Annotated in this window: 53 protein-coding genes and 1 riboswitch (2 of these 54 only partly in view); of the genes, 41 read left to right on the top strand and 12 right to left on the bottom strand. The window is 49.8% G+C overall.

Going from position 1 to position 57,671, the window contains the following annotated elements; translation table 11 throughout:
* The 9 genes from NST99_RS32205 to NST99_RS32165 all read left to right on the top strand — a co-directional run.
* On the top strand, positions 1-435 hold the final stretch of the coding sequence (locus NST99_RS32205) for an ABC transporter substrate-binding protein (protein ID WP_341097138.1). Its footprint begins 915 nt before the window's first position; the window shows 435 of its 1,350 coding nt (coding positions 916-1,350); its start codon lies beyond the left edge, outside the window; its stop codon occupies positions 433-435.
* A gap of 69 nt (positions 436-504) precedes the next feature.
* Positions 505-1,398: a carbohydrate ABC transporter permease gene (locus NST99_RS32200; RefSeq protein WP_341097136.1), complete on the top strand. Its 894-nt coding sequence runs from the start codon at positions 505-507 to the stop codon at positions 1,396-1,398.
* A 2-nt stretch (positions 1,399-1,400) separates the two neighbouring features.
* On the top strand, positions 1,401-2,234 hold the full coding sequence (locus NST99_RS32195) for a carbohydrate ABC transporter permease (RefSeq protein ID WP_341097134.1): 834 nt from the start codon (positions 1,401-1,403) through the stop codon (positions 2,232-2,234).
* Positions 2,235-2,306: 72 nt separating this feature from the next.
* Positions 2,307-4,046 carry a cache domain-containing sensor histidine kinase gene (locus NST99_RS32190; protein WP_341097132.1) on the top strand — a complete coding sequence of 580 codons (1,740 nt, stop codon included), beginning with the start codon at positions 2,307-2,309 and terminating at the stop codon, positions 4,044-4,046.
* 28 nt (positions 4,047-4,074) lie between these two features.
* Positions 4,075-5,649, top strand: a complete 1,575-nt coding sequence (locus tag NST99_RS32185) for a response regulator (RefSeq protein ID WP_341097130.1) — start codon at positions 4,075-4,077, stop codon at positions 5,647-5,649.
* A gap of 482 nt (positions 5,650-6,131) precedes the next feature.
* Positions 6,132-6,293 carry a hypothetical protein gene (locus NST99_RS32180; RefSeq protein ID WP_341097128.1) on the top strand — a complete coding sequence of 54 codons (162 nt, stop codon included), beginning with the start codon at positions 6,132-6,134 and terminating at the stop codon, positions 6,291-6,293.
* Between the two features lie 341 nt (positions 6,294-6,634).
* Positions 6,635-7,969 carry an SMI1/KNR4 family protein gene (locus NST99_RS32175; protein ID WP_341097126.1) on the top strand — a complete coding sequence of 445 codons (1,335 nt, stop codon included), beginning with the start codon at positions 6,635-6,637 and terminating at the stop codon, positions 7,967-7,969.
* Positions 7,970-8,525: 556 nt separating this feature from the next.
* On the top strand, positions 8,526-9,083 hold the full coding sequence (locus NST99_RS32170) for an RNA polymerase sigma factor (protein ID WP_341097124.1): 558 nt from the start codon (positions 8,526-8,528) through the stop codon (positions 9,081-9,083).
* On the top strand, positions 9,080-10,036 hold the full coding sequence (locus tag NST99_RS32165) for a hypothetical protein (protein ID WP_341097122.1): 957 nt from the start codon (positions 9,080-9,082) through the stop codon (positions 10,034-10,036). The genes NST99_RS32170 and NST99_RS32165 overlap by 4 nt, the downstream gene beginning before the upstream one ends.
* Positions 10,037-10,110: 74 nt before the next feature.
* Here NST99_RS32165 and NST99_RS32160 read toward each other — a convergent pair whose 3' ends face one another.
* Positions 10,111-10,992, bottom strand: coding sequence for a GNAT family N-acetyltransferase (locus NST99_RS32160; protein WP_341097120.1), 882 nt, complete (start codon positions 10,990-10,992; stop codon positions 10,111-10,113).
* 128 nt (positions 10,993-11,120) lie between these two features.
* On the opposite strand from NST99_RS32160, the gene NST99_RS32155 reads away from it, so the two are divergent.
* Positions 11,121-11,861, top strand: coding sequence for a YwqG family protein (locus NST99_RS32155; RefSeq protein WP_341097119.1), 741 nt, complete (start codon positions 11,121-11,123; stop codon positions 11,859-11,861).
* Positions 11,862-11,925: 64 nt separating this feature from the next.
* On the opposite strand, the gene NST99_RS32150 is transcribed toward NST99_RS32155, so the two are convergent.
* The 3 genes from NST99_RS32150 to NST99_RS32140 all read right to left on the bottom strand — a co-directional run bounded on the left by NST99_RS32150 (position 11,926) and on the right by NST99_RS32140 (position 14,663).
* Positions 11,926-12,294 (bottom strand): DUF1304 domain-containing protein, encoded by a 369-nt coding sequence (locus NST99_RS32150; RefSeq protein ID WP_341097118.1) that lies wholly within the window; start codon positions 12,292-12,294, stop codon positions 11,926-11,928.
* Positions 12,295-12,526: 232 nt separating this feature from the next.
* Positions 12,527-13,369 (bottom strand): aldo/keto reductase, encoded by an 843-nt coding sequence (locus tag NST99_RS32145; protein WP_341097116.1) that lies wholly within the window; start codon positions 13,367-13,369, stop codon positions 12,527-12,529.
* Positions 13,370-13,457: 88 nt separating this feature from the next.
* A complete protein-coding gene (locus tag NST99_RS32140; protein WP_341097115.1) occupies positions 13,458-14,663 on the bottom strand; it encodes an MFS transporter in 1,206 nt (401 codons plus the stop codon).
* A 162-nt stretch (positions 14,664-14,825) separates the two neighbouring features.
* Here NST99_RS32140 and NST99_RS32135 point away from each other — a divergent pair, with 162 nt between their 5' ends.
* Complete coding sequence (locus NST99_RS32135; RefSeq protein WP_341097114.1) at positions 14,826-15,197, top strand: winged helix-turn-helix transcriptional regulator; 372 nt, start codon at positions 14,826-14,828, stop codon at positions 15,195-15,197.
* A 151-nt stretch (positions 15,198-15,348) separates the two neighbouring features.
* Positions 15,349-16,029: an S-layer homology domain-containing protein gene (locus tag NST99_RS32130; protein ID WP_341097112.1), complete on the top strand. Its 681-nt coding sequence runs from the start codon at positions 15,349-15,351 to the stop codon at positions 16,027-16,029.
* Between the two features lie 122 nt (positions 16,030-16,151).
* Here the strand turns inward: NST99_RS32130 and NST99_RS32125 are convergent, their stop codons facing one another.
* The 3 genes from NST99_RS32125 to NST99_RS32115 form a co-directional block, all read right to left on the bottom strand.
* On the bottom strand, positions 16,152-17,327 hold the full coding sequence (locus tag NST99_RS32125; protein WP_341097111.1) for an ATP-binding response regulator: 1,176 nt from the start codon (positions 17,325-17,327) through the stop codon (positions 16,152-16,154).
* A gap of 52 nt (positions 17,328-17,379) precedes the next feature.
* Complete coding sequence (locus tag NST99_RS32120; protein WP_341097110.1) at positions 17,380-20,796, bottom strand: response regulator; 3,417 nt, start codon at positions 20,794-20,796, stop codon at positions 17,380-17,382.
* A gap of 164 nt (positions 20,797-20,960) precedes the next feature.
* Positions 20,961-21,503, bottom strand: coding sequence for a hypothetical protein (locus NST99_RS32115; RefSeq protein ID WP_341097109.1), 543 nt, complete (start codon positions 21,501-21,503; stop codon positions 20,961-20,963).
* A gap of 219 nt (positions 21,504-21,722) precedes the next feature.
* Positions 21,723-21,826: riboswitch (purine riboswitch) on the top strand.
* Positions 21,827-22,021: 195 nt separating this feature from the next.
* On the opposite strand from NST99_RS32115, the gene NST99_RS32110 reads away from it, so the two are divergent.
* The 16 genes from NST99_RS32110 to NST99_RS32035 all read left to right on the top strand — a co-directional run bounded on the left by NST99_RS32110 (position 22,022) and on the right by NST99_RS32035 (position 39,884).
* A complete protein-coding gene (locus NST99_RS32110) occupies positions 22,022-22,639 on the top strand; it encodes a xanthine phosphoribosyltransferase (protein ID WP_341097108.1) in 618 nt (205 codons plus the stop codon).
* Positions 22,633-23,928 (top strand): nucleobase:cation symporter-2 family protein, encoded by a 1,296-nt coding sequence (locus NST99_RS32105; RefSeq protein ID WP_341097107.1) that lies wholly within the window; start codon positions 22,633-22,635, stop codon positions 23,926-23,928. The genes NST99_RS32110 and NST99_RS32105 overlap by 7 nt, the downstream gene beginning before the upstream one ends.
* Before the next feature lie 355 nt (positions 23,929-24,283).
* Positions 24,284-24,490 (top strand): hypothetical protein, encoded by a 207-nt coding sequence (locus NST99_RS32100; protein WP_038601107.1) that lies wholly within the window; start codon positions 24,284-24,286, stop codon positions 24,488-24,490.
* Positions 24,491-24,515: 25 nt separating this feature from the next.
* Positions 24,516-25,214, top strand: a complete 699-nt coding sequence (locus tag NST99_RS32095; RefSeq protein WP_445745006.1) for a hypothetical protein — start codon at positions 24,516-24,518, stop codon at positions 25,212-25,214.
* A complete protein-coding gene (locus NST99_RS32090) occupies positions 25,211-26,428 on the top strand; it encodes a glutathionylspermidine synthase family protein (RefSeq protein WP_341097105.1) in 1,218 nt (405 codons plus the stop codon). Before NST99_RS32095 ends, NST99_RS32090 begins: the two co-directional genes overlap by 4 nt.
* Positions 26,421-27,083 carry a signal peptide protein gene (locus NST99_RS32085; RefSeq protein ID WP_341097102.1) on the top strand — a complete coding sequence of 221 codons (663 nt, stop codon included), beginning with the start codon at positions 26,421-26,423 and terminating at the stop codon, positions 27,081-27,083. Before NST99_RS32090 ends, NST99_RS32085 begins: the two co-directional genes overlap by 8 nt.
* Positions 27,080-27,472 (top strand): DUF350 domain-containing protein, encoded by a 393-nt coding sequence (locus NST99_RS32080; RefSeq protein ID WP_341097099.1) that lies wholly within the window; start codon positions 27,080-27,082, stop codon positions 27,470-27,472. The genes NST99_RS32085 and NST99_RS32080 overlap by 4 nt, the downstream gene beginning before the upstream one ends.
* Before the next feature lie 128 nt (positions 27,473-27,600).
* On the top strand, positions 27,601-28,581 hold the full coding sequence (locus NST99_RS32075; RefSeq protein WP_341097097.1) for a potassium channel protein: 981 nt from the start codon (positions 27,601-27,603) through the stop codon (positions 28,579-28,581).
* Positions 28,582-28,788: 207 nt separating this feature from the next.
* Positions 28,789-29,937: a hypothetical protein gene (locus tag NST99_RS32070; RefSeq protein WP_341097095.1), complete on the top strand. Its 1,149-nt coding sequence runs from the start codon at positions 28,789-28,791 to the stop codon at positions 29,935-29,937.
* 46 nt (positions 29,938-29,983) lie between these two features.
* Positions 29,984-31,525, top strand: a complete 1,542-nt coding sequence (gene wsfD, locus NST99_RS32065) for a glycan biosynthesis hexose transferase WsfD (RefSeq protein WP_341097093.1) — start codon at positions 29,984-29,986, stop codon at positions 31,523-31,525.
* Positions 31,522-33,063 (top strand): hypothetical protein, encoded by a 1,542-nt coding sequence (locus NST99_RS32060; protein WP_341097091.1) that lies wholly within the window; start codon positions 31,522-31,524, stop codon positions 33,061-33,063. Before wsfD ends, NST99_RS32060 begins: the two co-directional genes overlap by 4 nt.
* Before the next feature lie 29 nt (positions 33,064-33,092).
* Positions 33,093-34,343, top strand: a complete 1,251-nt coding sequence (locus NST99_RS32055) for a glycosyltransferase family 2 protein (protein WP_341097089.1) — start codon at positions 33,093-33,095, stop codon at positions 34,341-34,343.
* Between the two features lie 44 nt (positions 34,344-34,387).
* On the top strand, positions 34,388-36,484 hold the full coding sequence (locus NST99_RS32050; RefSeq protein ID WP_341097087.1) for a cellulose biosynthesis cyclic di-GMP-binding regulatory protein BcsB: 2,097 nt from the start codon (positions 34,388-34,390) through the stop codon (positions 36,482-36,484).
* Complete coding sequence (locus NST99_RS32045; RefSeq protein ID WP_341097084.1) at positions 36,462-37,328, top strand: diguanylate cyclase domain-containing protein; 867 nt, start codon at positions 36,462-36,464, stop codon at positions 37,326-37,328. Before NST99_RS32050 ends, NST99_RS32045 begins: the two co-directional genes overlap by 23 nt.
* Positions 37,329-37,571: 243 nt before the next feature.
* Positions 37,572-37,820, top strand: coding sequence for a type B 50S ribosomal protein L31 (locus tag NST99_RS32040; RefSeq protein ID WP_038597814.1), 249 nt, complete (start codon positions 37,572-37,574; stop codon positions 37,818-37,820).
* A 489-nt stretch (positions 37,821-38,309) separates the two neighbouring features.
* Positions 38,310-39,884: a sensor domain-containing diguanylate cyclase gene (locus NST99_RS32035; protein ID WP_341097082.1), complete on the top strand. Its 1,575-nt coding sequence runs from the start codon at positions 38,310-38,312 to the stop codon at positions 39,882-39,884.
* Positions 39,885-39,977: 93 nt separating this feature from the next.
* Here NST99_RS32035 and NST99_RS32030 read toward each other — a convergent pair whose 3' ends face one another.
* A complete protein-coding gene (locus NST99_RS32030) occupies positions 39,978-41,015 on the bottom strand; it encodes a copper amine oxidase N-terminal domain-containing protein (RefSeq protein WP_341097081.1) in 1,038 nt (345 codons plus the stop codon).
* Between the two features lie 428 nt (positions 41,016-41,443).
* Between NST99_RS32030 and NST99_RS32025 the strand changes: the two genes are divergently transcribed.
* From NST99_RS32025 to NST99_RS31985, 9 genes are all read left to right on the top strand, one after another.
* The gene (locus NST99_RS32025) at positions 41,444-42,157 is read left to right on the top strand and encodes an HAD family hydrolase (RefSeq protein WP_341097080.1); all 714 of its coding nucleotides are present in this window, start codon (positions 41,444-41,446) and stop codon (positions 42,155-42,157) included.
* A 75-nt stretch (positions 42,158-42,232) separates the two neighbouring features.
* Positions 42,233-42,511 (top strand): hypothetical protein, encoded by a 279-nt coding sequence (locus tag NST99_RS32020; protein WP_341097078.1) that lies wholly within the window; start codon positions 42,233-42,235, stop codon positions 42,509-42,511.
* 263 nt (positions 42,512-42,774) lie between these two features.
* The gene (locus NST99_RS32015; protein ID WP_036722718.1) at positions 42,775-42,975 is read left to right on the top strand and encodes a cold-shock protein; all 201 of its coding nucleotides are present in this window, start codon (positions 42,775-42,777) and stop codon (positions 42,973-42,975) included.
* A 121-nt stretch (positions 42,976-43,096) separates the two neighbouring features.
* Entirely contained in the window at positions 43,097-43,327 is a 231-nt protein-coding gene (locus tag NST99_RS32010) for a cold-shock protein (RefSeq protein WP_038597805.1), read from the top strand.
* Between the two features lie 253 nt (positions 43,328-43,580).
* Complete coding sequence (locus tag NST99_RS32005; protein WP_445745058.1) at positions 43,581-45,311, top strand: sensor histidine kinase; 1,731 nt, start codon at positions 43,581-43,583, stop codon at positions 45,309-45,311.
* A complete protein-coding gene (locus tag NST99_RS32000; protein WP_341097076.1) occupies positions 45,271-46,071 on the top strand; it encodes a response regulator transcription factor in 801 nt (266 codons plus the stop codon). Before NST99_RS32005 ends, NST99_RS32000 begins: the two co-directional genes overlap by 41 nt.
* Before the next feature lie 114 nt (positions 46,072-46,185).
* Positions 46,186-47,541 carry an extracellular solute-binding protein gene (locus tag NST99_RS31995; protein WP_341097074.1) on the top strand — a complete coding sequence of 452 codons (1,356 nt, stop codon included), beginning with the start codon at positions 46,186-46,188 and terminating at the stop codon, positions 47,539-47,541.
* A 92-nt stretch (positions 47,542-47,633) separates the two neighbouring features.
* Positions 47,634-48,515 carry a carbohydrate ABC transporter permease gene (locus NST99_RS31990; protein ID WP_341097072.1) on the top strand — a complete coding sequence of 294 codons (882 nt, stop codon included), beginning with the start codon at positions 47,634-47,636 and terminating at the stop codon, positions 48,513-48,515.
* A 31-nt stretch (positions 48,516-48,546) separates the two neighbouring features.
* Positions 48,547-49,431 (top strand): carbohydrate ABC transporter permease, encoded by an 885-nt coding sequence (locus NST99_RS31985; protein WP_341097070.1) that lies wholly within the window; start codon positions 48,547-48,549, stop codon positions 49,429-49,431.
* Here NST99_RS31985 and NST99_RS31980 read toward each other — a convergent pair.
* Together NST99_RS31980 and NST99_RS31975 are read right to left on the bottom strand one after the other, a co-directional pair.
* Positions 49,421-50,026: a class I SAM-dependent methyltransferase gene (locus tag NST99_RS31980; protein ID WP_341097069.1), complete on the bottom strand. Its 606-nt coding sequence runs from the start codon at positions 50,024-50,026 to the stop codon at positions 49,421-49,423. The genes NST99_RS31985 and NST99_RS31980 overlap by 11 nt on opposite strands.
* A 130-nt stretch (positions 50,027-50,156) precedes the next feature.
* Positions 50,157-51,542, bottom strand: coding sequence for an MATE family efflux transporter (locus NST99_RS31975; RefSeq protein WP_341097068.1), 1,386 nt, complete (start codon positions 51,540-51,542; stop codon positions 50,157-50,159).
* A gap of 280 nt (positions 51,543-51,822) precedes the next feature.
* On the opposite strand from NST99_RS31975, the gene hxlA reads away from it, so the two are divergent.
* Positions 51,823-52,455, top strand: coding sequence for a 3-hexulose-6-phosphate synthase (gene hxlA, locus NST99_RS31970; RefSeq protein ID WP_341097067.1), 633 nt, complete (start codon positions 51,823-51,825; stop codon positions 52,453-52,455).
* A 7-nt stretch (positions 52,456-52,462) separates the two neighbouring features.
* Positions 52,463-53,020, top strand: coding sequence for a 6-phospho-3-hexuloisomerase (gene hxlB, locus NST99_RS31965; protein WP_341097066.1), 558 nt, complete (start codon positions 52,463-52,465; stop codon positions 53,018-53,020).
* Positions 53,021-53,099: 79 nt separating this feature from the next.
* On the opposite strand, the gene NST99_RS31960 is transcribed toward hxlB, so the two are convergent.
* Both NST99_RS31960 and NST99_RS31955 read right to left on the bottom strand, forming a co-directional pair.
* Positions 53,100-53,420 (bottom strand): cupin domain-containing protein, encoded by a 321-nt coding sequence (locus NST99_RS31960; RefSeq protein WP_341097064.1) that lies wholly within the window; start codon positions 53,418-53,420, stop codon positions 53,100-53,102.
* A gap of 82 nt (positions 53,421-53,502) precedes the next feature.
* Complete coding sequence (locus NST99_RS31955) at positions 53,503-56,148, bottom strand: heparinase II/III domain-containing protein (RefSeq protein WP_341097062.1); 2,646 nt, start codon at positions 56,146-56,148, stop codon at positions 53,503-53,505.
* A gap of 288 nt (positions 56,149-56,436) precedes the next feature.
* Here NST99_RS31955 and NST99_RS31950 point away from each other — a divergent pair, with 288 nt between their 5' ends.
* Entirely contained in the window at positions 56,437-57,333 is an 897-nt protein-coding gene (locus tag NST99_RS31950) for a carbohydrate ABC transporter permease (protein ID WP_341097061.1), read from the top strand.
* Between the two features lie 45 nt (positions 57,334-57,378).
* Positions 57,379-57,671 carry the beginning of a carbohydrate ABC transporter permease gene (locus NST99_RS31945; protein ID WP_341097815.1) on the top strand. 571 nt of this gene lie beyond the right edge of the window, so 293 of the gene's 864 nt are visible here — the first part of the coding sequence; it begins with the start codon at positions 57,379-57,381; its stop codon lies off the right edge, out of view.

The following is a 57,671-nucleotide window of genomic DNA, read 5'->3' as shown; positions in this document are numbered from 1 at the left end:
ATGAAGGACAATATCGGGTTTTTCCGGCTTCCCATGATGGAAGGTGCCAAAACGGCTGAAAATGATTATTTCATCAACTCGGGCATCGGCGTTGCCTTCAACCAGGAGACCTTCGATGATACGATGAAGGAATTCGTCAAATTCCTTCTGGAACAATATCCGAAGGCCTATACGGAAAAAGGCCAATTCTCGCCTTTCAATTATTCTCTTGATCAAGAGCAAGGGATGCCGGAGCTCTTCTATAAAATTCAAGACGAAATCGCGAAATCCGGCAACGTCTTTGCGGTCCCGTGGGATACGCGCCTTGACCCGGCCACGAATGAACTGCTCGGCAACGAATTGAATGCCTTGGCTCTGGGAGCCCATACTCCGGATGATTTTGCAGAATTAATGGATCAGGCGATTAAAGAAAATGCGCCGAAATATTTCAAATAGCGATGCTAAACAGCGGCCAATCGAAAGCCGGTTGGCCGCCTGTAAGTAAAATAAAACTAAAATTAGGGAATGAGCAAGCATATGGATAAAGTCCTACGCAATCGCAAAGCCGCTCTTGTCTTCCTGTTGCCTGCATTATTAGTGTATTTGCTTACCGTCCTGGCTCCCATCCTTTGGTCGATGTATTTCAGTTTCTTCTCCTGGGACGGAGTTTCAGATATGCTCTATATCGGCTTTGACAATTACGCCAAGATGTTCGGCGGCGACAAGACATTCTGGAAGGCATTCAGCAACAATCTGATCTATGTTTTCATTATTGTAGCCATGCAGGTATTTCTTGGTTTGGTGGTTGCTATCTTGCTGACCAGCATCACCAAGGGGAGAGAATTGTTCAAAACATTATATTTTGCCCCTGCTATCATCACGTCAGTAGCCATAGCACAGTTGTTCCAAAATGTGTACTCGTTTGAACCTGTCGGAATCCTGAACTTTTGTCTGCAGCAGATTGGTCTTGGAGACTGGAGCAGGCCTTGGCTTTCCGACTTGAAGTGGGCTCTGAGTGCCGTATCGGTACCCGAAGGTTGGCGTTATATCGGTCTTTATATGATTATCTTGTATAGTGCGTTAATTTCCATTCCTTCCGATATCGAGGAAGCTGCCAGAATTGACGGAGCTTCTTCCTGGAACCTGTTTCGTTCGATTAAAATGCCGCTGATTAAGCCAGTTCTGATGGTTTCTATCATTATGGCTACTACGGGAGCGCTAAAAGGGTTCGACATCCCGTATCTCATGACGAACGGGGGACCGGGCCGCGTAACGGAATTGTTGCCGACTTATATGTACAAAACTGCATTCTCCAGTCTGGACTTTGGTTATGGCAGCGCGATGGCCGTATTTATCGTCGTTGAAAGCCTCATTGCAGTCGCCTTTATCAGACGGATGATGGACAGTAAGGAGACCTGATGATGAAATTTTCTGGCTATACTAAAGCGGTTCTTGTGGTAGTTTCCTTTGCTCTGCTTGTCATTCAAGTGTATCCGCTTGTCTGGGTGTTCATCTCCAGTTTTAAGGCGCCTACCGATTTTTCCGGTGATAACCCGCTCAGCCTGCCAAGCCAATTCACTTTCGATAATTATTTCAATGTGTGGAACAAAGGGAATTTGGGGACTTATTTTTCCAATAGTCTCATCGTCGCCGTGACGACCATCGTGCTTGTGATCCTATTCAGCGCGATGGCTGCTTTCGTTATTGAGAAGATGTCTTTTAAATGGAGTCAAAGCGTGTTGTTTCTATTTCTGTGCGGCATTATGATTCCGATCCAGGTCGTGCTCATACCGCTGTTCATTCTTTATAACAAAATAGGAATTATCAATACGCTCACTTCTCTCATTTTGCCCCAAGTAGGTTTTGCACTGCCGATCTCGATCTATCTTTTCGTGAGCTTCTATAAATACATTTCGAATGAGATCATGGAGGCTGCTGTCATGGATGGCTGCGGTGTGTATCAGGTTTTCTGGCGGATGATTTTCCCTCTATCCCGGAATACGATAGTCACGGTTGTCGTTATGAATCTGATATTTGTCTGGAATGAGTTTATTTTCGCGAATACGTTTATTCATGACCTTAAATCACGGACCATTCCAGTTGGCTTGATGGATTATATCGGGCAGTACGGTTTGACGGATTGGGGAGCCACCTTTGCTGCAATTAGCATTACGACCATCCCGACTATGGTGGTTTACTTCATTTTCAACAAGAGCGTTATTTCCGGTATGACCGCAGGTGCGACTAAAGGTTAATCTCCCATATGCATATGACTGAAGGTATACTGATAGTATCAGGTTGCCACTCTTCTTGGTCAGGGGGATTTCATGAGCATAAAACGGCTGTTCCTGTCGATAAGTATCCGAAGCAAGATTATTATTTTGTCCATAGCCTGTTCCTTGCTTCCGCTGGTCCTGATTGCTTCCTTAACCTTTGTCTATTTAAGCAAAGTGATCGAGAACAAGATGTCCGACACCACCTCGAATTTGCTAGGCTCCATCAATTGGAATATCCAGACTTTCGTGAATGATGTTGAATCGATTTCGAAGCTGATGTTGTCTTCCCGAGATGTTCAGAACTTCCTTTCCTATACTAAGAATGATTTCAAGGAGATCTATGACCTTCAAAATGCGACCCGCAGTCTGATCGTCAATATTACCAACAACAAATCCTATATTCGTTACGTTTACGTTGGCAGCGGGCAAAGGGAACTGATTACCACAAACCAATGGGACAGATTGACTTATGACAATATCTATCAGGCGGTCTCACGGACAACATGGTATCAACAGGTGGGGGGGATGGGCGGCCGGGGCTTGTGGCTGAACAGCGATGAAGTCCGGCTTCTCAAGGACAGCCCGAACCTGCTGCTGTACGGCAAACGGTTAAACAATCTTGAAACGCTCGAGCCGATCGGCATGTTGATTATTTCCATCGATAGACGGGTCTTCGATGAAATGTTCAAGAACATTTCCAATGCGGAAAAAGGGGATTTGATGATCCTGGAGCAAAACAAAATCATCTATTCTAATTCCCATAACAATGATTTAAAAAAAATTCCTCAAAAGGATTTGGATCAGATCTATGATTTGCCTGAGCGAGGGAACCGCATCGAAACGATGGATGGAGAACGGTATGTCATCACCTTCGAAACGAATCCGGTAACCCAGTGGAAAGTGGTCAGCATGATCCCTTATTCAAGCATTAACTCGGAAATCATCCTGATTCGTAATGTTACGCTCTCATTGACGCTGGTAGCTTTCCTGCTTGCCGCCTACGGCGCTTATCTCATCTCGAAGCGGATCACCAAACAGTTGACTTTGCTCACTTCTGTAGCAAGAAAAGCGGCAAAACGCGATAAAATCGAAGGAATCCTTTTTATAGAAGAAGATGAAATCGGTAAAATCGGAAATCAATTCCTGCGAATCTTCCGCACCAACACGGAATTGTCGGACAAATTGATCGAAGCCAAGCTTAAGGAGAAGGAAGCTGAGCTTCATGCGCTGCAGAGTCAAATCAACCCTCATTTCCTATACAATACGTTAAATTCCATATATCTAATGGCGGAACGAATCAGTGCCAAAAACATTTCCAAAATGGTCATGTCCCTTTCGAATATTTTTAAATTAAGCTTGAACAACGGGGACTATATTACAACTGTCGGGAATGAAATCGAACAAGTGAAAAATTATTTAGAGATTCAGAACATCCGCTATAAGGGGAAGTTTGAGGTGATAATCGACCTCGAACCTGGAATCGAGCACATTCGCATGCTGAAGCTACTTATTCAGCCGTTGGTGGAAAATGCGATCTTTCATGGAATCGAGTTGAAGGAGGACAAAGGGAACATTGCCATCCGGGGACGTATAGAAGGAGAAACGCTTATATTCGAAGTCGAAGATGACGGAGTAGGTTTTGATTCTGATGCCATGAGGCCAAGGGGATATGCCCTGAGGAACATACAGGAACGGATTCAACTGCATTACGGCCAAGACCGCGGGATCCGCATAGACAGTGTTCCAGGCGCCGGAACCAAAGTAACCCTAGAGATCGGAATAATGGATTGAGGCCGGGCTGCGAAGGTGGGATAACATCATGTATAAACTTTTTATAGCGGATGACGAACAGCTTGTGGTGGAGACATTGTCGGCCATGATCGATTGGAATGCATCTGGGATACGGATTGTGGGCACTGCAAATAATGGCAAACAAGCCTTGGAACGGATTCTTCAGTCGGACCCGGACATTGTTCTGACAGATATTAGGATGCCTGGCTTGAACGGACTTGAGCTGATCCGTACCCTGAAGGAGAATGGCTGCAAAGCGGAATGCATCATCGTGAGCGGCTATTCCGAGTTTGAATACGCCAAAGAGGCCATTGAACTGGAGGCGGTGGATTATCTGATCAAGCCTGCAGAGCTAGATGAAGTGGCAAGGACCGTCTCAAGGGCAATTCAACGTCTGGGGCGCAAAGCGGATCAAACGGGGAATAACCCTGAGCATCGAATTGCAAAAGCATTAGACCGGGCGATATTTACGGATCTAATCGTCAATGGAAAACGTCCATCATTCGATCAAACGCCATACGGACAATATGACCAGTTTGCAGTGATCCTGATTGGAAGCCCGGCGACGCTTTTGCTCGAACGAATGAAGGATAAGGGCATTACCGATGCTCTCCTGAGCTTTTTGACGAACCGCGGAATCGTCGTGGATCTGCTCTATGAGCAGCAAAAAGTCATCTTATTATGCATGGCGAGTCTGGAGAAAGACGCGTCATTAACGGAAATTCTGATGGCTGCAGCCGCAACATTTTCAAATGACGGCTCATGGGACGATACTTTATTGTCGTTTGGAATCGGTCCGGTTGTAACCGAAATAATGCATATGCATGTCTCGTATTTGGCAGCCTGCAAGGCATGTCAAATGGGTTTGTTCTTCGGCGCTCCGGTAATGGACGTGAGCAGCTGGACGGAGATTTCCCGTGTTTCAGAAAGAGTGGTCTCCGATTGGTCTAATCAAATACAATCCTTTATCCGTTACGAACAAAAAGAGTTCGAAGCGATGCTAGAACGTTGGACAGAATGGGGGACAAAGCAATTAATCGCTCCCGATACCCTGAAGAAGACAGGCGCCCAGTGGGCTAACCGGTTGCACGATCTGATCGGGCAGGACTATGGAATCAAGATCGAGAGAGTGACCGGAGACCGCACGCGGCTGATTGAAGAGATACATGAAGCGCCGGATTGGGCATCTTTGAAGAAAATATGTATGGATTTGGCGCAGAGTGTGCAATTTTATTTGAACGTAACGAAGACTACCCTGAAGGAAAAGGTGGTTCATGAAATCAAAGCTTATCTTGAATCCCATTATCATGAGAATATCCAGCTCGATCAATTGGCAGAGCGGTTTGATCTCAACGCTTCCTATGTAAGCAACTTATATTCTAAATCAACCGGGCAAACGATTCTGGAATATGTCACTTTGCTGCGCATCCGGCAAGCAAAAAAGATGCTGAGGGAAAGCAGCTTCAAAATCTCTAAAATATCCACTAATGTCGGATATGATAACCAGCGGTATTTCTGTCAAGTGTTCAAGAAGCATGTAGGCGTTAGTCCCGGCCAGTATAGAGAAGAGCATATGATAAAAAGCGAAGGAGATCATCACTAGCGTTCGGCATTTTGATTGATGCGCTCGTGGTCCGAATGATGCTTGTGCTACAGAGTGATGGCTGGTATCTGTTAGAACAGTACAATTTTATCCCTGGAGAGTGGGCTTACCCCGCTCCTTTTTTTTGGAGAAGGATTATAGTAAATGAATAACTCCGTGTGACGGGAAATGAAAGCGATTACTATTCTCGATAAGGTTTATCACCAAAAAGAGGAAAAGGGAGGGGGTTGATCAGCCGTAAAAATGGGACTTGTTATATATTATTAGCGTTTACACAGAACAAGCAAGTATACAGGTTCGGCAAACGGAGCTGCGCTGCTTTTCATCGATGGCCGGTATAGGTTTGAATAAACCGGGTTACCTGGGCTACCACTCCACGGCGTTTTACGGCCAGCCATCAAACCGTTTTTTTCGTGTCATCGGCATATCCTATCGGTTTTCCCATGCTTAAGGAGCAGAATATTGATCTTGAGGAGGTATTTATGCTTACGAGAAAAGTAATGAGACTTCTATTAGCGACCCATCAGAAGCAGGTATGGGACGGAACGTCCTGGACCGATACCGCCATAACGGATACCCGGACTGTGGACATTACTGTAAGTCTGGCACCTGCAGCCAGTGCGACAATAACACGCTTACGCTGAATGCATCAAACATAACAGCAGGAGGCACTGTAACCATCATGGCAGCGGGCGGCAGAATGCGATCGGGACCATTTTGGGAGAGGAGCGGTATTATCCGGTGTAAAAGTTGAAGTGAAAGATTGTTGCCCTTATCGTATAAACGTATAATTATGAGTGATTAAATGAGCACCCGTCAGGCGGAAGCTTGATCTACAAAAGAAAGGGTCATCCTGTGAAGGGTGGCCCTTTTTAAAACTGCCTTGCATACAGGAACTGTTGTACCTTACGGATATAAATTATATACATACTATCGTTGTGGCAAACAAAGAAAACCTGGCTATCGTCAACAGGAGGGTTCAAATATGTGGTTTGGGAAGAAAGAAACGCAACTGGATCGAATAAAAAACAAATTGAATCTAGCCATGTGTAAAGACACGGCTTTCTCGGAGTTTGGATCATCCTCACATCAATACAGGGTTAATGGGAAGCTTGCAGCAAAAGAGCTGGCGGACTGGCAAGCCCACAATCAGGTCACACTTCCTGAGCCTTTCGCGCAGTTTTTAACGAAAGTCGGCAACGGAGGCGCCGGACCCTATTATGGAATTTATTCGATCGAAAAGGCAGCTTCCTATACCGAGCGCCAGGCACTCCTTGCAGAAGCTGTTCTGCATCCCGGGATGACCAAAGAGGAATGGAACCATCTGACGGAGCCCTTGACCAACGACGAGGACATCCCCGATGAGGAATACGACGACGCCCGTAATAAGGTGCTGGGAGGCATGTTGTGCATAGGCACCCAAGGCTGCGAATACGATATGTATCTTGTGCTTGAAGGGAAACACAGGGGGAGAATTGTGTACACCTCCGATTTTCATCCCGATCATCCCTTTTTCTTTGTCTATGAAGACAACTTTCTGGACTGGTATGAGCGCTGGCTGGATGAAATTATTCTGGATTATGATAACGGGTGGTTTGGCAGTCGAATGCCGGGTGATGAGAATGCGCTGATCCAGATTTATCAGAGCGCTCCAAACGAAGAAATCCAGGCAAAAGCGCTAGATGGAATGTTCAAGTTTAAGAAAATCTCTCAGCCAACCCTTGGTTTTTTGAAAAATATAGCGAAGCAAAGCCCAAAAAATCGGACGACAGCAATTTGGCTAATCTGCAAAACTTCTTTTGATGCGGGTAGAAAATATCTTCTGGAGCTGTTGCAATCGGATGGGCATGAGGGTTTTCTGCAAGCTTTAGAGATTCTGCAGGCTTCCAGTAAAACTGTGAATTTAACGGAGTTCATTCCAGTGATCTTGCAAAGGCTTGACAGGATTCACGACCCGGAAACGTTGCGTTATGCAGCGTATATCCTGGAGGATTACGGTGCGATTACTCTCCAGAACTTTGCACCTTTCTTGTGCCACGCCGACCCGAAGATGCAAACTACTGCCATCTATGCCGCGCGCAGTTGTGAGAACAAGCAGGGAAGCTGGGAGATCATTGAACAGATGTTGATGGGGGGCGGCCCGCAGGTTCTGAATAACTCGATTTTATACTGGGGCCTTATTCCACATGAGAAGTTGCTGCCTTACTATAAGGCGGTATGGCCGGAGTATAAAGGCAATCCGAATTTCAGAGAGAAATTTATCGGTTGTTTGCGGGAACTGCATTTGACCGATGACTATTTTGACAAAGATGAATCGTGAGTATAGTAATCCATATCGAAATAGAGAGGCTTGGCGCGAAGAGAACATTGGTTCAATCTCTCAAGGAAAAGGTCGTCCTGAAAGGGAGGGGCCTTTCTTGCTGTTTGGATGAGAATAAGGAATAATAAAAAAACATTTTTGAACAAGGGCGTGTGCGTCCGGAAAGTGTATTCCTGGCTCTGAGCACAAACGGACCGAGTTGCACCTATTTGGGGCTTTTAGCCTGTTACAGTAAGGAAACGGACTCCAGCGCAGTTATTTCTCCCTGAAGACCGTTTTTAGATAGAATCCAGAGCAGATAAGTGCATCTGGGTCCGCAAAAGAGAATAAACAGGGGTTTTACTCTCGATAGCGTCTCCTGAGTCCGAGTGAACGAATCCGCTGTGTGCTTTTAGGGACCCTATCTTCATTCAATACTAAACCCTGCTTCCCCAGAGCTCTTCCAGTTTGAGGACACGCTCTAATTAATAGGAAAGAGTCGAGAAAAGTGCAACCAATCCTACGAACTTTCTACTATATAGATAAGAGGGATAAGATTTGTAAAGGAGAATACCGGATGGAAGATCAGGGAATAGTTCGCCTGTACTTACAGCGTTCACAGCAAGCCATTATAGAGACTAAGAATAAATATGGGGCATACTGCAGAGTGATTGCAAGAAACACACTTTCCAGTTATTCGGATATTGAAGAGTGTGAGAACGATACATACTTAGGAGCATGGAATGCAATACCCCCTAATATGCCTAGGAAGTTCCCTGTATTTCTAGGGAGGATCACACGTAATATTGCGCTTGATAAACATGGTTATAATTCAGCGAAAAAGCGTAATCGTGAGTTTGAAGTTATTTTAACTGAATTAGAAGAATGTTTAGCTTCCCCTGAGACTGTAGAAACAGAGTATGAAGCAGGTGAGATAGCCAATTTAATCAATCAATTTTTATATGCCTTAGATGAGCAAGCAAGAAATTTATTTATTGGGAGGTACTGGTACTCCTATTCAATAAAGGATCTTTCTAAGAGTTTTAATATGAGTAGCAGTAAAGTGAAGTCCATATTATTTAGATTAAGAAATAAACTTAAAGTTCATCTGGAGAAAGAGGGGGTTAACCTATGAAAAGAGAAGAGTTATATAGAGAGATCGGATTCATTGATGAGAACTTAATTGAAGCGGCAGAGCACAGTGGAATCGGGAAAAGGAAAAAAAGTATTTCTAAAAAGTGGGTTGTTTTGGTTGCCTGCCTTATCCTTTATAGTTCAACCGCTTCAGCTTTATTAGCAACAGAATATTATAAAAATAATCAAAATGCAGAGCCTTATATACGTTATTTAAGAGCTGAAGACATGGAGCTAGCGCCTGTTACTCAATATGATGCGGATAAATTTCTGCACGCTTTAAAAAGTGATAATGAAGAATATGTATATATTGCTATTAATAGGCTAGTAGAATGCTTTAATGATCAAAAGCTGAGAGAAAAAGCGTTAAAAGAACTCCAGCCATTTTTAGAAAATGATAATCAAAAAATCGCCGATTCGGCTGCTTTCGCTATAGATATTCTGTCAAAAAGTTACCGGAGCCCTTATGTTTTTAAGTTGGCAGACGGAAGTATATTGTTTGCGTTATTTAATAATTATTCGGATTATGGGAGTCAAAATGTCCTCTGGAGGATAAAAGACAATGTGCTTAAAGAATATTCAAGTTTTTCTCCACCATCTATGTATATTACAGATATTATTCCTTCACCCAATAAGAAGTTAGTTGCGATAGTGACATGCTCTAATAAAAGTGAATTCGTTCAAATTATTAATATTGAAGAGGGAATGACAAGTCCAGAGTTAGTAGAATCTGCAAGAGTCAAATATGGTGCACAAAAAGAATTAGATACATGGATTCGCACAGATTATGAGAATTATAGCTATGCAGATAAAATAGTGTGGAAAGACAATGATACTTTAGAGTTTGAGGGTTCTCTTGCCTATCAGGATACTGCGGTTATAGAAAATGTTACTGTAACGTATCAGTTTAGTAAAAAGGTAATAGAAGTGAAAGGACTTAGTGAGTCTAGATGAGAAGTTAACGGTTAATTCCGGCAAACAGAAGCGGGAATAGGGTCAGATAATATCCGCTTCTGTCTGCCGTTTGGTTACCATGCTTTTGACCACATTTCCCGGTGGCAGGCGGTTTCAAAACCAATTTTGGGATAAAAGTCGGGAGCGCCTCCGAAACAATAAGTAGCTCCTAATGGTTCAGTGCGCTTCATTAGCTCGGTTACGGCTACAGTTGCCAGCCCTAAACTGCGATATCGCGGATCTGTAGCAAGGGGTTCAAGATATGCAAAATCGTTCACACCATCAACCCACATTCCGGCAAAACAGGCGTACTCTCCATTGGGGGCTTTTATTATTGCGGTAAGGTCCTTTCTGAAATGTGGACCACTCTGCATGAGCAATCTGGAATCAAGGTCATCGTCAGGCTCGTCTCCATGGTTGAATCCCCGCCACAATACATCGTTAATTTTACGCAGGTCATTTTCATTTTCTAAAGTTATGAAAGTGAATCCCTCGGGTAATGTGCGCGTGGAAAAACCCGAAACGTAATTGTAAACTCGGATTGGCTCACTGTATACCTTGTGATATCCTTTTTGGACAAGCGATTTTATAAGATATTCTTCATAATCGTATACCCTAATATCGAGGCTGTATTGGTCAGCGGATCTCTTAGACAGCTCTGTCTCTGCATATTCAACCATTTCATGTTTTAAAAAATCATATCCTTCTTTGGTTGAAAAGTAGCATTCGCCAACGTCCATTTCATAGCAAGCTACACCTACAACTTCTTCGTTCTCCTCCCAAATACCGAATCGATGTGTTAGAGAATGATTAAAATAAGGGTGTGTATGCGCATACTCCCAAAAAGGCTGCGGGACATTACCACCCAACTGATACTTCTTGAAGTTTAATCTCATGAACTGAGAGACTCTTTCAAAATCGGAAAGTAATCTATACCTTCTTAACGTAATCTTCATGTTATGACCTCCTCTGTCGTTATATGAAATAAGGTATCATGAGATTTTTTTATAATCTATGCAGAGAACATATTAAACAAAACTTGCCGCTTGAAATCGTAAAGTTTTTCAAGGAGAAGGAGATACAAATGAATAACAACGACTTTTTAGAGAAGATAGAACAGTCAGGGATAGCACGCCATAAAGAGTATCTACGCCAAGTTGTGAGACCAGCAATTGATATAGTTAAGAATAACGATGTTGAACCACGATTGGGCTGTAGCCGTTTTGGAGGAGCGCCTGATTTACCAGCCGGTAGCGAATGGCCTACATATGCGGGCAATCCATATCGATTCCTGGGCCAAATCAATTTTGCGGAAATCTCATTAACTGGAGCAGACTTGCCATCTACAGGACTCCTAAGTCTTTTTGTAGCGGATGACCCCGAGGGTGAGGGTTGCCTGGAGGCTTTTGAGGACGGATATGTTCATGCTATATATATTCCTGAATCCATAGATCTGGAGGAGATATCGCCGCCGCCCAATTCCGATAATGGCAAGACCACTGTGATTGAATTTATCCCGGCGATGGATATTCCTTATGACGAATACCAGGTGAAGGACTGGCCTTTCGGGGAAGAAGAGAACGACATATACACTGAAATACGAGATTCTTTGCATAAAAGCTCAGACTACCTTCTAGGTTATCCTTCTCATTGTACACTTGAATATGATCCATCGCCTGGAGCGGGGTGGATCTCTCTGTTAACCATTGCCTCCGATGATGATCTTGAATGGTGTTGGCATGATGGCGACAATTTGATGATATTTATTGAAACAGAACGGCTTAAGAATTTGGACTTTAGTGCGCTTAAGTCTGATGCCGGTTAATGTTCTGGAGAAGAGGGCACAAAAAGAGCCATCCACAAAGGATGGCTCACTATGGGGAATTGACCTACAGATTCGCCACAAGAACAGCCAGAATAGCCACAAAGGCCGGGAGGCCCTGAACCCATAAAATCGACTTCTTGGCAGTGACGCTGCCATAAATCGCTGCCACACCGACACAGATCAGAAAAAATAGCTGAAGCTGAAACCCCGTCGTTTCATTCGGATGGAACAATCCCCATAATAAACCAGCGGCCAGAAAGCCATTATACAGTCCTTGGTTAGCGGCTAGTGACTTTGTTTCCTGCGCAAACTGCCTGCTGATTCCAAACGCCTTCTGCGCTCTTGGAGTAGTCCACATAAACATTTCCAAAACCAAAATATATACATGCTCAAGCGCAACCAGTGCTACGAGTATCGTACTCAAAATCATCATTACAATCTCCTCCATTCCATCCTAATTAGTAGTTATCTAAATTATATTTTGCAAAATATAATATTACAAAACTAAATATATCTAATTTCCGAATTTTTGTCAATTGTTTATAAAAGGGAGCACTCCTAAAGGTATCTGAAGGAGAAATATAAAACGACGGCAGTCTAGGACGTTATTCTTGTCCATGGCTGCCGTCGTTTCTTTTATTGTATGATTCTAGCGTGGTGTCCGCTTAGAAATCAAAGTTATCGGGATCCGGACCGACCCGCTCATCGCGGTTCAGCCCGTCAATCCGGCTCATGTCTTCATCGCTGAGCTGGAAGTCGAACAAAGCAGCATTCTCGATAATCCGCTGTTCCTTCGTTGACTTCGGAATCGTGATAATGCCATGCTGCAAGTCCCAGCGCAGGATAACCTGTGCTACGGATTTGCCGTATGCGGCGGCGATTTCCTGCAGTACAGGCTGCTCCAGCAGCTGTCCCTGCATGAGTGGCGACCAGGCTTCGATCTGGATGCCCTGCTCCTTGCTGAAGCTTCTCAGGGGCTGCTGGGACAAGTAAGGATGCAGCTCCACCTGATTGACCATCGGCTTGATTACGGCATCCTGCATCACATCCTCCAGATGATGAATCTGGAAGTTGCTGACACCGATCGCTTTGACCCGGCCCGCTGTGTACAACGTTTCCAGCGCCCGCCAGGACTCTTTGTATTTGCCCTCTACCGGCCAATGAATGAGATACAAATCCAGATATTCCAGGCCCAGCTTCTCCAGACTGGCCTCATAGGCGGCAAGTGTTGCATCGTAGCCGAGATCAGCGTTCCAGACCTTGGAGGTGACGAACAGATCTTCACGGTTCAGTCCGTTATCCTTCATAGCCTCGGCTATCGCCTGGCCAACGCCCCGTTCGTTCTGATAAGCAGCAGCGGTATCAATGCTGCGGTAGCCATGGGCAATGGCCTGTTTCACGGACAGTACCAGCTCCTCCCCGTCGGCGACCTTAAAGACGCCCAATCCTAGCCAGGGCATCTTCACGCCGTTCTGCAGTGTAGTCGTATCCTGTAAATGCTGTGCCATCTATAATAACCTCCAGAATGTAATGTGATTAGTGATTTGCAGTTAGTACTTTGAGTATTTGAAACGGATTGAATGGAGCGGCAGGTGATCAGGCGGCTTCAGTCTGAAGTGTAAGCTCATCTTTTCGTTCCAGCGCACGGCTCCAGGCGGTAAGGATTACAGCGCCGAATACCATGATTGATCCTACCCATGTGGTATGAATCAGTCCCATGTGATCGGTGACAAGCCCTCCAAGGTATGCTCCGATGGCAATGCCGGCGTTAAAGGCGGCAATATTGACAGCAGAGGCGATATCTCTGGCGCTTGGCGCATACCGGTCGGCGAGCATTACGACAAAAACCTGCAGGCCCGGTACGTTCATGAATGCGAGCAGCCCCATGAAGAAGATGGTGATCAGTGCTGCGGCCTTAAAGGGTGCCGTGAAAGCCAAAACCAGCAGAACGACAGCCTGCAGGGCGAACATATAGAACAAGGCGTTCATCGGCTTGCGGTTCGCCGCCTTGCCGCCGATCACATTGCCGATGGCAATGGCGATGCCGTATACCAGCAGAATGACGGCAACCGTCTTTTCCTTGAAGCCGCTGATATCATGTAACAGAGGCGATAAATAGGTGAAGACGACAAAGGTGCCGCCGTATCCCAAAGCTGTAATTGCAAAAGCGAGCAGCAAGCGGCCATTCGTCACCAGCTTGACCTGGTCGCGCAAAGGCGTCTTCGTGCCTTTGCGCAGACCGGAGGGAACGAGAACCAGGTTCCCGATCAGTGCGGCGATACCGGTAATGACTATGGCGATAAAGGCAGCCCGCCAGCCAAGCTGCTGCCCGAGGAATGTACCCAGCGGCACTCCGGTTACGGTAGCAACCGTAAGTCCGGTGAACATCACCGAAATGGCGCTGGCCCTGCGGTCCTCGGGCACGAGATCGGCAGCAATGGTTGAGGCAATGGACATAAACAGGCCATGTGAGAGGGCCGAAATGACCCGTGCGGTTAGCAGCACGGCAATTCCGTCAGCGGCAGCGGCCAGACTGTTGCCGGCAATGAACAGAAGCATCAGCGCCAGCAGCAGGGTTTTGCGTGAGACCGCCGTGGTCAGTGACGTTAACACGGGTGCGCCGAAGGTAACGCCCAGCGCATATAGAGTGACGGTCAATCCCGCTGTAGTTACGGATATATGCAGGTCATCAGCAATGAGCGGCAGCAGGCCGACACTGACAAACTCGGTTGTTCCTATCGCAAAGGCGCTGATTGCCAAAGCCAGCAGCGCCAGGGTGCTTCTTCTTTTATCTAAGGACATGTTTTCCACTCCTACAGTATGGTAATCACCGGCCGGTAAGTGCTATTATGGATTACCAGGACGTTAAAGGATAGTACGTACTTTTTAGTGCTATAGGTACTAAAAAGTACCCGCAGGTGTATTTGAAGACAAAGCTCACCAAACTTTTCAGGAGGAATCCTCATGGCTAAAAAATATAATATTTCCGTGGAAGCAACGCTGGAGGTGATCGGCGGCAAGTGGAAATGCGTTATTCTTTGCCACCTGACCCACGGCAAGATGCGGACAAGTGATTTGAAGCGCCATATGCCGAATATTACACAGAAAATGCTTACCCAGCAGCTCCGGGAGCTGGAGCAGGACGGCATCGTCAACCGGATCAGCTACAACCAGGTGCCGCCAAAAGTGGAATATGAGCTCAGCGAATACGGCTTGTCGCTGCGGTCGATTCTGGATTCCCTCTGCGCTTGGGGGGAACAGCATATCATCAGGGAATATGGCGATAAATTTGCCGTTCTGGAGGACAATGTGCTGAACCACAAAAAGGCAGACTGAACAGCCCCGGCTCTCTGCGGAAATGACGCATTGAGCCGGGGCTGTCCTACGTTCCAATAGCAGCAGATGAACTGCAACTTTTGATAATCGGCTCCGTCTGGTAGAAAGAAGGCACAATTAAGCAAGTAAACCTACCGTGAGGTGAGTAGACATGAATAATCATACATTCAAACAGCTTGTGCTGTCCGCAGCGGCAGTACTGACATTGACTTTTGCCGGGCAGAGCTTTGCCGCCGCTGCTTATTTTCAGGATCTGGCCGGTATCCCGGCTAAAGCAAAAATTGAAGAGCTGCAGCAAAAGGGGATTATTCACGGGGTCACTGATAGTAAATTCCTGCCGAATGCTCCGGTTACCACTGCCCAAGGCATTCAACTATTCGTCAATGCCCTGGATCTTAATATCGACATGGTTCGCTTCATCAAAGCCCCGCAGGCGACGGACTATTTCCCGAATGCCAGCAATACGGCCTGGTATGCGGATGCGCTGATTATCGCTGCCAATAACAATATTGGCCTGCCGGCAGATTTGGACCCTGCGGAGAACTGGACGCGGGAAGAGTTCACCCATCAGCTGATGCTGGCGATTGAGAAGCACAGCAACCTTCCGATGATCAAGCTCATGCCGGTGGATATTGCCGACGAAGCTGATTTCACGGGCGGCTACGACGGCTCCCTTCAGCGGGCACTTGCCCTTGGAATCGCCAGTCTGGACACCGCAGGCAAATTCCATCCGGCCAAGGAGATTACCCGCGCAGAAGCAGCGGAACAGATCTACAATGCCCTGGAATATATCGCTGCCCATCCGGCTCCTGCCGGTGGATACGCTGAATAAGTAAGCGCCGGATAACGGGATCGCACTCTCTTTTACAATCATAGAGCCTGCCAGACTGACAAAAAACCGCAAGCCTCCAAGGAATGGAGTGATTGCGGTTTTTCTGTGTTCCCATAAGCGGACTAATCCGGCTGGCCTTCGGTAACCTGAATGGTGAAAATGAATACGGCGCCCTGTTCGATGCCTTGTTTGGCATAGATGGTGCCGCCCATGAGTTCAACCAGCATTTTGCAGATGGACAACCCAAGGCCGGTTCCGCCGAACTTGCGGTTGATGGTCGCGCCGATCTGTGTGAAGGGCTGAAATAAATAACCCATTTTATCCGCCGGAATGCCGATGCCCGTATCTTCAACCACAAACTCCAGCTGCAGGACCCCATCCAGCGATTGTCTGAGACGGGTATGTACCTTTACACCGCCGCTTGCCGTGAACTTGATGGCATTGCCAATCAGATTGTTCAGGACCTGTCTAAGACGGTTCGGATCGCCAACCAGCAGTGCGGGAATCGCCGGGTCGATATCCATTTCCATACTTAAGTTGCGTTCTTTGGCGAGTGCCCTGAACAGATCCATCGTTTCTTTCAGGCAGGCATGCAGGTTGAACAGCTCGTAGTCCAGCTCCATTTTGCCAGATTCAATCTTTGTGAAGTCGAGAATGTGATTAATTACGGATAGAAGTGCGTGACCGCTGGTATGAATAATTTCTGCCATTTCCAGATCGTCTGTCTCCAGCTCTGATGTTCTGAGCACATCCGACATTGCAATAATTCCATTCAAGGGGGTGCGGATTTCATGGCTCATCATGGCCAGAAACCCGCTCTTGATCCTTAGGGCAACCTCAGCAGTCTCCTTCAATTCTGTAAGGACGACATTTGCCGCTTCCAGCTCCTGTGATTTGATCTGCAGTTCCTTATGGGTCTTATATAGGCGGACAAAGCCGTCTATTTTGCTTTTCAGGACAATGGGATGGAAGGGCTTGGTCAGAAAATCAATCGCTCCCGCCGTGTACGCTATCATATAATTCTCCAGTTCGGAGGTTAGTGCGGTTAGAAATATAATGGGGATATCCCGCGATTTCTGGCGCATTTTAATCCGCTTGGCCGTTTCGAAGCCATCCATGTCCGGCATCAGCACATCCATAATAATCAGGGCGAATTCCTGCTCCAGCAGGCATTTCAAGGCATCCATACCGGAGCTGGCACCAACTAGACGATAAGGAGTGTCTGCAAGCAGCGCCTGAACGGACAGAAATTCATCCGGACGGTCATCAACAAGTAAAATATTCACAGGATAATCCATATTTCCTCCCACAGCCAGCTAAAATTTCTAAAATGTGAAGTTTGTCTGGTAATTATTGAATTAACCACACCTTCAGTACAGTAACCAGCTGGGTGGTATTAATCGGTTTGGAGATATAATCGGAAGCGCCGGCCTGCAGACATTTAACCCTGTCTTCTTCCAGAGCCCGGGCGGTCAGGGCAATAATCACAAGCTGGTCATACTCCGGCATGGCACGGATATGCTTCATCGTCTCGTACCCGTCCATCTCCGGCATCATAATATCCATAAATACAAGCTGGGTCTCGGGATGCTGCTCCAGATGCCGTAACGCCTCTTTGCCGTTCTGGGCAAAACTGATATCCATATTATAACCTTCCAGGACACTTGATAACGCAAAGATATTGCGCATATCATCATCCACGAGCAGGATGCTCTTCCCGGCAAAAGCCGCCTCCGGATTATGCAGCTTCTCGATCAGGCGCTGCTTGTCCGGCGGCAGATCAGCATGCTTGCGGTGCAGGTACAGCGCGGTTTCATCGTACAGCCGCTCCATGGAGCGCACGTTCTTGATGACAATGCTCTCGGCATAATGCTTCAGACGTTGTTCATCGCCCTTGCTGAGGTCCTTGCCCGTATAGATGATGACCGGCAGGGTTTGCAGTTTGCGGTTGGTTTTGACCTGCTCCAGCAAATCGAAGCCGCTGATATCCGACAGGCCCAGATCAAGGACCATGCAGTCAAAATGATGGCTTACCAGCTGCTCCAATGCTTCCCGTCCTGTCCCCACTGCGACAATGCGTACATCGGGATGCCCGATGAACTCTACAAGGCTGCTGCGCAGATCCTTGTTATCCTCAACAATTAGCAGGCTTTTAACCGGCCTTCTGATATAGGTTTCAATCTGCAGGAAGGCAGCTTCCAGCTCGGCCTGATCGCTGGGTTTCTTCCAGAAGGAGAGTGCGCCCATGGCCAGGCTCTGCTGATTCTCTTCTGCGGTTGAGATCACATGCACCGGAATATGACGCAGCTCCGGCCGGCTCTTCAGGCGGCTGATGATTGACCAGCCGTCAAGGACGGGAAGATGCAGGTCGAGCAGGATGGCATCCGGCTTGTAGGCATGTGCCAGAGCGAGGCCCTGATCGCCCTGAAAGGCGACGATCGCTTTAAAGCCTCTGCTGCGGGCCAGCTGCAGCAGAATGGCCGCGAACTCGGCATCTTCTTCAATGATCAGGAGGAGCGTGTCATCGCTGAGCAGATTTCCCCGGTCATCCTCCATTTCTGCGAATTGCAGCAGCTTCGGATTGGATATGGAGATATCGGGCACGAAGGATTCCCGGAAGGCGGTATTCTCCCGGCTGCTGGTGTCCGGATTGAGAAGCTCACTGCTGGCGGCAGCTGCGAACGTCGCAGCTGCCTGGGCAAGAGCGTTACCCTCCGGCTCAACAGCGGGAATAGCCAGGGAGAAGGTGCTGCCTTTGCCTTCTGTGGATTCAACTTCAATTCTTCCACCTAGCATGGTGGAAAGCTCGCGGCAGATGGTCAGGCCAAGACCGGTTCCCCCATATTTGCGGCTGGTTGTGCCGTCCGCCTGCTGGAAGGCCTCAAAGATGCTCTCCAGCTTGGATTCGGGAATCCCGATACCGGTATCGCTGACGGAGAAGACCGCCTCATTTCCGCTCATGCGGATAGATAGAGAGACGGAGCCCTGCTCCGGAGTGAATTTAACAGCATTCGATAACAGATTGTTGATGATTTGCTGCAGCCTGTGGCCGTCGGTCATAAGATGGTCAGGCAGCCTGCTGTCACAATGGACATCAAAGCGGATATTCTTTTTCTTGGCCTGCTGCTCAAAGTGGCGGAACAGGTGGTTGCTTAGATCATGCAAGGAGACCGGTTCAAGGACAGCGGTCATCTTACCTACCTCAAGCTTGGCCAAATCGAGAATCTCGTCGATCAGCTGCAGCAGATCTTTGCCTGCGGAGAAAATGGTATGCACATATTCAAGCTGCTTAGGGCCAAGATTGCCTTCTTTGTTCTCGGCAAGAATCTGCGACAGAATCAGCAGGCTGTTCAGCGGAGTGCGCAGCTCATGCGATACATTGGCTAGAAATTCTGATTTGTACTGGGCGGCCATGAAGATTTCTTCCGCCTGGGTTTTGATCTCTTCTTTTTGCTGCTCGGTAAGTTCGATTTGCTGCTGCAGGTGAATATTTGCTGCCGAGATCTCTTCAGTCTGCGCTTGAAGTTCTTCGGTTTGCGCCAGCAGCTCGTCGGCTTGTGCCTGTATTTCTTCCTTTTGCCGTTCGGAAATCTCCATCTGCTTATGCAAATCCTGGTTGGAGGCAAAAAGTTCTTCCGTCTGCAGCTTTAATTCATCGGCCTGGGCCTCAATTTCGGCTTTTTGCTCTTCCGTCAATTCCATCTGCCGCTGCAGCTGCTCATTCGAGGTCAGCAGGCTGTCTGCCTGCATCTGCAGTTCTTCTCCCTGCGCCTGCAATTGCTCGGTCTGTGAATGCAACTCACCGGTCTGTGCCAGCAGCTCTTCGGTTTGCGCTTCGAGCTCCTGCGTCTGGGCCTGCAGTTCCTCCGTCTGGGCCTCCAGCTCTTCCTTCTGCAGCTGGGTTTCACCCAGCAGCTCCTCGATTCTGGCCACGTCTGCCAAAGTATTGATCAGCACGCCCATGTTCCGGCCGGTCCGTTTAATCAATTCGTAGTCTTTGTCAGCCAATGTGTTCAGGGTAGCCAGCTCGACCACGGCGACAACATCCTGCTCATAAATAACAGGAACCAGGATCAGCGTAGTCGGGGCAGCTTCACCCAGTCCGGAATGCACGCGGATGTAATGCTCCGGCAGATCATGCAGCACGACCATCTTCTGATCCAGTGCGCATTGTCCAACCAGTCCGCTGCCAAGCGCAAAGGGTTCGCGGCGGCTGGCGGCTTCATCGAAGGCATAACCGGCGGTGAAGTGCAGCTTGTCCCCTTGCTTCAAATAGACCGCTCCGTAGGCTCCGCTGACAGCGGCACTCAGCTTGCCGATAAAAACCCGGGCTGCGGTCTCTAAATGTACCGATCCCTGAAGCATCAGGGCCATTTCTGTAACTTGGGTATTGATCCAGGCCTGTTCTTCGGCTTGAAGGCGCAGGCTGCGTTCTTCTGTGGTCTTGTGCTCCAGATTAACGGCTAAAGCGTGAAAGGAATGCGCTAACTCCCCGAAATCATCTCCAGTTTCGGGACTGATTGCGGAGGAATCGAGGGTGCCTTGCGCAATATCTACGGATATCTTCATAATCCTATCCAGACCCCGGCGGATGTTCCGCTGGATACTCATCATGAGTCCACTTCCAAGAATAATGCCGGCTGCACCAAATGCTAAAGACAGGAGTAGAGGAACCCCTTCAAGATAAATTATAGATACAGCAATCATGCTGCTGAGAAAAAGGATAAAGGCAGATGATGCTAACCAAACCCGTTGTTTTATTGTCATGCTCGCCCGTCCTTTGTCTAGTTAGTATCACGAATCACCTTTAATTATACTTTTAATAGAGAGGAGGCGATAGGGGAAGGCGAGAGAAAACGCCGGCTAATCCGCAAAAAGAACAGGATTTACTGGCGTTATTCTCAGATTTCTCTATGAATTGCGGACAAAAGTTAACGGGACCGTCTTCTTCTCTGGCGGTGCTTGGCTGAACCCCTGTTCAGGGCATGGCCTCCAGCGCCCCCGCCGACCGCCTGCTGCTGGCGTGTATAGGGGCTGTCGATGGCAGAGTTGGTTCCGCCCGTACTGTATGTTCCGCCGCCGCTGCCTACCTGTGTGGCCGATGAACTCATGCTGCCTTTAGGGAGCTTGACCGTCTGGTTGTTGATGACAACGACGATCTCCTTGCCGCGGGGACAGATCAAAGGGAGAGGATGTTTGCCTCCGTTTCGTCCTTTGCTCCCCAGGTTAGCGGCATCTCCCCCAGCGCCGACGCTCTGCTGCTGGCGTGTATAAGGGGAAGCAATGGCCGCATTGCTTCCAGCTGCGCTGCTTCTTCCCGCACCGCTGGCAATTTGGGTGGTATTGGCTGCGTTGGTGTACTGATTATTGATGACAAATACGAGCCGGTCTACTCCCGCCAGCGGCGTCCGTGTAACAATCCGCCGTTTTCCATTTTGAATGATAACGACAATCCGGTCCTTTTGTTTGGCCACCCGTATCGTTCCTCTCTGAGTAGTTTTCCTTATCATAAATGCATGGGGGCGGAAATCGTGAGCAATACGGGCGGAGTGTGCTTAGAAACAAACGCTTGCCTAATAGGACGATTGAAGACATTTGTATTTCATGAAAACATGTCATAAATGGATGAAATAATGCTTAAAATTTTGCTTGTAAGGTTCAGACAGAGCGTGTAAGATATACAAGGTATTTACTATGACATTTCATAAACAACTCATATAATCTTGGGAATATGGCCCATAAGTTTCTACCGGATAACCACTGTAATTATCCGACTATGAGTGAAATAGCGCGTCTAGGGTTCCGTTTCTTGTGCCGCGGCAGAAGAAGGGCTGGTCCAAGCGATGCGGACACTGCTTATGTGTTACACCACTTAGGGACAAAAACCCAGAGGGACAGATTCACTTGAGAAACACTCAAGGGGATCTGTCTTTTTTATGTCACGATTCAAAGAATTCATCAAATCATATCAAAGGAGCGATCACCCGCAGTAATGAAAATATTAGAGGAACGCATCAGAGAAGAGGGCTTGATTCTGTCGGATACGGTGCTGAAAGTGGACTCGTTTCTGAACCATCAGGTGGATACGGAGCTTGCGCTGCAGATCGGGCAGGAATTCAAGACGATCTTCGGGCATCTGCCAGTTACGAAGGTGTTGACGGTTGAGGCCAGCGGAATTCAGTTTGCGATGGCGGCAGGCATTGCCTTGAAGGTGCCATTCATCTATGCCAAGAAGAAGAAAGCCATCACACAGTCGGAGGACGTCTATTCGGCCCCGGTGCATTCCTTTACCCGTCAAGAGCACTACCGGATCAGCATCTCGCAGAAATATCTGGGCCCGGGCGACAAAGTGCTGATCATCGATGATTTCCTGGCTACGGGCGCTGCTTTGGTGGGACTGGCTGATATCGTGGAGGAATCCGGTGCAGAGCTGCTTGGCGTAGGCTGCGTGATCGAGAAGAGCTTTCAGGAAGGACGCAGTTTGCTGGAGAAAAGAGGAATCCCCGTGCATGCCTTGGCACGAATCGCTTCCATGGCGCCGGGAGAAATTCATTTTATAGACAATACTGCTGATATTAAAGAAATGATCAAGGAGAGTGCAGGATGTTAAGCAAACAAAAAGTCTTCGCATTAGGACTCCAGCATGTGCTGGCCATGTATGCCGGCGCGGTCATTGTGCCGCTTGTTGTCGGAGGGGCGCTGAACCTGAATGGAACACAGATGGCCTACCTCATCGCTGCGGATTTGTTCACTTGCGGACTGGCTACGCTGCTGCAGGTCATGGGCAGCAAATATTTCGGCAGCGGCCTGCCGGTGGTGCTGGGCTGCACCTTCACTGCGGTTAGCCCCATTATTGCTATCGCCTTGGATTCCAATCTGGCAACAGCCTATGGTGCGATTATTATATCGGGATTATTCGTTGTGTTTGCCGCCCCGATCTACGGGAAGCTGCTGAAGTTCTTTCCGACCGTGGTAACCGGCTCTGTAGTGACCATTATCGGGCTGTCGCTCATTCCGGTTGCTATGAATAATGTGGCCGGCGGGCAGGGACAACCTGATTTCGGAGAACCCCGTAATTTGCTGCTGGCCTTAATTACGCTGCTGGTGATTCTTGCTGTGAACCGGCTGACAACCGGGTTCTTGCGTTCCGTTTCTGTACTGGTAGGCCTGGTTGTCGGGACAGCTATCGGCTATTTTATGGGCATTGTACATTTTTCAACTGTCGGTTCTGCCTCTTGGATCAGCGTGGCCCAGCCGTTCTACTTTGGCTGGCCCGAGTTTAACGTTACGGCCATTTTCACGATGATTATCGTAAATATCGTATCCATGGTAGAATCAACCGGCGTATACTTTGCCGTAGGCAAGGCTACAGACCAGAAGGTTGAGCAGAAGCAGATTGTCAACGGCCTCCGCTCGGAAGGTCTCGCGATAATGCTTGGAGGGCTGTTTAATGCCTTCCCGTATACTGCATTCTCCCAGAACGTCGGACTGCTGTCATTGACCCGTGTCAAGACGCGGAATGTGATTTTTGCCGCCGGCGGTATCATGGTTGTGTTGGGGTTGCTGCCTAAATTGGCCGCTTTAACCACAATCGTGCCGAATGCGGTACTCGGCGGGGCAATGATCGTAATGTTCGGTTCGGTCGCGGCTTCCGGGATGTCGATCCTCTCCGAGGTCGATCTGCGCAAGGATGGCAACCTGTTGATTGCCGCCTGCAGCATCGCTGTCGGCCTGGGCTCGGCGGTATTGCCCTCCATGTTCGACCAACTGCCGGAGTTTGCCAGAATGCTGCTGCAGAATGGTATTGTTTCCGGGTCGCTTACTGCGATCATTCTGAATCTGTTCTTATCCAAAACACAGGATAATACAGCTCCTGCCGCCGTGCAGGATGCACAGTAATTCCAATATGCACCTCTAATAAGAATTACAGCCGGTTCCGAAATAAATGGAATCGGCTTTTTTTAGAGAGGGGGAGGAGGTATGCTAAAATGTTGGCAGCGTATTCCCGGGAGTCTGCTGCTGGTATCCCTATTTGCCGCTGCTTTCGCGGCTGCTCAAAATATACGGAACCGGTCAGACTTCCATTAACATATTTTCGATTGCCAATATTATTCCAATACCCTAGAATTTACTTGGACCCAAACAGATAAAATAGATAGGGATGGACTGCGGGCTCATGAAACGAAATTGTGCTTACAGCGTATCAGAAGCATAAACAGCTATCAGGAAAGAAGGGTAATAAGTGGATAATGGAATGAAAGTCATCCTGTTTGAAAAAATGCCGGAAGGCGACCTGCGTGTCATCGAGGAACGTACCTGGAGCATGAATATGATTACTGCCCTGGAGCATGTCAATTATATTGTAGTGGGCAGCCGGGAGTATGAGGCAGTGGAAGGACGGCTGAACGTGGACGAGGGAAAGCTGGAGCTTTTGCTGGTTCCGATGCGTGCTGAAGGATAAATTGTCAGGAAAGGAGGGGCCCATGTTGGGAAAAGATGAAAATGCTAAAGAATCCGCCGTGTCTAAACTATTCAATGCTGAAGGCAAGCCGCTGCGTGTATTGTCCACCTCGCTAGGGATTGCGCTGCTGGCCAATGCACTGTTCGTACCGGGCGGGGCGGGTGCCAGCGGCAGCTCAGGCGAAGAGCCGAAGCTTGTCTCCTGGTCCACCGAAGAGGTCAAGGCTTATTTTGATAAAAATGTAGACTGGAATATTCCGTACCCGGAAGGGAATGTGGAAGAGACCGTGCAGGAGGGCAGCGGGGTGGTAACCTCCGGCGGGACAACCGTCATTAACAATTATGGCGGTTACAGCTCGGGTTTCGGCTGGGATGATATGCTGCTGTATCACATGCTGTTCAACAGCGGCTCATTCTACTCCTCCAGAGGCTGGTACAATGACCGGCCGACCTATTACGGAGGTACCCGGACTACCTACAAGCCGCCAACCTACAACAGCGGCAGCTTCCAGAACAAGAAGGTAGCCGGATCAGTGGCAAAGCCGAAAACCTCTACTTCCTCCACCGGCTCCATTACGAGAAGAGGGACATCCTCGAAGAAAGGCGGCATTGGGGGCACATCCAGCGGTTTAGGTTCCAGCGGTTCAAGCTCCAGCAGCAAATCAAGCTCCTCGAAATCAAGCGCCGGCAGAAGCTCCAGCAGCAAGAGCGGTTTCGGCGGATGAGTTCTGCAGAGAGTGTCTTTCAATTTGTAGATCAATCCGGTCTGGAACGGGCGCCAAGAGTGGAGAAGCTGCATGAGCTTGGCTTCACCTGGGCAGACCTGGAGGATGAAGAATACTGGCTTGATGCCGTTGCGGTGATGCGCGGCGAGACTTACCGGGAACTTGAAGAAGCCTCGGTCAAGCTGTGGGCTATACTGGACAAAACAGTCCGCTATGTCCACCGTAGACATGACCTATATGATTTGCTCGGCATTCCCCCCGTCCTGTGGCAGATGCTTGATGAATGCCCGCTGCCGGAGCCGGGCCGCATCAGCCTTTATGCCCGGTTCGATTTCGCCGTGGCGGACAACGGGACGATTAAGCTGCTGGAGTTGAATGCCGATACGCCTACCGGTTATGTGGAGGCCTCCATCGCTACGCCCTGGATCTGCGAGCAGGCGGGAATCGCCAGCCCCAATGGAGCGATGAAGGGACTTCTTGCGTCAGCTTGGGGCACAGAACGGCCGGACACGGCGGCTTGTGTCGCCTACGGTTCCCATCAGGAAGACTCCGGCACGATTGAGGCGCTTGTGAAGCACAGCGGTCTGGATATCAAGTGCGTGGATTGTCTCGATCTATGGATTGATGAAGGGACTGTACGGGATGGAGAGGACCGGGTTATTCAGCGGATGTTCGCGCTCTATCCCAAGGAATGGATGGCGGTAGACGAAGGCGGCGATGCGCTCGCTTATGCCGTGGAGAGTGGACAGCTGGAGTTGTTCAATGGACCGCACAGCATCCTGCTGCAGTCCAAGGGATTGATTGCGGCGGCATGGGGGATGTATGAGCTGGGGCTGCTGTTTAGTGAGGAAGAGCGCGAGGCGGTTTCCCGCTATATTTTGCCGACCTACAATAAGCCGGTGTTCTCCGGGAGCTTTGTCTCGAAGTCTGTATTCGGCCGTGAAGGCGGTTCTGTACGTCTCTTCGATGACAACGGCACACTTGAGCTGCAGGACGAGGAAGGTTTTGACAGCAGTACAATATTCCCTACCGTCTATCAAAAAAGAGCCGAAATGGCCCGGATTCAGACAGCCGAGGGGGAGTTTCATCTGCTCACCGGCATGTTCGTCATTAACGGGAAACCTTGTGGCCTGCTCGGGCGGGCAGGCGGACCGATTACAGGCAATGCCAGTCATTTTATCGCGCTAGGAGTGAGGGAACTTGGAGATGAGTAAAAGTAGAAAGGTGCGGACCGGGCGCTTCGGGGTAATTCGGCTGGGCGCGGTCCTTGGAATACTGCTGTTGTCGGTGCTGCTGAGCGCATGCTCAAGCAATGAGGACAGTGTGTTTCATACAGGTACTCCTGCAGCGGAAACAACGGACAGTGTATCCCGTGTGCCGTGGGATTACCGGGTAGTGGAGAGCACAGTGGGTGATTTGATCGGCAGCGACATGACAGTTTTGCCGGATAATGAGCTGCTCCCGAACGATGGCAATTATGCCACTGGAGACAAGATCTGGACGCTGCAGTTCATGGATGCCGAGTTGATTACAGATGCTGACCAGAAGAATGAGATCCGCCTGTCCGCCTGGTCCACGCTTAAATCGTATGGAGACCAGAAGACGGCTGCAGAGGATCTGAAGAATCTTAAAGTATCTATTACCACCGATGTGGATCTTGTCGGGGTCTATAAGACCAAGTTCAAGGAGAAGACAAGAAACTTCGCCGTGCTTGAGCTGCCTTCCGGCAACCGGATCAAGCAGCCGATTGACGACAAGCGTTATACAGCGCTGGAGAAAGAGAAGACAGCTTCCGTGGTACTGGAGGAAGTGCATGATTTTGCCGACTATGATTCGGCTTATGCGAAATTTCGGGGGTGGGCCAATTGACGATTGTTATTAATTTGATAGTCAGCGTTCTGACTATTATTCTGCTTCAGGTGCTTGGCATGGTTGTATTCGGCTTGATGACTCCGTTCAAGGATATGGAGGAATTGAAGAAAGGCAATGTGGCTGTAGCTTTGGCGCTGGGAGGCAAATTTCTGGCCACAGCGATCGTACTGGGCGTAGCGGCATATACGAATACTTCTATCTGGCACATGATGTTATGGTTTGCGGTAGGTTACGTCTGCCTGATCGCCGCTTATTGGATCTTTGAACTGCTTACTCCCAATTTCAGGATTTCCGAACAGCTAGAGCAGGGGAATGTGGCCGTAGGCACCATGCTCTGCCTGGTATTCATCGGAACTGCCTTTGCCGTCAGCAGTCTGATTATTTAATTCAGCGGGCTCCCTGTAGGAGCCGGCAGACTAAGGCTGCGCGTGCCGGGTCACGGTGCGGCAGCCCTATTTAACAGCGGAAGCGGGGCGGAATGGTGCATTTTTTACTCAGAGTATCCGGAAAGCTGATGCGTCTAAAGAAGAAGTCAATTGGGCTGATAATCCTTTTTTTTATTGTTCTGAGCGCAACCATCGCGTTTATTCTGGAGCCGGGTACATTTCATAACTGGTTCAACGCCTTCTATTGGGTCATGACTACGATGGCCACTGTTGGATACGGTGACTTTTTTGCGACTTCGGTAATGGGAAAGCTGTTCACCATATTTTTGTACGTGTTCGGCATCGGCCTGCTCAGCTTGGTCATCGGAAAGATTGTTGAGGCCATGGGAGAGGTGCAGAGAAGGAGAGGAGCGGGAACCTTGAGCTTTCACGCCGCAGATCATATTGTATTGATTAATTGGAGCCGCAAAACGCAGGCAGCCGTCGAAGAGATTCTATGCTACACACCGAAATGCAAGATCGTCATTATTGACGAATCAGGGCGTCATCCGCTGGAGCATATGGAACAGGTTCATTTTATCAGCGGTGATGCCTCCAGTGATGAAATTCTGCAGAAGGCCAATATTCATGGAGCCAAGGCAGCTATTGTGTTCGGTGACAACCGGATCGACGAAGCTTCGCTGATTGACGGCAAGTCGCTGCTGATCGCTTCGAGCATTGAGCGGCTCGCCCCGCAGGTACATACTACTGTAGAGATTATGCAGGAGAAGAACATTCGGAATTTCCGGCATGTTCAGGTGAATGAGTTCGTGCTGTCGCATGATGCCATCTCCAGATTGGCTGTGCGTTCCGCACTGCAGGAGGGGAATTCGGAAGTCATCACTCAGCTGCTCAGCCGCCAGCATGGCGACGACATTTATGAGATTCCGCGGAATGCCGCTTGGCAAACCTATGGAGATGCCTTTCAGGATCTGCTTTCGCGGGGAGCAACCCTGCTGTCTGACCACGGCGACCTGAGCATCAACCGCAAGCTTAATCAGCCCATTCCGCAAGATGCCAGATTATATATTGTGTCGGATGAGGAGACGTACCGGAGAATTAAAGGATAGAGCCATTATATGCATAAAAATGAAGCTGCCCGGGCCGGTAAATGACCTGTAGGGCGGCTTTTGTCTATTCGGCGCATAAAATGTAAATATTTAGATATTTTTTATTGGTTTGACACATAATGATCAACATTAATCTACATTTAGTGACTTATATTACCGTTATAATAGTATCGAAACCTTAATGCTATCTCTAAAGGAAGTGATAGATTGGGAAATAAAAGCGTTCAAGCCGCGGCTATTATGCTGTCTCTATGTGTATTGGCCTCCTGCAAAAGCAATGGGGAGCAGCCGATATCTTCCCCGGAGATCAGCACGGGTTCTCTGCCTTCATCCCCTACTCCGTTAAGGACCCAACCAGCCGTCCATATAGATAAAGAAGAACAGGAGTTGTACACATTTATTGCTAAACAGCTTACGGGTCCTTATGGCGTCTATACAAATTTGCAGGACACCGGCCAGACGGCAGAAGTTGCCACTGGCCACGAAGTGCTGAGCGAGTCGGCTTCACTCATGATGAGGATCGCCGTACTGAACGGTAATAAGGAGCTGTTCTCCTCAGAATGGGCAAAGGCGAAGCAAACGTTCAGTATAGAGGGCGGTTTCAGCTATCGCTATAGTCCGAAACTCCAAAAACAATACCCCCTTAATGCCGCCGTTGATGATTTACGCTTAATCGGTGCGCTATATGCAGCAGGAGACACCTTTGACAACAAGGAATACACGAATGAAGCAGCCGAATATTCTAAGACTTTTTACCGGAATAATGTAAAAGATGGATATATGTACGATTTCTATGACAATGATCTCCGGGTAACCAATGACTTTGTTACTTTATGTTATATTAATCTGGATGTCTTGCAAAATTTGTCGATAGATGACGAAATTCGCGGAATTTTATTACACAACATGAACACAATTCTCGAGGACGGGTATTTGTCAGATGAGTTCCCGTTCTATGAAACGAGATTTAATTATAAGACAGGAAACTATAGCTCGGAAAAAATCAATACGGTGGAATCGCTGCTGAGTATTCTGAATTTGGCTGAGGTGGACCGGCAGAAACCACAGAGTATCCGCTATATCAAGGAGCAGGTAGAGGCGGGAACGCTGTACGGGCAATACACCAGGGACGGCCAGCCGGCCAATGATATCCGCTCCACGGCAATTTATGCCCTTACGGCAATAATTGGCGCGGAGATCGGCGACGACTCTCTTTATAGCAGAAGTATAGAAAGAATGAACGAATTTAGAGTTACGGATACAGGGAGTGTCCTATACGGCGGGTTCGGAAATCCTGAGACGGGACAAGCCTATTCTTTTGACAATCTTATGGCCTTACTCGCTTATTCCTACTAATTTAATCTAATAGTAACGAAGGTGAACCCGCATGGATGACAACACAATGAAAATACCTTTGCGCAGAGGTTTAATCCCTGTTGATTTAACGGTAACCCCTGCTTTGACAGCGGCCATTGGCGTACTGATCATTACAGTTATCGCCTTGTTTACGGCTCCCTATGTGGGGATGGCCGATAACGGCGACTTTTTCCGCATCATTTACAGCAACGGCCTCTATTTCAACTTGCCGGATTATGACAGCCAGTATTTTGGCTATTTTGTTAAACAGTTCGGAATCTATCAATATTATAATGAGAACAGCTCTATGCTGGTCTCCTCCCAATCCCTCTTTATTAAGCTGGCGATCGGCGTCAATAAGCTGTTCTTCAGCAAAGAGGTCTTTGATATCCGCTTTCAGGCGGCCATTTATCTGGTTCTTTATGTCGCAGCTGTTTATCTGTTAATAGAAGCTGTTACTTGCCGCATGTCCCGCAGACGGGGGATGGTTACCGCGGTCATTGCGATTGTTATCTTCGGAGATACCGGCTATACGGCGTATTTCAATTCCTTCTTTGGCGAGAGCATTGTGATGATTACTATGCTGTTCATGTTCGCCTCATGGCTGCTTCTCTACCGCGGAAGATACAATGATTATGCCATGCTGGCGGTGTTTCTGATCAGTACGTTGATCCTGACGACCTCCAAGCAGCAGAATGCTCCGGTGGGCATGGTGATTTCCCTGTTCGCGCTTTCGCTTATCTGGATTCGCAGGGAACGTCTCTTCCGCTGGCTTACTATTGCTGCTGCGGTGCTGATGATGATCACGGGTGTGGCAACCTATTTGAACATCTCCAAGGAGTTCGTGAATATTAACCAATATCATGCGATGACCCGCGGGGTGATGATGCAATCCGACAATCCGGAAACGGCGCTGAAATCCTTCGGTATCAACGAGCAATACGCGATTCTGAGGGAAAATACGTATTACGACCAATACGGCACAGTTGATGTGAAATCGGACATTCTGGAGAAGGACTTCTACAGCCAGTACGGCTTTGTCTCGGTCCTGAAATATTATCTGGCCAATCCTGCCCAGATGGGCTCTATACTGGATACTGCCGCGAAAAGTGCCTATACCATCAAGCCTGCGGCGATGGGCAACTACGAGAAATCAGCAGGTAAGGAATTCCGCGCGCAAAGTCATTTCTTCACTCTTTACAGTATGCTTAAAGAAAAGCTGGCCCCGCGAACCTTCGCCTTTATCCTCTTATGGATGGCGGTTATTATAGGGATTTTTACGCCGTCCTTTGTGACGGCAGCGAAAGCCGGGAATTTCAGAGGCCTGCAGAGATTGCTGCTGATAATAGCGACGATGCTGGTGGGGCTGTCCGGTATCTTTGTATCTATTATCGGAGCGGGCGATGCCGACATTGCCAAGCATGAATTCCTGTTCACGTTGTCGTTTGACTTAGTGACCTTCTTTACCGTATCAAGTGTCATTGGACGGGGGCTCTTCTTGAAAAGGAAAATCTCAACCGCGACTCCCGCGAGCCCTGCCCTCCCTGCAGGCGAATATCCCGTAGCCGAAAAGGGCGTGAGTGCTTGAACCGCAAGAGAATCATAGGCTTGCTGCTGGTTATATTAGCACTGCTGCTTCCGGCTCCGGTTCCCGTACATTCCGCTCCCGCACCGCAGCAGACCCTGCTGCTGTTCGACAGCTTGGCGAAAGGAACGCCCCGGGAAGGCAATATCACGGAGCTTCAGCGGCTGCTGGCCGCCTACAGCACCAAAGTTACACTAATGAGCCTGGATGAATACGAGCAAGGCACCTTGGCATCGTACTCCAGCGTGATAACAGTCATAAACAGTGAAGATCTTGCCATTACGAATAAGGCGTACCTAGAGGACGCGGATAATTATCGGGGGGAAGTTCTGCATGTTGGCTACAACATCCCAGTCAAGATGAAGCAGTCGCTGCAGCTATCCACGGCTGTATTTCGCGGACAATACGCCAGCCTTTCTATTGGAGAGTTCTCCGGAGTCAGCCTGAATGTGCCAGACATGCCCTATATTGCGGCGAGCAAGGCAACGCACGCCTACGGAAGTTTTTCATTTCAGGGCGGCAGTCTGCAGGCGCCGTATGCCGTGAGCCGGGGACAATACACTTATGTACCCTATTTGGAGAAAGGGAATTTCAGCACTGTCGCAATGGCTTATGTACTGAAGGATTGGCTTCCGTCTTCTGCGGCACCTCAAACCTATCTGGTGCTGAAGGAGATTTACCCGTTCTCGGATTTTGAGCTGCTGGAGAAGACAGCAGACCGGCTCTATCAGAACGGAATTCCGTTCATTGCCAGTGTCCGGCCGGTGTTCGGCAACACCGGCTTCCCGGCGATGAAGCGTTATTTGGAGGCGCTGAGAATTGTGCAATCCCGCAACGGGAGCATTGTGGTGAACGCCCCTGCGGTAAGGCCGCCTATCAGCTTGAGTGACCGCTCGCTAAAGGGCAAGATGAACGGGTTCATCAATGTGCTGGTGGCGGGCGGTATAGCACCGCTGGGCATTGGAGCGGAAGGATACTGGATCTACGACAAAGAGTATGCGGGGGCAGGAATGGGCTTTTTCGACTCAGCTGTGCTGTATCCGGATGAAGAAGCCCGGTATATGGAGCAGACCGACACTTCGGCGGTTTTTGCCTCCAGCCTGTACAGTGTAACGCCGGAGTTCCTCCAGGGTTTGCGGCATACCGGAAAGGCTATGCCCCAGTTACCGCTGGATACTGCGGTTGTTGTCGATCTTCCGGAGGACGAAGAAGGACTGGAATCCATGCTGCGCTGGGTGGAACAGAGCTGGATCTCTTTTGCCGATTATAAGCAGGGAGCCCATAAGGTAGTTACCGATACGAACACTATTGCCTCTGCTGACGGGGTCATCAGAATGGGCGGCAAGGCACTTAATGTCGGGTATGCCCCGGAAGTGGTGGACAGCGATTACCAGTATCAGAAGGAGCAGGTCAAAAGCTTCACCCGGCTGTTCAGTGCGCAAAATCAGTTTTTTATTGTGGTCATCATCATCTCTCTGCTAGTGTTCGGCAGCCTGTTGATTATCGGTTACAGGATGTACCGGAGAAAATATTTGAAATAAAGAAAATTTATCAATAGTAGGAGAAGAATATGACGATATCGGATGTGCTGATGGTGATCGCGGTGATCTGTATCTGGTCGCTGCTGCTTGTGAATGTGGCTTTAATCATCGCGGGATATTTATATTACATCACAACGGAAAACGAAGATGTCCCCGAGATTAAGGGCGAGTATCCCTTTGTCAGCATCATGGTTCCCGCACACAATGAGGGAGTGGTCATCAGTAAGACCGTAGAGTCGCTCCTGGCCCTCGATTACCCGCATGACCGTTATGAGATTATTGTCATTAATGATAACTCCTCGGATAATAGTGCATTGCTGCTGGGTGGCATTCAGAAAAGACATCCGCAGCGCAATCTGATGATCATTAACACGGATGCGGTCACGGGCGGCAAAGGCAAATCCAATGCGCTAAATATAGGCTTTGCCCGCAGCAAGGGCGAATTGATCGCCATTTATGATGCTGACAATACACCGGAAAGAACGGCGCTGCGCTATCTGGTAGCGGAGATTATTAACGACTCCACACTTGGCGCGGTAATCGGAAAATTCAGAACCCGCAACCGTGATGCGAGCCTGCTCACCCGGTTTATTAATATTGAGACGTTGTCCTTTCAGTGGATGGCCCAGGCGGGACGGTGGAAGCTGTTCAAGCTTTGCACCATTCCCGGCACCAACTTTATTATGCGCAGGTCTATTGTGGAGAGCATCGGCGGCTGGGATGTCAAAGCAATCGCTGAGGATACCGAGATCAGCTTCCGGATTTACATGATGGGCTACCGGATCAAGTTTCAGCCGAAATCGGTGACCTGGGAGCAGGAGCCGCAGACGGTGAAGGTCTGGTTCAAGCAGCGGACACGCTGGGCGAAAGGCAATATCTATGTAATCGTCAAGAACATTCCGCTGCTCTTCAATAAGTCGGCTGCCAAAATACGCTTTGATATCCTGTATTACTTGTCGATCTACTTCCTGCTCCTGATCTCGCTTGTGACTTCGGATATCTTGTTAATTCTTCATGCGATGGGTTATGTCCATACTACGATTGCCGGACTCAGCAGCTTCTTGTGGCTGCTTGCCATCATCCTGTTTGTGGTCGGAATCTTCGTCACGCTGACGACGGAGAAGGGCGAGATGAGCCTGTCTAATCTATGGATCATTCTGCTGATGTATGTTTCATACTGCCAGCTCTGGATGGTTGTCGCCGCTTACGGTTTATACAACTATCTTAAGGACGTCATTTTCAAACGGGAAGCCAAATGGTACAAAACCGAACGCTATTAAAGCGGCCGGAGCAAGAGAAATAAGATGCACAGGAGATACGGAATATGATAAAAAAACAGATGTTGTTATGGGTGCTCTGCTTCTCCCTGCTCCTGATCCAGCTCCCTGCGGCTTCTGCCGCGCCGGCACTTCCCGGAGATGGCAGGCTGACTTATGAGACATCCTTTACCGCAACGGATACTGCCCTTTCGGGATCAAGCTCCATGCAGCAGAACTTCACAATAATGGATTATTGGAATGTTGATGAGCTTAAAATCAATCTGCATTTTCAAGTTTCGCAAATTACAGAGGAGCAGATTTCAAGTGTCACCCTGTCGCTTAACGGGAGTCCATTCTACTCGTTCAGGCCGTCACTGCAGAATAACGGGGAGCAGAGCTTAAGTGTTAGTGCACCTAAAGGGTTTCTGAGAGAAGGTAGCAATACGCTGAGCATTCAGGGGTATCTGCGGACCACGACAGCAGATGACCAAATATGTTATGTTGACAACAAGCAGGGCAGCTGGCTGCATCTGTTCAACACCTCCAGCATTGCAGTGATGTACACCCCGAAGGCACTAACCGGAGGCATTAGTGACTTCACGGAAAGGTTCTCCGGGATTGATACGTTAAACAGCAATAAGAGTCTTATTGCCATACCGGAGAATGCCAGCGGTTCTGAGCTGGAGTCTGCCACCTATGCTTTGTCGGGATTGGTAAAGGGGAACACGCTGGAAGACCGGACGATTCCGCTGCTGCCCTACCGGGAGGATACGATCAAGGACAAGAGCTTCGTGGTCGTGGTGGCGATGTATGACCATGTTCCCGCCGGACTGAAGAAGCTCTTAAGCTCCACTGAGGATCTTAGTACCCATGCCCTGGTTCAGCTGGTCCAGACGGATACCCGGCCAACGCTGGTAGTAACCTCGAAGGACGAAAGCCTGCTGATCAAAGCCGGACGGCTGCTCGCAAGCCAGGAGCTGCTCAGCCAGATCAGCAGTGAGGTGAAGGCAGTTGATGCTGCCACCGAAGTTGCCGATCCGGCCTATTCCATCAGTTCGAATGTAACCTTTGCCGAGACGGGCGACAAGCTGACCGGACCCAATCATCAGGAACGGACTTATTTTGTTTCCTTGCCCTCTAACCGTTCCATTGCCGATTCCGGTAAAATCAGTCTGGATTTCCGCTATGCCCAGAATCTTGATTTTGAGCGGTCCCTGGTTACAGTGAGCATTAATAATACGCCAATTGGCAGCAAGAAGCTGACGAAGGAGCTGGCTAACGGCGATACCCTGAATGTATCGGTGCCGCAAAGCCTGAATATTTCCGGAAACTTCTCTGTTACGGTCGCTTTTGATCTGGAAATGGCAAGTGCCGTCTGCACGCCGAATACGGAGCAAATGCCTTGGGCCTATATCGGCAAAGAGTCAGCGATGCATTTGAATACAAAAGACCGCACGGAACTGCTGTTCAATAACTATCCGTATCCATTCCTGCGCGATGAAATTTATAACCATGTTGCTGTTGTACTGCCTGCTGAGATGGATGATTACTCCTATCAAAGTCTGGGCAATGTCTTCAATCTGCTTGGGCGGTATGCTGGCGGCAATACAGGAGATATCCACTACTATACGGATGATGTAGGTGCGGATAATCTGAAGAATAACAATATCATTGCCATAGGGTCCTACAAGAATAATAAGGTAATCCGGGACAATAACGACAAGCTCTATTTCCGCTACAATACGGACGGTTCAACGCTCCTCTCGAATGAGAAGATGAGTATTGAAGAGAAGTATGGTGCGGAAATCGGAACCTTGCAGCTTGTCAATTCCCCGTATGAGAATGGACGCGGGCTGCTGGCAGTAACAGGGGTCAACCCGGAGGATTATTACTTGGCCTCCAAGCTGATTTCTACCGAGAAGGATAAGTGGAAGGTGTATGGCGACGGGGTCATCCTTGATAAGGACGGCAACGTCGGCGCTTACCGGTTCAAGACGATTACCGGTGCGGCCAAGGATTCGGTGTTAAAGCAAATTACAGCCCGCAGCGATGTGCTGGGCTTTGTGGTTGCAGTCGTACTTGTGGTCACATTGGTGCTTGTGGCGCTGCTTCTGCTGCTTCGCAAACATTTCAGGAAACGTGGTGATCAGCGTGAGACGTAACCGCAGCGGTCTGGTATCCGACCTGGGCTTTCTGGCCTTTCTGGTGCTGGTATTCATATGTATTGTATTTATCTCCGGTTCGCCGGATCACTATATCCAGAATATCATCATTCTGAATCTTGCGTTTCTGCTGGCGCTGGTCACCTATTTCACCACGGTAACCGCCGGGCTCACGCTGAATCTCGCCTTCATCTTCGGCTATGGGTTCTTTATCGTCTACCAGACGGTATCACAGGGGGAAACGATCGGTCTGGACACCTATTTCTGGCTGATCATGACACCGCTGCTTACCGTAGTGTTATGGGTCTTCACTACAAGCAGCCGCGAGCTGCAGGCAGAGAACAAGCGGCTGATGAAGAAAAGCGCCAATTTGGCCACGGTAGACGAGAATACCGATTTGCGGAACAGCGTATCTTTCCAGAAGGATGCCAGCCTCTTTACAGGCATAGCAACCCGATACAAGATCCCGCTTACGCTGCTTGTGATTAAGGTGAAATATTGGAGTGAGATCCGCCGGCTGATTCCGGATGACCAACTGTCCGAGGCTATCTATGATGTATCCCAGCTCAGCCAGTCCAGCATTCGTACCAATGATGCGCTGTATTTACTGGATAAGGACGATGCTACCTGGGGGCTGCTGCTGTTTACCGACCGGGAAGGCGCTAAGATTGTCATTGAACGGATCAAATTTAAGCTTCAGGAATTAAACGATACGGAGTTCTCTACCAAATACAAGGTAAATCTGGGACTGAAGATTGGTGCTGTGGAATATGAGGCCGAAACCATCGAGAATCCGTTTGATTTCATTGTTCAGGCCAAGAAGCAGCTCGAATATGATGTTTAATATGAAAATTCAGGACAAGCTAATAATATAGGAAGTTATCTATATAGACATTTACCGGAAGAGAATAGGAATAAAAACGGGACAAAGGTTGACTCCGGGATTGGGATCGCGTATGATGGAGTGGCGTAATTTGATCGTAGAAATTATGCATTTCCCTTCGTCTAAGTATCTTTGCTTAAATAGACCTAGAGATGGCTTCATGTTACCATAGAGCATTATTTACCCGGGAAGGAGGTTATTGCAATGAGAGAAGGCATACACCCGAAATACAACCAGGTTATCTTTCTGGATGCCAGCGTAGGCTTTAAATTCCTGAGCGCTTCTACTAAGTCATCCGGTGAAACAATGGAATGGGAAGATGGCAACACGTATCCGGTGATTCGTGTGGACGCAAGTTCCGCATCGCACCCGTTCTATACAGGTAAACAAAGAGATGCAGAAACTGGCGGCCGCGTGGACAAGTTCAAACAGCGTCTGGCACAGAAGAAATAACATTTTTCAGACAAACAGGGAGATTACGGAAGTCATGCAGATGGCGGACCGGGATCTCTTTTTTTTGTCATTTATTGTTTGGCCGCCGCTGGGAGCGGGTAATAATAAGCAGGTGGGAAGTGGAAGGTATCAATTAACGGATGGAACGGCATGTGAATGTGTATTCCGAAAGGTAGTTGATTAACCCATGTACTATCTGAAAGGGAAGACCAAATCGAGATTGCGTCGATTGTTTTCTGGAACAGCACCCTAGCAATTGGAAACTGGCATAATTAAAAATTCGCTTCTCACCTTTTGAAGACTCTACGGGCTGCCCGTAGGGTCTTCCTGTATATTGGCCTGCCCTCTGCATAACCGGCACATTTGCCTATTGGACATTCAGTTTCCACAATCCCGAAAAGAAAGTAATTTTTTCAAGGAGTGATTCATTTGTGCGAAATAGTAGGATATAATAAGGCAAAGCTATCTCAAAATTAGGAGAAATATGACATGCCATGGATGCAGGGTTATCCGTATTATTTACTAATGGGCAGTGTTCTAAGTCTCTACATGGGCGTCAGTTCATATAAGCACCGCAACACACCTGGAAGACGCTATTTATGGATTTTAATGTTGCTTGTCAGCGCAATCTTCGCGGCTACGGCCGGAGAAATCCTCTCCCTTTCCTTTCAGGCCAAGCTGTTTTGGAAAAATGTTCAGCAGGCTCCGCTATTTTTGAGCACGATATTTACTTACGCGGCGATTAAAGAGTATGTGTCCCGTTCTTCGGAAGGGCTAAACCGGCGGCTTGCCTTCTTTTGCGTTCCGGTTGTGCTGGATGTTGTGCTGATTTTCACGGACTCCGCTCATCATCTGATGCGCAGTGAAGTTGGCATAACCACTGTAGCGGGGATAAGCGGAATAATGGTTGAACCGACGGTTCTGAGTATGATCCTCATAGCCTACGACCAGCTCTTTGGTATATATGCCGTCTATCTGCTGGCCCTATCTCTGCTGAATGCACCCAAGTATTTTTTTAAAAGAAATCTGCTCTTGCTGGCCGGACTTATAATTCCGGTAATTTCTGTTTTCTTCCTCCCGCTCCTCAAAATTTCGGTTACAGGCTTTACAGCATTTACATATCTGCCTCCGGTTCTGGCGGCGTACCTGTCCTTGTTCCGCGATCCTCGGCTTTCCCTATATCCGCTGGCCAAGAACAAGATCTTCGAGAATATGAAGGACGGCATCGTGCTGACGGACCGTTATGACAGCATTATCGACGTCAATAAAGTCGCAGAGACCATGTTATCGGCTTTGATTGGAGAGCAGACAAGCAACTGGGAAGGCCGGAGCATCCATCATTTGCTGGAGCATTATGGTGACATCGCCAGTTACTACAGACAACGGGTTGAAGGGCAGTTCGAAGTCGAGGCCCCCGGCACCACGGATGTCTGTTACGGGGTGTCGCTAATTGCTTCAGGGCGCAGAGAGACGGGGCCTTCCGGCATGCTTATTGTGGTCAGCGATCTCAGTGAGAAGAAACGGTACGAGCGGGAGCTGCTCTATCAGGCAACGGTTGATGATCTGACCGGGCTGTACAACCGCAGGCATTTCATGCGCCTGGTGCAGAAGTACACGATTCGTGAGGGGGCAGGGATGGCCCTGCTGCTGTTCGACATAGATGATTTCAAATTAATCAATGATACATACGGGCATATAGCGGGTGATCAGGCTCTGGTCGATCTCTCCGGTAAAATACTTGCGGTGTACGAGGATAACGGCATTGCCGGCAGAGTGGGCGGTGAGGAGTTTGCCGTATGCTTTTTTACCGGCAGTGAGAGGGCAGCGCTGGCGGAAGCTGAGAACTTCCGTTCCATAATGAGCGAGCATATTGTTCAACTGGACGGCGGACACAGTATCCAGCTCACCGTAAGCATCGGGATTGCGTTTACAGAGCAAAGTGATATCGCCTTTGAGGACTTATACCGTGAGGCTGACGAGGCGTTGTATCTATCGAAGGCTGCCGGCAAGAATAGAGTGACGCTGGGCCGCAAGCCTGTAATCAGAGAGGCAATTAAGGGATAAGGTCTCTTAAGGAATATCTCAAAAGACCACGCTTTCTGCAAAGGCAGTCAGCGTGGTCTTCTGTATAAATTATCTTTGTGTCACTTTGCCCAATTATTCATGGACTGTCTCTACAACGACCTTCAGGGCTGTGCCGATCGGCGGCAGGCTTTTGGTCATTAAGGGGCTATAGAATCCGATAACCTTGGCACCTTGAACCAGTGTGCTTGCCTCTATAGCCTCGCCGCTTTCATTAACAAGCGCGGTATCTTCAGCCAGACGAAGCACAACCTCGCTTGGCGATTGCTCGCTAAGGGCAGTGCCTTTAATCCGGATGCTGAGTGAGCCGTCTTCAGCTTTGATTACTTTTTCCACAGTACCTTGCGTCGCCAGCGTAGTGCCTTGCTTTTTCGAGTCCTGTACAGTGATCTTGTAAGCAGGGGTTTGCGGCGGCAGACTCATGGTGGCGAATATGGCATGCTCTGCTTCCACGGTCATGCCGAGCTGAAGATCGGTAAATGCAAGCTTTGTGCCGTCAGCCATTTGGATAACGGTATCCTTGCCCACATTCAGCACAATACCTGCGGTGCCCGTACCTTTGATTTGTACAGACTGGAACTTACCGTCATTGCGGAGGGCAGTAATGACGCCACTCTCATTCTGATGTTCTACGGATGGAGTAATCACGATTTGTTTTCCCTCCACGGAGATGGTTTGGTGCAATACCTGCCTTACAAAGGAAGCTGGAACATACAGCTGGTTCCCTTTCATCTGCGGTGCTGTTCCGAGTGTTGTATACATTTTATTGATGGCATAGCGGTCTTCACCATTCTTCACGGTTGTAAAGATGTTGCCTTTATTCAGATCAACGGCTTTGGTCTCTGTATTCCATGTGACGGTAAACCCAAGCGCCGCAGCAACGGTGCGCAGGGGAACCAAGGGTTCTTTGGCACTGGAAGGCTGGAAGCCGGTATCAGAAAGGGTCGAACCGTTGATTTCAATAGTGAAAGTCTTAGCCGCCGTGCTGGCGGATGCCTGTGGCGTTTTGTTGTTTTTGATGGAGGTTATGGCTGGTCCGGCCGATACGACTCCTGCAGTAAGGGCCAATGACAATGTTAAAAGGGCAACGCTTGTTTTCAGTGACTTGTTCATGTGTGTAGTCTCCTTTAGTTGAGTAGTATGTCAGGTGTGCGTCATTTTCTTAACGGTGATCATTTTGATTTTGTTGCAATTTTTAAGAATTGAAATCTGAGAATTACATTTTGGGAAAAGTGGCGGAGGGGAATTTTGGAACTGGAGGAGCGATAGCGTCCGCCTGAAAGCTTTCCGCAGGAAAGCTCTCTTCGGAAGCATAGGCAAGGTTTGGATTTCTACCGCAATTCGCGGTTAAATTCAGGAAATCCAAACCTAACAGCGGCCGGAAGTCCAAATATTCTCTGTAGCCACGACCAATCCCAAAATAGAAGAATAGAAGAATTATAGGTTCGATTTATATAGTTATAGTAAACTAAAAATACGAATTCTATCCGGCATTCTAACTGCGGTAAGCCGGACACAAACGAAATAAAGGGGGCATTTTTATGTATCAAACCTATATTTTTGATCTGTACGGTACGCTGATTGATATTGAAACTGATGAAGAACGTCCCGAGGTATGGGAACGGCTGGCGCTCCACTTTAGCTACCACGGTATGAACATCACGGGAACAGAGCTGCAGGATAGGTTCCTGGCGGAGCGGGACATCCAGCTTGCTGCTGCTGCACAGAGCTGTGAGTTTCCCGATTTCGTTATGGAGGAAGTCTTCCGGGTGGTGGCACGGGATTTGGGCGGAAGTCCGAACGAGGATTGGCTGCATGAAACGGTAAGGTGGGTACGGACGTTATCTATGATCCATATCTCCCTGTACGACGGAGTGGCAGAAATTCTCCAGAGCTTAAGAGCCGGCGGCAAAAAAGTGTTCCTGCTGTCCAACGGACAGAAAACCTTCGTCGAGGCTGAACTGACTATGCTTGGCATCCTGCATTTGTTTGACGGGGTGGCTATCTCCTCGGAGGCGGGGGTGAGTAAGCCGGACCCGTTGTTTTACCGCTATTTGACGGACACCTATGGTGCGGACTTAAGCTCGGCGATTATGATTGGCAATGATCCGCGTACGGATATCGCCGGGGCTGCAGCAGTAGGGATTGACTCCTGTTATATTCAGACGGCATCGTCTCCCCGGGATGTTCCGGTGAAGAGCACCGTGCAGATCTGGGATGGAGATTTGCGCAAAATCCCCGGTTGGAGCCTGTAGCCGAAACGAAGCGCCGGCAGATTGACTTGTGCTACAATAATGGAGCATAAATGCCTGAGGAGCTGACTAACGATTATGAGCGATAAAGTAAATGAGCAGGAATTGTTGGATGTGCTGTCCGCCCAGACGAAGGTTGATCCGAAGCTGATCAAGCTGGTGCTGCAGCATGAGCAGAACTTTATCAACAATGCCAAAGCCAACAGCAAAGGCGAAGTTGATATAGACAACGATGATCTGGTTGATTATGTTACTGCCCAGCGTGATGTGAAGCTGGACGAACTGACAGTCGAGAATATTCTCGATGCAGAAATGGACTATCTGATGGACAAAGGGCTTGCAGGGTATATTGATTAGAAACCTTGCGGCTGGGAGCGGCTCATGGTTCACTCCGGTTGAATCATGGGCAGCTGCTCCAAAAAAAGTTTGCCGTTTTCTTTGCTTTCGGTAAATTAATGTGCTACAATGAAGTCAATCATAAATTTAACCCTTAATTCACATATTGTAAAAGGTTATCATTTGTGCGTATGAATCCTTTTCCAATGTGTGAATTTTTATTTGTTCGTACAATACGTAGGAATAAAAGGACATGTGTTAAATAAAATATTGGAGGTAATATTATGCAAACAGGTACAGTGAAATGGTTTAACGCAGACAAAGGTTTCGGTTTTATCGAGGTTGAAGGTGGAAGCGACGTATTCGTACACTTCTCCGCAATCACTGGTGAAGGTTTCAAATCTTTGGATGAAGGCCAACGCGTAGAGTTCAACGTAACTCAAGGCGCTCGTGGACCACAAGCCGAAAACGTTGTAAAACTGTAATTTCTTAAATCAAGGCTGTCCTTAACACAAGTTGAGGGCAGCCTTTTTTATTACGCATACCTGTCCTAACGTTCCTGAAAAGGTAATGAATCGTATGGATACGAACTAAGGAGGGGTACTTATGTATTTTCGTAAAAAAGCGCTGGAGGATCTTCCCCAGGAAGACACAGCCATTTGGTCCTGCACCAAAGAAGGCTGCACCGGTTGGATGCGCGATAATTTCGCCTTTCAATATGTGCCTACCTGCTGGCAATGCAATTCACCAATGACCCGAAGCATGAAGATCCTGCCTATGCTTGTCAACACGAATCATGAGATGAAGGAAATAAAGAAGGGAATTACAATTACGTAGTTTTCTCTTCCCGGTTGCTTTGACCGGTTTTCTTCTAACGTCGATACCCTTAAGCTCCCTTGAATCAGGGACTTGCTTAGGGGTTTTTTGTTGTCCTGGAGTGCCCCCAATGATAATAGGTCTTGACCAAGCGGCAGCACTTCTGGAGAATAGAGCTGGAAGCGCTGTCAGTGAAGGAGGGGCCGAAGTGTACGGAAGATTCAAAGAGCTTAATACGCTACGCAATCAAATCTTTATCGGATTTCTGCTTGTGATGCTGATCATTATTGTTGTTTCGGGAGCATTTGTGTATGACCGGGTCTCTTCGCTGCTGAAAAATAATTCCGAGCGGCATATCCAGCAGACTGCGGTTCAGGCCAACGGAAGACTGGACGCACTGATCGGCCAGATAGACAGTCTCACAGAGCAGGTGGCCAATCATCCGACGGTCCAGCAGCTGCTGCTGGAAGAGCTGAACGGGCAGAAAGTGTCTTTTAACCAGCGGCAATCTCTGCTGAAGATTGTATCCAGCTATCAGGCTTACATGCCCAGCGTAGGCTCCCTTGAGCTGTATACGGCTGATTACCGGCTGTTGTTCCCGATTAAAGACGGCAGCTTGAGCACAAGGATTAACGGCAGCTATATTAGCGAAGCCAATGTGCAAAAGGGCAGACTGGTCTGGATCGGTGTCGATCCGAATGATGACCAGAGTCTGCTGGCGATCCGCCAGGTCAGCCTGATGGACCGCTGGTTCTCACGGGGCGGCTATCTCATGGCGCGGATTCAGCGGAGCTACTTTCAGCTGAATGATCCGCTTTCCGGCAGCGACAGCGGCGAGTCGATACTGCTTGTCAGTGATGACGGCCAGCTGCTTGGCAGCAGCGAAGCACCGGTGGCTAATCTGCTGCCGCTGCTCCACAGCAAGGACCAGACCGTCAGCTTCCAGGACAAAGAATATGTGCAGGTCAAGCTGCGCTCGGACAAGACCAACTGGACACTGCTGGTGCTTACGCCTGTCAGTTATGTGACGAAGGGGATCTCTGTGCTGCGGACGGTGCTGCTGGTTTCCGGGGCGCTCGGAACGGTGCTGTTTTTGATTATGTCGTTTGTGCTGTCTACCATGATTACGCGGCCGATCATGCATCTGATCCGGGCGATGCGCAAATCGCGGCTCGGGGTGCTGACCCCCAATTTGCAGTCTGTATCTACGATGGAGCTTCGGGAGCTGAACAACACATACAATGGTATGATCACCAATATGAACGACTTAATCCGGGTAGTTTATGAAAAAGAAGTGCTGCAAAGCCGCACGGAGCTCAAAGCACTGCAGGCGCAAATCAATCCCCATTTTCTGTTCAACACCTTGGAGGCGTTCAATTGGTCGCTGGAGGAGAAAGGGGAAGAGGAGCTGGCCGGACTGGTCGTAGTGATGTCGCGGCTGTTCCGTTATATCATCGGCAATCCGAACATGGATGAATGGGTAACACTTGGAGAAGAGGTGGAGCAGGTCCGGCGGTATTTGCAGATTATGGAGATGCGGATGGGCGAACGTCTGACCTGGAATGTCGAGCTGGCTCCGCAGGCGGCGGCTGTTCCGGTGCCGAAGCTGCTGATCCAGCCGATTGCAGAAAATGCGATTCTGCACGGAGTCGAGAGCCGTGTCGGCAGCGGGTTGGTCAGCGTTGTTGTCCAGCCGTCACTCCGGCAGGGCTGGACAACAATAACCGTAAGCGATAATGGTCCCGGAATGGATGCAGACACTTTGCAGGCGCTCTACAATTCGCTAGAGGGAGGACCTTCTATCTCTTCCAAGGGAAACGGTGTGGGCCTTGTAAATGTTCAGCGGCGGCTTAAGCTCTACTATGGCCGGGAAAATGCGGATCTTCAAGGAATGATGATTGACAGCAAACCGTCCCAAGGGACGGCCATTAGCTTTGAAATACCGAACAATGGGGGATATACCTATGAGCCTGGGCAACAAAATGATTCTGGTCGTGGACGATGAGCCGCGGACCCGGCAGGGTATTAAGCAGACGCTGGAAGTATGGGCAGCAGGGAGATATACCGTGGAAACCGCAGATAATGGGATTGAAGCCCGTGAACGGCTGCTGCGCGAGCGGGTCCATCTGCTGATAACCGATGTCCGGATGCCGGAGGTCAGCGGGCTGGATCTGATCCGCTCGCTGGAGGGGCAGGCGCGTAAGCCGGTGGTGATCGTCATTTCCGGCTATGCTGAATTTGAATATGTGCAGCAGGCACTGCAGCTGGGGGCAGTCAATTATCTGCTCAAGCCGCTGGACAAGGGTGAACTGCTGCAGGTGGTTGAAGCTGCCCTGAAGCGCGGGGAAGAGGAGCGGCGGCGTGAGAAGCTGGAGAAGCTGGTTGACCACAAGCTGCTGGAGATGGATCCGGAGCGTAGCGGCATGGGAGAGCCGGTGAAAGAAGCGCTTGTGTACGTGGAGCAGCATCTGCAAGAGCAGCTGAGTATGGCTGAGGTGGCCGGGCTGATCCACCTGAACGCGAGTTACTTCAGTGTGCTGTTCAAGGAACAGACGGGGGTTCCCTTCAGCGAATATGTGTCACGGCTGAGGGTTCAGCGGGCCAAGGAAATGCTGCTGCAGACGCGAATGTCCATCGGCGAGATCGGCGAGCGTGTAGGCTACCGCACGGACAAATATTTTATCAAGGTATTCAAATCACTTGAAGGGATGAGCCCAAGCCGCTACCGCCAGCAGATGGGGGACAAGCAGACGGAAATCCAATAAAAGTGGAAGTTTTACCAATGAGCGTGATCTTATAAACCTCCGGTTGCAATGTTAAAATTTGTCTGAGAGCGGTTACAGAATCCGCACACAACTGAAAAAATGGAGGTTATAGCAATGCCAAGGAACAAGTTGACTAAAGGCCTGCTTTTGACTTTTACGCTGGCGCTGATTCTCTCGGGCTGCGGAGGGACGAAGAATAATAACGCCGCGGGTGGCAGCGAGGCGGGAGCGGGGGACACAGAAGCGGCTACCGATGCTCCTGCGCAGAAAGTCACGATTAACATGATGCATTTATGGCCAGCAGGCAGCTCAGCCCAGCAGAATAAACTGGTCGGACAGATTATAGACGAATACCAGAAGGAACATCCGAACGTTACTATCAAGCAGGAGGTGCTGGAGAACGAGCAGTATAAGAATAAGCTCAAGGTGCTGTCCGCTTCCAATGAGCTTCCCGATGTCGGAATTACATGGGCGGCAGGCTTCATGGAGCCTTATGTAAAAGGCGGTTTGTTCGCTCCGCTGGATGATATCCTTGGCGGGGCACAGCTGAAGGATAAATTCGTCGCAGGGACTACGGAAGCTTATGCAGTGGACGGTAAAACCTACGCGCTGCCGATTGAGCTGAACATTTCACCGATTTACTACAACAAAGACATCTTCGCCAAACATAACCTGCAAGTACCGGCCACCTATGAGGAATTCAAGCAAGTTGTGAAAACGCTGTCCGATAATGGAGTGGCCCCGATTGCCCTCGGCAACAAAGACCGCTGGACCGGCTCGCTGTGGTATATGTATCTGGCCGACCGGATTGCCGGCAGTGACACGCTGAAGAAAGCTACGAACGGTACAGGCTCCTTCGATGATCCGGGCCTCATTCAGGCGGCGGCCGAAGTGCAGACTCTGGTTGACATGAATGCCTTCAACAAGGGCTTCAACGGCTTGTCCAACGATGAAGGCAAGTCCGAATTCATGAATGAAAAAGCGGCCATGTACCTGATGGGCACCTGGGAGCTTCCGAACTTTACGACGAACCCGGATATTCCGCAGGAATTCAAGGACAAGGTAGGCTTTTTCAAATTCCCGACCGTTGATGGCGGCAAGGGCAACATCAACAGCTGGGTGGGCGGTCCCGGTGTCGGCCTGTTCGTAGCCGAGTCCTCCAAGGTGAAGGAAGAGGCTAAAGCGTTTGTGGAGTACTTTGTCTCCAAGTGGGGTGAAGAGTCCGTAACCACTGCCGGCGTAATCCCGGCTACCAAGGTCGATACAGCGAACAGCAATTTGCCTCAGCTGTATGTAGACCTGCTGAATGAGCTGAACAATGCCAGCAGCATCACGCTGTTTGCCGATGTGCAAATGAAACCGGGCGCTGCACAAGTCCACCTGGATATGATTCAGGCGCTGTTCGGCAAGGCGGTAACCCCCGAACAATTCGCCGCCAAACATAAAGAAGCTGTAGAGAAAGGCAATTAAGAATAGAGTGTGAAGCGGAAGCCTCAGGTTGGCTGGGGGACTTCCGCCCCCTTTAATACGAGTATTTCAGGAAGGAAAGGAGGGATTGCACCATGGCGAAAGTGATGTCCAACAAGCTGGTGATCGCACTGTATGTGCTGCCTTCCCTGCTGCTCATCATGGGCATTATTTATATTCCGATTGTCCTGACCGGTTATTATGGACTGAACCAGTGGGACGGCATCGGCAAGATGGTATTCATCGGACTGGACAATTATAAGGAGCTGGTGCGGGACAACGCCTTCTGGCAAAGCGCTCTGCATTCCCTGCTGCTCGCTATGTTCTCGGGCATCAGCCTCATCGGTTATCTAGGGATTGCACTGGTCTTATCCGGCAAAATCAAGGGCGCAAATCTGCTGCGCAAGATTTACCTGATCCCCATGCTGCTGTCTTCCGTAGCCATCGCGCAGTTGTGGATGAAGATCTATCACCCCACCAATGGTGTGCTGAACAGCCTGCTGACTTCTCTCGGGGTCGACAATCCGCCGTCCTGGCTGGCTGAGCCCTCCATCGTGCTGATTGCTTTGTTTATCCCGATTATTTGGCAATATGCCGGTTTTTATATTCTGATTTATTATGCTGCCTTAAAGAACATTCCCGAATCGCTGATGGAAGCCGCGCGGATAGACGGGGCCAATCCTTGGCAGATCGCTACCCGGATCAAGCTGCCGCTGATCAGTGAGGTGATTAAGGTGACGGTGGTACTGTCGGTGGTGGGGTCGCTGAAATATTTTGATCTCATTTATGTCATGACTGACGGGGGGCCGAACGGGGCGAGTGAAGTTATGGCATCTTATATGTATCACAAGGCCTTCCGCAGCTTTGACTTCGGATATGGCAGCGCGGTCGGGTTCTTCCTGCTGCTCATCTGTCTGGTGGCCACTTATCTGATCCGTAAGGCGACTGCTTCGAAAGATACGATCCAGTATTCTTAAATATTGCCCGCCTTGAAAGGAGGAGCCTATCATGAGAACTCAAGCCGCTGCGGGCTACCCGCCGATTCGGCAGCGCAGCGGGGTGCCGCTCTTGCACAGAACCGGTTATGGTGTCATGTACCTCGCCCTAATCGCCGTTGCTGTGATCCAGGTGCTGCCGCTAGTCTGGCTGCTCATCTTCTCGCTGAAGAACAATCAGGAAGTATTCAACATGGCTCCATTCGCCATTCCGGCGCATCCGCACTGGAGCAATTATGAAAATGTATGGGTCAACGGAAATATAGGACAGTATTTTCTGAACAGTGTCTGGATTACGGCGGTTGCACTGGTGCTTACGGTGCTGCTGGCCAGCTTCGTCACCTTTGCCGTGACCCGCATGCTCTGGAAGGGCAGATCACTGGTGCTGGGCCTGTTTATGGTCGGGCTGATGATCCCTGTCCATTCCACATTGATTCCGCTGTTCAGTATGTTTCTGAAGCTGCATTTAACGGATAATCCGCTGTCGATCATTCTGTCGTATGTGGCGTTCAACCTGCCCACAACGATTATGATTCTGCTTGGCTTCTACTATGCGCTGCCGAAGGAAGTGGAGGAGGCGGCAATTATTGACGGCTGCTCGGTGAACAGAATGTTCTTCAAGATTGTGCTGCCGATGACTTCGTCCGTGCTGGCGACAACAGCCATTATCAATATGATCTACAACTGGAACGAGTTTATCTTCGTGAACACATTCATCAGCTCCGACAAATACAAGACGCTAACCGTCGGGGTCCAGAATTTTATCGGCCAGTATACTACAGACTGGGGGGCGATCGGTGCCACGCTGATGATCAGCATTCTGCCGATTCTGCTGGTGTTCCTGATTATGAGTGAACGGATTGTCGAGGGCATTGCCGCCGGTTCTGTTAAAGGCTGACGCGTGAGCAGGAGAAGCAGTATAATTCTTCATCCTCAATCGTAATCCCGTCAAAACCATGCTGGACAGCCAGTTCTATCAGTTCTTGATCCGGAGGAATCGGTTCACGCATGCTGCTGTAGCCAATCCGCGCATGATGCTCTTTAAGTCCCTGCCTGGTCCTGGAATGGGCAATCATAAATGTGCCGCCGGGATTCAGGCTCCGCTCCGCGTTGGCGAACAGCATTTCCAGATTTACAAAATGGGGAATGCTGTTATAGATCAGCACGTTATCAAAGCCGGATTCGCAAGTGAAGGGATCTTCGAAGTCAACACACTGCGTTTCTGCTTCAGGATAGCCTTCCCGCAGCGCTTCGAGCATCGCGCTTGAGATGTCGAGGGCCAGATAGCGGCTTGGGCGGATGCCAAGCTTATGCAGCGCAGCGGGTATGACACCGGTGCCGGAAGCTACGTCCAGCAGGCTCTGCCCTGCTTTTATGCCCAGAGCTTGGAGAACCTTCTGGGCCAGTGCAACGGCTTCCTCGCTGTTGTTCCATCCGGCGGCCAGTGCATTGAAATGTTCAATTTCACTTTCTTTCGGTGAATGTGTGGTCATATGCGGCCTCGTCTCCTGTTATGTATTTTTATGGAGTTCATTATAAATGAAAAAAGGCGGCTCGTCAGGTCGAAAAGACCTTGGCGAACCGCCTTCTTTAAAATATAAGCCGTTTCATCTTGCGGAATGCTTAATGTGCTGCAGCAGGGGAGGGGCTAACCGGTGTCTCTGCATCATGCTGGATCAGCCCGTGTTTCTCCCAGGCTCTGCTCTTCCAGCGGAAATACATAATCACTGCTCTTACCCATTCGTCAAAAGCGGTGGCCAGCCATACCCCGGCCAGGCCGAGGTCAAGCGTGAACACCAGAAAATAGCCAAGCGGCAGACTCATGCAGACCATGGAGATCAGCCCCATATAAACAGGGAACTTGGCATCGCCCGAGGCCCGCAGAGAGTTGATGATCACCAGGTTGCAGGTGCGTCCCGTCTCCAGGAAGAAGCTGAGCAGGATGACCTGGGCGCCCATCCGGACGATGCTCTCATTGTCGGTGAACAGTCCGAACAGCGGTACACGGAAGGCGATAACAATGACATCCATAATTACAGTGACAAGCAGAGCCCACTTCACACTGGAGAATACCCGCGTATAGGCTTCCTCGGGACGTTTTGCACCGACCAAATGTCCAACAATGATCGAGGTGCCCATGGATACTGCGACGCTGAACAAGAAAATATAACTCGAGATATTCAGCGCGTATTGGCGCGTGGCCATCGCTTCAGCGCCCAAATACGTAATATACAGCGTAAATACCAGCTGGCAGGATTGATAGGTAATGGATTCAAAAGCAGACGGAATGCCGATTTTGAGAATCTGCAGCACATATTTTTTGGAGAGGTGGATGTAGTAGGTCCATTTGACCCTTACCTCCATGATCCGGTATAGCAGCAGGAAGAACAGTACCAGCGTGATCAGCCGGCTCAGCACTGTGGAAATGGCCGCACCCTGTACTCCCATTGCAGGCAAGCCGAAATGCCCGAAGATCAGAATGTAGTTGCCGGCCACATGAATGATATTCATGAGCAGGGAGACCATCATCGTCTGCTTCGTGAAGCCGTGCGTGCGGATCGTAGTCGCCAGGGCGTTAAGCAGCGCCTGCAGAAAAATACCGCCTCCGACAATGTTCATATACATTCTGGCATAGACGAGGATATCGCCCTGCACATTCAGCGCAGCCAGCAGGCTTCCGCCGAACAGCAGCAGAACCGCGCTTAGAATGAGGCCTACGGCCAGGTTGAGCGTAATGGCATTTCCGGTTACATTAGCCGCTTCCTGCGGTTTCTTCGAACCGAGATATTGGGAGACGACGATAGCTGCGCCGTTTCCGATTACACTGAGTACTAGAATGGCTATAGCTATAATCTGATTCGCTGCACCCACACCCGATACGGCATCGTCCGATACCGAACTGATCATAAACGTATCGACGCTGCCCATAAGCATGAACAGGAACAGCTCCAGGAAGATCGGCCAGGTTAGCTTAATCAAGTTGAACTCTTGATGTTTTACTTGCTCCATAATACACCTTCTTATTATTATTGCCCGTACTAATGTAAATGCTTTAGTCCCAAACAAAATGTATGTTAGCACAGCTTTTATGAAAATGCAGTATTTTTACGGAAATAATGAAAAATTGGATGGATTTCTTTCAAGATTGGCATCATTTAAGCCTCTGCGCAGCACAATAGTATCCTCCAGGTGACTACATCACAATAAAGTGCCTACTTCCCTTTTGGACTGCATGAACTTACACTTAGTGCAACACTTACAAAAATACACTAAAGAGGAGATTTATCATATGAAGCTGCAATTAGCACTAGATCTTGTGGATATCGCCGGAGCCAAGGAAATTGTCTCGGAGGTGGCTGAATTTATTGATGTTGTGGAAATCGGCACACCGATTGTTATTAATGAAGGATTGCACGCGGTGAAGGCCATTAAAGAAGCTTTCCCGGCGCTGACCGTACTGGCTGATCTGAAAATTATGGATGCAGGCGGTTATGAAGTGATGAAGGCCGTGGAGGCGGGTGCGGATATCGTTACCGTGCTGGGCGTTTCCGATGATTCGACGATTAAAGGTGCTGTTGAGGAAGCCAAGAAGACGAATAAAGAGATTCTGGTTGACCTGATCAACGTCAAGGATATTAAGGCAAGAGCTGCTGAAGTGGACGCACTGGGTGTGGATTATGTGTGTGTACACTCCGGTTATGATCATCAGGCCGAAGGCAAAAATTCCTTCGCCGATCTCCATGCGATCAAAAGCGTAGTGAAGCGGGCCAAAACTGCGATTGCCGGGGGGATTAAGCTGAGCACACTGCCGGAAGTCATTGCAGCTGGACCTGACCTCGTCATCGTTGGCGGCGGCATCACCGGTGAAAGTGACCCGAAGGCAGCGGCGGCAGAAATGAAACGCCTTGTGAGCCAGGCCTAAGGTTCGTATGGATACCGTTAGCTACGCACAGGAAATAGTGAAGGAGCTGCAGCGCTCGGCAGCGCAGCTTGATGTAGCAGAAGCTGAGGAATTTGCAGCGCTGCTGCTGCGCTCCGGCAAGGTGTTCGTCGCCGGGGCGGGCCGGTCGGGGCTGATGGGCCGGGCCTTTGCTATGCGGCTGATGCATACCGGCAAAGAAGCTTATGTAGTCGGCGAGACTGTGACGCCGGGAATCGAAGCGGGGGATGTTCTGGTGCTTGGTTCTGGATCGGGTGAAACGAAGAGTCTGCTCGCGATGGCGGAGAAAGCCAAGGCGGTTGGCGCGGAGGTTGCCGCTGTGACCATTGCGCCGGAGTCGACGATCGGCAGACTGGCTGATTATACAGTGAAGCTGCCAGGCTCTCCGAAAGAACAGAACGGCGGAGAGCGCGCCACCATCCAGCCTATGGCCTCCTTGTTTGAACAGACCCTGCTCGTCTTCTATGATGCGGTGATTTTGCGGATGATGGAGCAGACCGGCCAGACCACTACACAGATGTTCGGCAAGCATGCCAACTTGGAATAAAACAAACCACGCCTGTCCGGCTGCCCGGACAGGCGTGGTTTGTTTAGGTGTATTTTGCTGCTGATCCTATGGATGCAGCCTAGCGCTTAAGCAGATCCTCACGGATAGGAGTGAAGACATCGAGCAGCGCTGAATCTGCCTCCAGTGCAGTCACGCCATGCTTGGCATTGGAAGGAATAGCAATGCTCTGGCCTGCTCCTATAGCATATTCCTTGCCATCAATGCGGAACACAAAGCTTCCACGCAGACAGTAGCTCATCTGCTCATGCGGATGGCTGTGCTCATAGCCCTCGGCTCCCTTCTCGAAATGAACCTCCATCATCATCAGACTGGCTGCCGCATTCAGGATGCAGCGTTTGACGCCCGGCTCCGCCGGTTCCCATACTCCAAGATTGCTCATGTTTATTTCCTCCTTAGGTTAGTTGAATCTGCAATACAGTTGCCGCCTGACAAGTCTGAACGTGAAGATGAATAGATAGGGGTCAGACTCGTTCAAATCCTTTTGGAACGGCAATCTGAATTGTCCCAGGCTCAAGGCTAAGAATGTCCGCTTCCGAGTCCTCGAGAACTGTCAGCCCAGCCTGCGAATTCCGGGCTTCCGCAGCTTGGGCCGCTGTGTATTCAGCCTCTGCCCCTCCAGCCAAAGCTGTTTCTGCTGGGCCGAGCAGCCTGAGCGGAACGCCGCCGGGAACGCGGATGCGGCGGGTCATTGTGGAGCCGTTGATGGCAGCGACACACCAAACGCCGTCTGCGCGGGCGATCTTATACAAGCGGACGCCTTCCCCGGCTTCTTCGCACTCCAACGGCTCCAGCCGGAGTGCGGGAGCCGCTGCTGCCCGGGGATGCAGCAGCACCACGTAGTCCTCACCAGCGTTGCCGTGCACACGGAAATGCTGCTGTGCGGCGAGCGGGTACGCTCCGCCTACGGCACCCTCTCCGGTCGTAATGACCGGGAGGGCAGGCTCGGCGATATGCGCGCTCAGCCGCATGCCGCCTAAGCCTACAGCGTCAATGGCCTGCTCCGTGACTTCGGCCTCCGTACTCAGCGTATGCAGATTCCAGACACTGTTTGCCCCGCCCTCAATCCGGTCCCAGACCAGATAAGCGTCAAAACCCGCTTTGATGAACAAGAAATGCCGCTCATGTTCTCCGGCCCGCGCATCGGGAATGAGGCTTTTTGCATAATCCAGCTCCTCCGAGAAGCGGACCTCCCGGCAGACGCTTTGCAGCGGACCGTCCAGAAGATTTCCCGTTTCACCGGCGAACTGGACGACGTTATGCGCGGCTCCCGACACATACCAGTGCCGGTCCCCGTTGTAATAGCCGCCGGTTCCGGCATCCAGCGTCAGAGGAACCCCGTCTGCCCAGATGGAGAAGTGGCCTTCATCATGATGGGCGTGATAGGTCAGCGGTGAAGCCTCGTAAATGGCGTAATGCTGCAGGTTCTGCTCTCCGCCGCGGAAGATGACATAACCGATGCCTGGATAATGTACGGAGCGGAGAGCAGGTGTCTGCTCTGGAAGATCCGGCTGCGGATACAGCAGTGCGGCCAGCGGCAGCGGGAAGGCTCCGGTATCCTGGACAGGCGCGCCGCCGTGCTTCCAGGTCCAGACCATTTCCGCTGCCAGCTGCGGATCTTCCTCTGCATAGAATCGGGCCGCGTAGCCGAGCAGGCGGAACCATTGTTCCTGCACATTGGCATCGCCGACTGCCGGAGTAAGCAGAACGGGCGCACCGGAAGGGCCGCCTTGAATAATGTCCTCCGCTGTCACGATGCCTATCAGGAAGCGGTACATCGCCTTTACCTTGGGATGCCGGAAATAATCAATTCCCTTTAGGCGCTTCAGCAGGGCAAAGAAAAGGAAATAACGGTGCAGTACGGCGCCGTGATAGCGCACATTCTCCGGCCATGCGCCCTCCGCATCAACCACTTCCGCGAGCTGCCAGTCGATCACGGAGCGGGCATGCTCCAGGTATGCTCCGCTTTCGGCTTCCTGCGGGAAGAGGAGCGCATAGACCCCGAGCCCGGTTGCACGGTCGGCATTCCAGTTGCTGCGCTTGCCGCCTTTCTCGTCCGGGAAGGTCGTAAGGTCGAACCGGTAGTAGGCGGTGTCCATCATCATAGCCGCGATATAGCGGAAATCGGCGAGCAGTGCCGCCGTTTCCCCGGCAGCGAGTACTCCGCTGCCTGCAATCTGGTCATAGATGACCGAGGCGGCGGCCAGTCCCCGGCCGATATGCACAGCGCCGTAGGTGTCGTCGTCATGCCAGCCGTCCCGGCGGAAAATATCCATGCCGAGCCGCATATCGGCAAGCATGTATTGCAGCTTGCGCTTAGCCAGCCCGGCATACCGCTCTTCACCCGAGACCATATACAAGTTGGCATCCGCACCGGCAGCCTCCAGCAGATACGCCCAGTTGGTCAGCGTGGGCCGGTTGAAGAGCGGGGACAGCCGCTCAAGTCCAAGAGGGTGTCCTGCGGTATCCAGAAAAGTAACCCCGGTGCATATTCCGCCGTTCACAAGAGGGGCTTCTAGGCTGAGCTCTGTCTGGATACCGTAATAATCGCCTGCGCATACAAGCAGGAGCTCCTCATAACGTAGAACCGTCCACTCTGCCTCCGCTGTATTGCTGATTCGTACACTCCGCACATGGTCCTCCGGCGCACTGCCAGCCGGAGTTACGCCGGAAGGCTGCAGGCCGCTTCCGCTGCCGGACAGTTGCTCCAGCACAATGGTACTGCCGCTTCCGGGCATTTGGGTCCAGCCGTTCAGTGCCTCCCCGAAGCTGCCGTTTATCAGTGCCACCGGCAGCCCAAGCTGGGAATGTGTCAGGCGCACGCCGCAGATACGGGCAACGCCCTGTCCCCGTACCTGTACAGCCAGCTTCAGGAAGGCGGCCCCGGCGGGAACTTTGAAGACGAAGGGTTCCACCCGGAATATACCGAGGCCGCTAAGCGGAACGGCTGCCTCGCGGGCGGCAAATTGTCCGGACAGCTGCTGCTGTCTTGCGTATTCCTGCGCAATTGCGGGGATCTGTTCAATTCTGCTGCGGATTTCCCCCAGTTGTTCCCGGTCATAGCAGCCGAAGGGGCGGGCTTCGGCTGCGTCTTTATATGCTGAATTCATTGGTAGAATCAAACCTCCCTGTGAAGTTGTAATCCTGTTCTGTTATTTACTTTCTTCTTTAAGTATAGCTGTCCCGGGATGAAATCAGGGATGGATAAAAACAGGAAGCAGAGGGGACAAAGCGACTGAAAACTGCCCCGCAAAGTGAGGTCTTGATCTCGGAGCTTATTCTAAATGAAAAAGTGAAATTCTCCCCCTTAGCGCAGTCGGTTTCTCCCTAACTGTATATGCTCGGAGGGACGTATGATTAGGGCAGAAGCGCAAGTCCAATGACAGGAGGAACAATCAATGAATGAAACGAAACGTCAAATAAACGCCTGGACCTTTGTAGCGCCCAGCTTGATTCTGACGCTGATTTTTGGGGTGTACCCTATCTTTTGGGCTTTAAAGTACATGTTCTATGATTATCAGGGCTTCGGCACACCGCTATTCATCGGCCTGGATAATTTCGAGCGGCTGTTCCGCGATAAGGATTTCTGGCATTCCGTGGTCAATACCTTCATCTATGCAGGCGGCAAGCTTGTGATCACCATTCCGCTGTCTTTTGTACTGGCGGTGATTCTCAACCGCGCCTTGAAGGGGCGCCAGCTGCTGCGGGCGATTTATTTCATGCCTACCGTGATCAGTGCTTCGGTGATGGCGATTGTGTTCTACGTTATTTTCAACTCTTACAACGGAATGGTGAATCAGCTGCTCATGGGTGCCGGAATTGTATCCGCTCCCATAGACTGGCTCGGCGCCAAACACGCCTTAATCACGGCGATTATTATCGCAATCTGGGGTGCGGTCGGCAACTATATGCTGCTCTTTATTGCCGGGCTGCAGAATATTCCGGAGGATCTTTATGAAGCCGCTTCCCTGGACGGCGCGGGGCCGCTGCGGAAGATGTGGAGCATTACCGTTCCGATGCTGGGACCTGTGCTGCAAATGATCATCATGCTGGCCATCACCGTCTCTCTGAAAGGTTACGAGAGCATTATGGTGCTGACTGAGGGCGGGCCGTACGGCAAGACGGAAGTCATGTATCTGTATCTCTATAAACTGTTTTTCCCTGTATCGAGCGGAGGCTCGAGCATCCAGCAGTTTGGTTACGGGAGCGCGGTCGGGTTCACCACTGCGGTTATCGTCGGTCTGATCACTCTGGTTTACTTTTATGTATCCAAAAAGCTGAATGATATCTATTAAAAGAGAGGAGAATGTACAGTGAGCACATTGCATGCGGAAACGAAAATGACTTCGGCACAAGCTGAGCGTTCGGTTAAGACCAAAGCGCTGCTGTCCAAGGCACTGCTGTGGATTTTCCTGCTTCTGGTGGCGGCTTTTGCGGTATTCCCGATTGTTCTGGCCTTTTTCGGATCGCTTAAGTCCAATCTGGAGCTGACCACAGGAACAACCCTGCTGCCGAAGGAATGGAAATTCGATAACTATTCGCAGGCCTGGACTTCAGCAAATTTCGCACGCTTCACCTGGAACAGCGTATTTATCAGCACATTTACTACTATAGGCACTCTATTGATAGGAAC

It is taken from the genome of Paenibacillus sp. FSL L8-0470 (genome assembly GCF_038008625.1).
Lineage (GTDB): Bacteria > Bacillota > Bacilli > Paenibacillales > Paenibacillaceae > Paenibacillus_AQ.
This window is presented reverse-complemented; position numbering and strand designations above follow the sequence as displayed.

Coding starts and splice junctions, on each gene's coding strand:
- NST99_RS32200 (WP_341097136.1), top strand. CDS start 505: ATGAGCAAGCATATGGATAAAGTCCTACGCAATCGCAAAGCCGCTCTT.
- NST99_RS32195 (WP_341097134.1), top strand. CDS start 1,401: ATGAAATTTTCTGGCTATACTAAAGCGGTTCTTGTGGTAGTTTCCTTT.
- NST99_RS32190 (WP_341097132.1), top strand. CDS start 2,307: ATGAGCATAAAACGGCTGTTCCTGTCGATAAGTATCCGAAGCAAGATT.
- NST99_RS32185 (WP_341097130.1), top strand. CDS start 4,075: ATGTATAAACTTTTTATAGCGGATGACGAACAGCTTGTGGTGGAGACA.
- NST99_RS32180 (WP_341097128.1), top strand. CDS start 6,132: ATGCTTACGAGAAAAGTAATGAGACTTCTATTAGCGACCCATCAGAAG.
- NST99_RS32175 (WP_341097126.1), top strand. CDS start 6,635: ATGTGGTTTGGGAAGAAAGAAACGCAACTGGATCGAATAAAAAACAAA.
- NST99_RS32170 (WP_341097124.1), top strand. CDS start 8,526: ATGGAAGATCAGGGAATAGTTCGCCTGTACTTACAGCGTTCACAGCAA.
- NST99_RS32165 (WP_341097122.1), top strand. CDS start 9,080: ATGAAAAGAGAAGAGTTATATAGAGAGATCGGATTCATTGATGAGAAC.
- NST99_RS32160 (WP_341097120.1), bottom strand. CDS start 10,992: ATGAAGATTACGTTAAGAAGGTATAGATTACTTTCCGATTTTGAAAGA.
- NST99_RS32155 (WP_341097119.1), top strand. CDS start 11,121: ATGAATAACAACGACTTTTTAGAGAAGATAGAACAGTCAGGGATAGCA.
- NST99_RS32150 (WP_341097118.1), bottom strand. CDS start 12,294: ATGATGATTTTGAGTACGATACTCGTAGCACTGGTTGCGCTTGAGCAT.
- NST99_RS32145 (WP_341097116.1), bottom strand. CDS start 13,369: ATGGCACAGCATTTACAGGATACGACTACACTGCAGAACGGCGTGAAG.
- NST99_RS32140 (WP_341097115.1), bottom strand. CDS start 14,663: ATGTCCTTAGATAAAAGAAGAAGCACCCTGGCGCTGCTGGCTTTGGCA.
- NST99_RS32135 (WP_341097114.1), top strand. CDS start 14,826: ATGGCTAAAAAATATAATATTTCCGTGGAAGCAACGCTGGAGGTGATC.
- NST99_RS32130 (WP_341097112.1), top strand. CDS start 15,349: ATGAATAATCATACATTCAAACAGCTTGTGCTGTCCGCAGCGGCAGTA.
- NST99_RS32125 (WP_341097111.1), bottom strand. CDS start 17,327: ATGGATTATCCTGTGAATATTTTACTTGTTGATGACCGTCCGGATGAA.
- NST99_RS32120 (WP_341097110.1), bottom strand. CDS start 20,796: ATGACAATAAAACAACGGGTTTGGTTAGCATCATCTGCCTTTATCCTT.
- NST99_RS32110 (WP_341097108.1), top strand. CDS start 22,022: ATGAAAATATTAGAGGAACGCATCAGAGAAGAGGGCTTGATTCTGTCG.
- NST99_RS32105 (WP_341097107.1), top strand. CDS start 22,633: ATGTTAAGCAAACAAAAAGTCTTCGCATTAGGACTCCAGCATGTGCTG.
- NST99_RS32100 (WP_038601107.1), top strand. CDS start 24,284: ATGAAAGTCATCCTGTTTGAAAAAATGCCGGAAGGCGACCTGCGTGTC.
- NST99_RS32090 (WP_341097105.1), top strand. CDS start 25,211: ATGAGTTCTGCAGAGAGTGTCTTTCAATTTGTAGATCAATCCGGTCTG.
- NST99_RS32085 (WP_341097102.1), top strand. CDS start 26,421: ATGAGTAAAAGTAGAAAGGTGCGGACCGGGCGCTTCGGGGTAATTCGG.
- NST99_RS32075 (WP_341097097.1), top strand. CDS start 27,601: ATGCGTCTAAAGAAGAAGTCAATTGGGCTGATAATCCTTTTTTTTATT.
- wsfD (WP_341097093.1), top strand. CDS start 29,984: ATGAAAATACCTTTGCGCAGAGGTTTAATCCCTGTTGATTTAACGGTA.
- NST99_RS32055 (WP_341097089.1), top strand. CDS start 33,093: ATGACGATATCGGATGTGCTGATGGTGATCGCGGTGATCTGTATCTGG.
- NST99_RS32050 (WP_341097087.1), top strand. CDS start 34,388: ATGATAAAAAAACAGATGTTGTTATGGGTGCTCTGCTTCTCCCTGCTC.
- NST99_RS32040 (WP_038597814.1), top strand. CDS start 37,572: ATGAGAGAAGGCATACACCCGAAATACAACCAGGTTATCTTTCTGGAT.
- NST99_RS32035 (WP_341097082.1), top strand. CDS start 38,310: ATGCCATGGATGCAGGGTTATCCGTATTATTTACTAATGGGCAGTGTT.
- NST99_RS32030 (WP_341097081.1), bottom strand. CDS start 41,015: ATGAACAAGTCACTGAAAACAAGCGTTGCCCTTTTAACATTGTCATTG.
- NST99_RS32025 (WP_341097080.1), top strand. CDS start 41,444: ATGTATCAAACCTATATTTTTGATCTGTACGGTACGCTGATTGATATT.
- NST99_RS32020 (WP_341097078.1), top strand. CDS start 42,233: ATGAGCGATAAAGTAAATGAGCAGGAATTGTTGGATGTGCTGTCCGCC.
- NST99_RS32015 (WP_036722718.1), top strand. CDS start 42,775: ATGCAAACAGGTACAGTGAAATGGTTTAACGCAGACAAAGGTTTCGGT.
- NST99_RS32010 (WP_038597805.1), top strand. CDS start 43,097: ATGTATTTTCGTAAAAAAGCGCTGGAGGATCTTCCCCAGGAAGACACA.
- NST99_RS32005 (WP_445745058.1), top strand. CDS start 43,581: ATGCTGATCATTATTGTTGTTTCGGGAGCATTTGTGTATGACCGGGTC.
- NST99_RS32000 (WP_341097076.1), top strand. CDS start 45,271: ATGAGCCTGGGCAACAAAATGATTCTGGTCGTGGACGATGAGCCGCGG.
- NST99_RS31995 (WP_341097074.1), top strand. CDS start 46,186: ATGCCAAGGAACAAGTTGACTAAAGGCCTGCTTTTGACTTTTACGCTG.
- NST99_RS31990 (WP_341097072.1), top strand. CDS start 47,634: ATGGCGAAAGTGATGTCCAACAAGCTGGTGATCGCACTGTATGTGCTG.
- NST99_RS31985 (WP_341097070.1), top strand. CDS start 48,547: ATGAGAACTCAAGCCGCTGCGGGCTACCCGCCGATTCGGCAGCGCAGC.
- NST99_RS31980 (WP_341097069.1), bottom strand. CDS start 50,026: ATGACCACACATTCACCGAAAGAAAGTGAAATTGAACATTTCAATGCA.
- NST99_RS31975 (WP_341097068.1), bottom strand. CDS start 51,542: ATGGAGCAAGTAAAACATCAAGAGTTCAACTTGATTAAGCTAACCTGG.
- hxlA (WP_341097067.1), top strand. CDS start 51,823: ATGAAGCTGCAATTAGCACTAGATCTTGTGGATATCGCCGGAGCCAAG.
- hxlB (WP_341097066.1), top strand. CDS start 52,463: ATGGATACCGTTAGCTACGCACAGGAAATAGTGAAGGAGCTGCAGCGC.
- NST99_RS31960 (WP_341097064.1), bottom strand. CDS start 53,420: ATGAGCAATCTTGGAGTATGGGAACCGGCGGAGCCGGGCGTCAAACGC.
- NST99_RS31955 (WP_341097062.1), bottom strand. CDS start 56,148: ATGAATTCAGCATATAAAGACGCAGCCGAAGCCCGCCCCTTCGGCTGC.
- NST99_RS31950 (WP_341097061.1), top strand. CDS start 56,437: ATGAATGAAACGAAACGTCAAATAAACGCCTGGACCTTTGTAGCGCCC.